The following is a 57,671-nucleotide window of genomic DNA, read 5'->3' on the forward strand; positions in this document are numbered from 1 at the left end:
AATATCGATACCCCGAACTTCCGGGCGAAACAAGCCGTGTTTGAACAGACGTTGAACAACGAGATGCGTCTTAAGTTGGCGGGTGGGCGTCCGAGTGAACGTACGTCAACGACCGTCATGGACCGGGCCGGAGGCGCGATGCGAAGTGACGGGAACAACGTCGACCTCGACTATGAAATGAGTGAATTGGCTCGGAACCAACTTCAATATGAAGCGATGATGGAACAACTGAACCGCCGACTCGGCGGACTCAAGACGGTCATTAGAGGAGGACGTTAACGATGGGGATGTTCGATAGTTTTCATATTTCGGCGACCGCACTGACATCGCAGCGCCTCCGAATGGACACGGTATCCGCGAACATCGCGAACGCCCAGACGACACGAGGCAAACTCGTCGACGGAGAGTGGCAGCCATATACGAGAAAAATGACAGTCTTACAGGAAGCACCATTTCGACAACAGTTGTCTGCCGTCAATGGCGGCGTCCACGTGTCGCAAATTGTGGAAGACGAGAGCCCGTATAAACTCGTCTACGACCCGAACCATCCGGATTCGGACGACCGCGGTTATGTGCAAATGCCGAACGTCGACTTGTTGAAAGAAATGGTCGACTTGATGGGGGCGACCCGGTCGTACGAAGCAAACATCGCGGCCATGAACGCCACGAAGGCGATGCTCGTCAAGGCGATGGAAATTGGTAAAGGATAAGGAGTGACAAACGATGCAGATTAATCCGATCCAGTTGATGGGTACACAACCGACCGTCACGCCGACGGTGAAAGAAACACCGTCGCAGTTTGGAACGTATTTGAACGAAGCGATGCGATCGTTGAACGATGTCCAACAAGCGACGAGCTCAGCCCGGGCCGACCTTGCTATCGGCAAGGCTGATTTACATCAAGTCATGATTCAAAGCGAAGAGTCATCGATTGCGATGCAACTCGCCATTGAAGTCAGAAACAAAGCGGTCGAGGCCTATCAAGAAATGATGCGAATGCAAGTTTAAAGTAGAGGATGACGAGTTGCGATGAATGAAAAGTTAAAAGAACGATTCGGTTCACTGACCGGTTCCCTTCAAGCAATGAAGACGAACCGTAAAATCTTTTGGGGCCTCGTCATCGCCGGCGTACTTCTCGTCGCGGTGGTCTTGACCGTCTGGCTGTCGCGTCCGAGCATGGCTCCGCTTTATACGAACCTGTCGGCCCAAGAAGCGGGTGAGGTGACGGAAAAGCTGACAGCTGACGGTGTGAAAGCAGAGATTAAAGCGACATCGAACGGCGTGAGTGTGTACGTACCGAGCGAACAAGTCGATCAATTGAAAGTCAGCCTCGCGGCAGCGGGCATCCCAAAGTCGGGCGCGATTGATTACAGCTTCTTCAGTGAGAACGCCGGATTCGGAACGACCGACCGAGAGATGGCCGTCATCGAACGAAGTGCGATGCAAACTGAACTCGAGCGGTTGATCACGCAAATTGAAGGAATCAACCAAGCAAAGGTCATCATCTCGCTTCCTGAGAAGTCGGTCTTCTTGGCGGAAGACCAAGGCGAGCCGACCGCATCGATTGTCTTAAATTTAGGGGCCGGCACGAATCTAGAACCCGCCACAGTGAAAGGGCTCTACCATTTGATTAGTAAGAGCGTACCAAACTTGAAACCAGAAAACATCTCGGTCATGGATCAATATTTTACATACTACGATTTGGACCAAACGTCGACAGCAGGCGGGTCATCCACCGATCCCCTCGTCTTGAAGCGACAGGTCGAAAAAGACGTTCGGCAACAGATTCAACAGATGCTTTCGGTCCTCTTAGGAGAGCGCAGTGTCCTCGTCTCGGTCACGGCCGATATCGATACGACACAAACGGCGGAAGAGCAAAACCTCGTGACCCCTGTCAACGAGGACAGTATGGAAGGGATTGTCACTTCTGCGGAACGAATCGCTGAAGCATACACAGGCGGTACGGGCGCGGCGACCGCGGCGGGCACGGCCGAGAATGACACGGTCAATTTCCCGGCCGCCAATGGTACCGGCGAAGAAGAGAGCGAAAAGAATCATGAAATCATCAATTATGAAGTCAACCGCATCACAAAACAGATTCAAAACGCACCTTACTCAATCCGCGACCTCGGTGTTCAATTGATTGTCGAACCTCCAAATGGGGCGACGGCAATCGACCCGCAACTCGAAGGGGATCTCGAGACGATGATGTACTCGATTATCCGCACGTCGCTCGCGAAGACCGGTGAGGCGCTCACTGAGGCCGAACTTGAACAGAAAGTCGTCGTCGTCTCGCGTCCATTTGCTGAGACGGAGGAAGCGGCAACGGTCGAACAACCGACCCAGTGGTGGATGTATGCGGCGGCAGCAGGTGCTGTTGTCCTGCTCGCGCTCTTGTTCTTCGCGATGCGAAAACGCAAACGTGAACCAGTTGCCGAGTCGAACGAATGGGAAGTCCCATATGAAGATGAGGTTCCGGACCTCGATCTCGAAGAACGAGGCGAAGGAGCCGTCAAGAAGAAACAGTTGGAGAAATTGGCAGAGAGCAACCCGGAAGAGTTTGCCAAACTTCTCCGTACATGGATGTCTGAGGAGTGAGTACCGTGAATTACGCAAAACAACCGAACCGAGAAAAAGCGGCCATGCTCATGATCTCGCTTGGACCTGAAGTGGCAGCGAACGTGTACAAGCATCTATCCGAGGAAGAAATGGAACAGTTGACATTACAAATCTCAGCCTTAAAGAAAGTATCATCCGAACAAAAAGAAACGATTATGAGCGAGTTCCATGAGCTCGCCATGGCGCAAAGTTATATCACGCAAGGCGGGATTGGGTTTGCGAAAACAGTGCTTGAGAAAGCGGTCGGGGAAGAGAAAGCGATGGCCCTCATCCACAGGCTCACGTCGACGCTCCAAGTCCGACCGTTCGAGTTTGCCCGTAAGGCCGACCCGAAACAGTTGCTCAACTTCATTCAAAACGAGCATCCACAGACCATTGCCTTGATTTTGGCGCATCTCGAACCGGTCAAATCGGGACAAATTCTATCAGAACTACCGCCCGAGATTCAATCGGAAGTCGCCAAGCGGATCGCGACGATGGACCGGCTCAACCCGGACGTCATTCATGAAATCGAACAGATTCTTGAGAAAAACTTGTCCCAGACCGATATGCAAGACTATGCCCAGTCCGGCGGTATCGAAGCGGTCGTCGAAGTGCTCAACGGTGTCGACCGTACGACCGAGCGCACGATTCTTGACGCACTTGAAATCGAGGACCCGGAACTGGCCGAGGAGATCAAAAAGCGGATGTTCGTTTTCGAGGACATCGTCACGCTCGATTCGCGGGCGATTCAACGGATTATCCGCGAAGTCGCGAACGACGATTTATTGCTCGCCCTCAAAGTCTCGTCCGAAGAAGTCAAACAGATCATCTTCAAAAACATGTCACAACGAATGGTCGATACGTTCAAAGAAGACATGGAATTCATGGGGCCTGTCCGGTTGCGTGACGTCGAAGAAGCGCAAAGCCGCATCGTCGGCATCATCCGTCGCTTAGAAGACGTCGGAGAAATCGTGATTAGCCGCGGTGGAGGAGATGACATCGTTGTCTAACGTAATCAAACGTCACTATGCAACACCACTGGAGCCGCAACGAATCGATTCGAAGCCGTTCCTCGAACCGGTATCGGTGGAACAGTACGACCAGGAAAGTGAACAATTAGAACAGAAGCGGGAACGACTTCGACTAGACGAAGCCGCGCTTGAAGCACGCCGCACAGCGATGGAGCAAGAACTCGCCGACTTACGTGAAGAAGTGCTCGTGTCAGCTAGGCAAGAAGGCTTTGACGCAGGTTTCGAGCAAGGAAGACGAGAAGGCAAGGCGGAGTATGACGAGTTGACGACGCGGCTGAACACCGTTACGTTCGAACTTGAACAATTGTTCGATCTGAAGTGGCGAAATGCGGAGCAACAGCTCGTCGCCCTTGCCGTCGAGGTCAGTGCTCGTGTGACGACCGAACTCGTCCGAAACGATGAGGCGCTGTTCGCCGATCGGATTCGAGAACAGTTGCTTCGTCAGCTTGACGCCGAAGCATTGACGGTGTATGTCCATCCGACTCGCCTCGCTTCGATTCAACGTTTCGAGTCGGAGTGGGCGACACCAGACGGTCCCCCATTGAAGTACCGAGCGGATGCCGGTTTGAGTGAGACAAGCGTAAGAATCGAGACCCCGCATCACGGGGATGAGCTCGATTTAAGCTATAGCTTTGACCGCGTGCGCTCTAAAATCGAGGAGGTCTTGGCCGATGGCGCTTATTGATCGCGTGCTCGAGTCGATTGTGTCCTCGCCCGATGACGAGTACGTCCGCAAAGTCGGACGCGTCTGTCGGGTCGTCGGCTTGATGATCGAGTCGAATGGGCCGAGTGCTTTTATCGGAGAACGATGTTTGATCGAGCTCCCATCCGGTCAACATGTCGAGGCGGAAGTCGTCGGCTTCAACGAGGCGCGCGTGCTCCTCATGCCTTACGGGGAGACGACCCAGATTGCCCCGGGTTGTATGGTCAAAGGCACGGGACGGATGCTTCAAGTCCCGGTCGGTGACGAGCTGGTCGGGCAAGTGCTCGACGGTCTCGGCCGTCCCTTGTCCGGGGAAGCAGCCTCACTTGGAAAACGCTACGACGTCCTTCGGAAACCGCCTAATCCGCTCGAACGGCCACGGATTTTAGATGTCTTGTCGACGGGTGTCCGCGTCATTGACGGTCTGTTGACGGTCGGTAAAGGACAGCGGGTGGGGTTGTTCGCGGGCTCGGGTGTCGGGAAATCGACACTGCTCGGGATGATCGCCAAACGCTCGTCGGCCGACATTAACGTCATCGCCTTGATTGGCGAACGTGGCCGTGAAGTGAAAGAGTTCATCGAGAAAGAGCTCGGACCAGAAGGGATGGACCGTTCGGTCGTCATCGTGGCGACGAGCGATCAGCCCCCCCTCGTCCGGTTGAAAGGGGCCTACACAGCAACGGCCATCGCCGAATACTTCCGGGACCAAGGCAAGGAAGTGGTCCTCATGATGGATTCGGTGACCCGCTTCGCCATGGCGCAACGGGAAATCGGCCTTGCGACCGGGGAACCTCCGACGTCAAAAGGATATACCCCATCCGTGTTCGCGATGTTGCCGCAGCTGCTAGAACGAAGCGGGACGGCCGTGACAGGCTCGATTACCGCTTTCTATACCGTCCTCGTTGACGGTGACGATATGAATGAACCGATCGCGGACGCGGTGCGCGGCATATTGGACGGTCACTTCGTCATGGACCGTTCGCTCGCGAACCGCGGCCAGTTCCCGGCCATCCACGTCTTAAAGTCGATTAGTCGTGTCATGAACCAAATTGCGACGCCGGTGCACCGTGAGGCCGCCCAAACGTTCAGAGGTTGGCTCGCGACATACTTAGATGCCGAGGACTTAATCAATATTGGGGCCTACAAAAAAGGGACGAACCCGGCGATTGATACCGCCATCGAGCAGTATCCGAACTTATTGACCTTTTTAAAGCAATCCATCGAAGAAGAGGCCCCGCTCGAGCAATCGCTCCAACGCCTGGCCCACATCGTGCGAGGTGAACCATGAATAGACTATTGTTAGAGCGTATTATGCCGATTGCAGAGCATGAGAAAGAAGAGTCCGCGACGGAGATGAGGCAGCAAAAAGCACGGTTCGAGACGGAGATGGAGGCGCTCTATCGCCTCGTGTTGACGTACGAGTCGCTTATGAAGAGTCAAGATCAACAAGATGGCGTCATCGATTTGCTCATGTCGCAATACCGTGAGCAGACACGTGAACGGCTGAAACGTCAAATCGAGACACAACAGCTCGTCGTCCAGCAGGCGCGCAACCGATACCATTTGTCACAGGAGCGTCTGCTTGGAAAAGTCGTCGAGGAAAAGAAATATGTAACGTTGCACGAAAAAGTCAGTCAAGATGAAGTGGCGGCGACGAAGCTCGTCGAACAACATTTCATCGATGAGCTGGCAGTGATTCATCACGGGAAAGGGAAGTAAACCGATGGAAAAAGACAACTCGAAGCGGGGAAGACAGCTATTGGTCGCGCTCGTTCTCGTCCCGGCCATCTTTCTACTCGTCGGGGGAATCGTCGTCATGAACTATGCGATGGATCGTCCGTTGTTATCGGTCCCGTTTCTAGAGATCGGTGCGAAACAAGAGCCGGAAGAGAATGTGGAGACGAACGTGAATGTGACCGGGATTGACGCCGATACCGAAAATCGTTTAAAGGTGGCGAACGCCGAGATTGAGAAGCTTCGGGCAGACAATCTCGAGTTGACGACCGAAGTGAAGGCTCGCCAAGAGGAAGTATCGAAGTTGATCAAGGAGCGAGACCGGCTGATTGCAGAACTGGCGACGGCGAATACGGCGACAGAAGAAACATCGGACGTCTCTCGCGTCTATGAAGAGATGTCAGCGAAACAAGCCGCTGCCATTATGAACGAACTTGAGAGCCCGCAAGTGGCCAACTTATTGAAAGAATTGTCACCGAAGCAACAAGCCGATATTTTAGGACGGATGGATGCCCAACAAGCAGCCGTCGTGACCCAGTTGCTACAGTGATAAGAAAGGATGACCTGATGATGAATATCGCCTTACTCGCTCAAGCGATCCCAGGGACGACGTCTAAGGGTGGAGAGACAACGTCCGCCCCGGCCGCCGGACAGTTTTTAGACTTGCTTTCATCACTGATTGGCGGTGCTACCGCACGGGCGTTGCCACAAGCAGAATTGGAAGCCGTGGCGACGACGCTGGCATCAGAATCGCCCACAGTTCCTGACAGCGCACTCCCACTTGAAAATTTATCGAATCAGCTTGAACAGTGGTTACAGCAACCGGATAGCTTAGAGTGGTTGAAATCATTGCCGCAAGACGCCTATCGGAAGTTCATGGACGCCTATATCGGCGTCCTCGCACAAGCAGGTACAGCCCAAGGATTGACGGCCGAAGAAGTCTCGACAGACGTCGCGACGACGCTCGCTGTCGCTCAAACGATAGTACCGGGCTCTGTGGTGGTGTTAGGCAAGCCGGAACGCGAAGCGACGGCCGGGAAACAATCCCAGATGACGGTCGACGATAACGTTCAAATCATCCAGCAAATCGTTTCGCAATACAAAGGGAATTTAGGCCAGACCTCAAAACCTATTCCCGTTCTCCAACAAAACGAAACGTCGACGAACCCTTTGCCACAACTTGTAAAAGACAACGTCGAATTTTTACCGAAAGGCATGACGTGGTCCCGGCCGCAAATCGATTCGGAAACGTCCATGTACGCGTCGAAGGGTTCGCTTCCTGAAAACCTTCAAGCCCGGATCGAAGCAGCGCTTCAACGCGCACCGTTCAAGAGCGGAGCTGATGGGTCGAAAGTGTTCACAGTCCGGCTTTATCCTGAACAGTTAGGTGAACTTGTGGTCAAGCTCGAACGTCAAAATGGAGAACTTGTCGTCAAACTGTTCGCAAGCAACCAGGAAGCGAAGCAGTTGCTTCAGTCCCAGGTCCAACAGTTACAACAGACGCTTCAACCGCTGACACAAAGTGTCCGGGTCGAGATTAACTTGACGCAACAGGCGCTTGAGGCGAAAGGTTCTGGTTTCAACGAGTTCGACCAATCGGAACCGGAGCAACAGGAACAACCGAAAGGAGAACCAGAAGATGACGACCATCCAGCCGAAGACGAGTGATTATACGTTGCCGGATCAATCGATGCCGAAAGCAACGAACCAATACGATCAAAGCATGTTCTTGAAACTGTTGCTCGCACAACTCGCCAACCAAGATCCAATGTCGCCGATGGAAGACCGGGAGTTCATTTCTCAGATGGCTCAGTTCTCTTCTCTCGAACAGATGCAGACGATTTCCAAACAACTTGATTCCGCGCTGATCGACCGGCAAATGGCGTCGATTTCGGAGTTCAGCAATATGATCGGTCAAACCGTTGATTACAAGTCGGAGACGGAAACCGAAACAATCGAAGGGTCGGGACGTGTCCTCTCAATTTCGAAGACCGAGTCCGGTTATATGGCCGACCTTGAAGACGGGACGTCCGTCAACGTGTATACCATCACTTCCATCAAACAATCATAGGAGGATTCATCATGTTAAGAGCAATGTACTCAGGAATCAGTGGATTAAAGAACTTCCAATCTAAGCTTGATGTCGTCGGGAACAACATCGCTAACGTCAACACGTTCGGCTATAAAAAAGGCCGTGTCACGTTCAAAGACCTCGTCAGCCAGCAAGTCGGTAGTGCGTCAGCAGGTAATGCGACAACCGGCGGGATCAACCCGAAAGAAGTCGGACTCGGTGGTACGATGGCGACGGTCGACAACGTCTATAACCAAGGCGCGATGCAAAACTCAGGTCGAGCGCTCGACGTCGGAATCTCGGGTGAAGGATTTTATGCGACGATGGTGAACGGCCAACTCCAATATACACGCGCCGGTAACTTTTACACTGATAACCAAGGGAATTTGGTGACAGGAGACGGAACATATCTAATTGGTTCGTATACAAATACCCCGCCTGCAGCTGCGGGTCTCACTACAACACCGACTGCTGCTGAAATGGGAATTGATTTACCTGCTCCATATTTACCAGGTACACCGCAAACTGCTAGTTATGGACGTATTAACATCCCGACTGACGCCCGTTCGATATCAATCGGAAAAGATGGCCAAGTCAGTTTTGTAGATAACGCTGGAGGATTGCGGATTGCTGGTTACATTGTCACGGCTAACTTTGCCAACAATGCGGGTCTCTCAAAAGTCGGTGCCAACAACTTCGTTCAATCTCAAAACTCAGGAGCACCACAGTTTGGAGTTCCGGGGTCGGGAGGTCGTGGCGAGCTCGTCTCCGGCGCACTCGAGATGTCGAACGTCGATTTATCGGAAGAATTCACGGAAATGATTGTCGCACAGCGTGGGTTCCAAGCGAACACCCGCATCATCACCACATCGGACGAGATTCTGCAAGAACTCGTCAACTTGAAACGCTGATGATTCGCGTCACGACGCTACGGGGTGAAGAACTCGTGCTGAACGCCTTGTTCATCGAGACAGTCAAGGCTGAGCCTGATACGATCATTCACTTATATAACGGAAAGACGTACATCGTCCGAGAGACGAAACAACAAATCATCGACCGGACGACAGCGTTTTACGCTTCAATCGGTTTGATTGGAACGACAGGCATACGAGGTGAAGAAGATGAGTGAAGAAAAACAAAAAGGTGGCGCCATGAAGATGGCGCTCATCTTGCTAGTCGTCCTGCTCGTCATGGGCGGGGCCGGATTCATGACTTATAAATACTTGTTCGGTGACAACGTGACAGCGAAGACAAAGCCGGTCACAGCCGAAGAATTGGCCGAGCGCAGCTTCACGACCGACGATATGACGACGAACATTCAAGATGAGCGTTTCATCAACGTCCAATTCACAATCGTGACCGATGCCGCTGAGACGAAAGAAGATCTCGAACTTCGAAAGTTCCAAGTGCATAACGTGATTCTCGGTGATTTGGCCGGCATGACGAAAGCTCAGTTGACGACGAAAGAGGACATGCAGAAGTTTGAGCAGTCGCTCCGTAAACAATTAAATGGACTGTTGGAGTCAGGTGAGGTCCAACGTGTCTATATGACGAAGAAAATCATACAGTGAGGTGGCATCATGGGAGAAGTCTTATCTCAACAAGAAATTGATGCCTTGCTATCGGCGTTAAGCAGCGGCGACGTCGAAGCCGATTCCTTTTTACATCAAGAAGAAGAACGAAAAGTTCGGCAATACGACTTTAAACGGGCAGTCCGCTTCTCGAAAGACCAAATTCGAAGTCTGACACGAATCCATGAACATTTCACGCGCATGTTGACAACATTCTTTTCTGCCCAGCTCCGGACATACGTGCAGTTCACGGTCAACTCGGTCGAGCAACTCCCGTACGATGAATTTATTCATTCCATCCCAAGTATGACGATGATCAACTTGATTGAGGCACCGCCGCTTAACGGCCGCTTCATCATCGAGGTCAACCCGAACATCTCATACGCAATGCTCGACCGTCTGCTCGGCGGTCCGGGGGTCGAGATTGAAAAAGTCGAGAGTTTCACAGAAATTGAAATGCGCATCTTGACCCAGTTATATAAACGGGCATTCGCGGGATACGGGGAGGCATGGGAATCGATTGCCGAGATCAAGTCAGAGATGACAGCGGTCGAAGTCAATCCCCAGTTCCTTCAACTCGTCTCACCAAACGAGACGGTCGTCCTCATCTCAATCGGTGTCACCATCGGCGAAGTGAGCGGTACGATTAATATTTGTTTACCGTTCGTGACGATCGAGCCGGTATTATCCAAGCTGTCGAGCCATTATTGGATGCAGGAGGCCAACCGCCGCAATGCGAGCGGCAACAGTAAAGAACCGCTTAAAGTTCAATTGATGAACTCGACGGTTGAAGTCGTTTCTTTGCTCGGAGAGACGACAATCACGTTCGGTGACTTGTTACATCTCGAGATTGGCGATTGTTTAACGCTCGATCAATTAGTGAAAGACCCGCTGTCCATCATGGTAGGGGAAAATAAAGTGTTCAAAGGGCAAGTCGGTGTGAGCGGGAAACGGATGGCGGTTCAAGTGCTCCACCGGGTGAAGGAGGAAGAGCAATGAGTGAGATGTTGTCACAAGATGAAATAGACGCATTACTGCGAGGGACGAGCGATTCGTCCAAATCTGAGGCGAAGCCCGAAGAGCATCTTGACTCGATGGAGAGCGACGCTTTAGGAGAGATCGGGAATATCTCGTTTGGAAATTCGGCGACAGCGCTATCGACGTTACTGCAACAAAAAGTTGAAATCACGACCCCGATTGTCAGCGAAGTCACAATCGATGCGCTCCGCGAGCGTTATCCAACGCCGCACGTGGCGCTTCGCGTCGGTTACACTGAAGGCCTGAAAGGTGAGAACGTCTTCGTGTTGACACGTGAGGATGCGGCCATCATCTCGGACTTGATGCTCGGTGGGAATGGGATGGATGTCGATCCGGAAGGGCTCGATGAAATCCGGCTTTCGGCTGTGCAAGAAGCGATGAACCAAATGATGGGGGCAGCGGCAACGTCATTGTCGACCGTGTTCTCGAAAAAAATTGATATTTCACCGCCGCTCGTTGAAGTGTTCGATGCGACGAAGAATCAAACGATTATCGATCGGCTCGAGCTTTGGGAAACGATGGTATTGATTGAGTTCAATTTGAAAGTTGGGACGTTAATCGACTCGAAAATCGTTCAAATCGCACCGATTCAATTCGGGAAACAGCTCGTCAACGAATTGATGGCAGCCACTTCTCCACAGCCGGTCGCACCTGTTGCGGCCGCGCCGAAGCTAGAGGCTCCGAAAGCACCTGCCGCTGCGATTCCGCAGCAGCCTGTTCGTCAAGAAATGAAGTCGGTACCGGAAGTCGCTGTCAGTCAAGCGGAGTTCATGCCATTGCATGCACCGGCGACGAGCGAATCGATTCCGGCGAACCTCGGTCTCTTGTACGACGTCCCGCTCAGCGTGACGGTCGAACTCGGGCGGACGAAACGTTCGGTCCGCGAAGTGCTCGAGTTGTCACAAGGATCGATTATCGAGCTCGATAAACTTGCCGGTGAGCCGGTCGATATTTACGTGAACCAACAGCGGATCGCCCGCGGCGAAGTCGTCGTCATCGAAGAGAATTTCGGCGTCCGAGTAACAGAAATTATCCAACCGCACGAGCGGATTGGCATCGTTTAAGGAGGAAGAACAATGAGTGCAAAAATTTTAGTAGTAGATGATGCGGCGTTCATGCGCATGATGATTAAGGATATCTTGACAAAGAATGGATTTGAAGTCGTCGGGGAAGCGGAGAACGGCGTCGATGCGGTCTCAAAATATCGTGAACTCATGCCAGACCTCGTCACGCTCGACATCACGATGCCAGAGATGGACGGCTTAGCCGCGTTGAAAGAAATTCGTGGTTTCGATTCAAATGCGAAAGTGATCATGTGTTCTGCGATGGGACAACAAGCGATGGTCATCGATGCGATTCAAGCAGGGGCGAAAGACTTCATCGTCAAGCCGTTCAACGCAGAGCGGGTCGTTGAAGCAGTTTCGAAAACGGTCGCACAATGAACAAGTGGTGGTTGATTATCCTTCTCGTGGTCGGGCTAAGCGTCCCGGCCACGGTCGAGGCCGCCACCGTCGATCAACAGTTCGAGCAACAACAGCCAGACACGAAAGAAGAACCCGTCACATCGGCCGTCTCATCGGTCGGGACAGCGATCAAACTCATCTTGAGTCTGGTCGTTGTCATCGGCGGTTTCCTCATCCTCGTACGGTGGTTGAACGCACGTACCCAAGGCGTCAAAACGGCTCAGCATTTGACCCATCTCGGCGGGGTCCCGCTCGGAAAAGACCGATCGGTGCAACTCGTCAAACTTGGAGAACAAGTTTACGTGCTCGGTGTCGGCGATTCGATTCAACTGCTAGACCGGCTCGATGCCGAAGCGATGGATGAAGCTGCACACGATGCGCCTGCCTTGAACAACTCGAACACGTCGGCTTTCCTCGACACGTTCAAACAGCAATTGGCTCAGATTGAAGAAGTGAGGAAGAAACGATGACGACGATTGAACAACTGATCAACTTAGAGACGCCAGACAGTACATCGACCTCGATCAAATTGTTGGTCGTGTTGACACTGCTTACGCTCGCGCCATCTTTCTTAATCTTGATGACATGTTTCACGCGCGTCGTCGTGGTGCTATCCTTTATCCGTCCCGCGCTCGGTACCCAGCAGACGCCGCCGAACCAATTGATTATCGGGCTCGCCCTGTTCATCACGTTGTTCGTCATGTCGCCGGTGCTAACGGAGTTGAATGACAAGGCACTCTCGCCATATATGGACGACCGAATCAGTCAAGACGAGGCGTTCGAAGAGGCAGGGAATACGATGAAGCGGTTCATGGCCCAATATACGCGTCAAGAGGATTTGCAATTATTCATTAAATATGGGAATTATGAGCAACCTGAGTCGGTCGAAGACGTCCCACTCCTCGCGATGGTCCCGGCCTATGCGATCAGTGAGCTGAAGACGGCGTTCCAAATCGGGTTCATGATCTTCTTGCCGTTCTTGATTATCGATATGGTCGTGGCGAGTGTCCTCATGTCGATGGGGATGATGATGCTTCCGCCGGTCATGATCGCCTTGCCGTTCAAACTGTTATTGTTTGTATTGGTGGATGGATGGCACTTGATTGTGGAGTCCTTGCTTAGAAGTATGTAGGAGGAACGAATATGACGCAGGAAATGGTCATTTATTTGGCGACGGAGAGTGTGTGGACGTTATTGAAAATCTCGATGCCGCTCTTATTGATTTCGCTCGTCGTCGGTCTCGTCATTTCGATTTTGCAGGCGACGACACAAATTCAAGAACAGACGCTATCGTTCGTCCCAAAGATCGTCTCGGTCTTTATCGGGCTCGTCGTCTTCGGACCTTGGATGCTGCAACAGATTGAAGGGTTCACCCGTTTGATTTTTGAACTCATGGTCGAGGTCGCCTCGAAATGAACGCGGTCGATTTCATCAGTCTGTATGGATTGACGTTCGCCCGTCTGTCAGGCTTCTTCGTGAGCGTCCCGTTATTTTCATCCCGGCAACTGCCGGTCATGCACCGCGTCGCGTTCAGTGCCTTTTTAGCGTACTATGCGATGTTCACGGTGACAGAGCCACTCGATCTCGGCCAAGCCTATATCTTGCAGGTATTGTACGAGGTGTTGATTGGCTTGGTGCTCGGTATATTGATTAACATATTATTTTTCGCGCCCCAGATTGCGGGTGGCGTCATCGATTTACAGCTCGGACTCGCGATGGCATCGGCCTATGACCCGATGTTCGGAGGCCAGTCGCCGCTGATTGGTCGATTCTATTATATTTTCACGTTGTTTATCATGCTGTCGAGCAACTTACATCTGTTGCTGATTGATGGCATCTATTATAGCTTTCAAATTTATCCGCCGGGTCAGCCGATCATCGACTTTAGCGAAGCGTCACTCATGATGGCCGTCAAGGTCGTCACGATGACGATGGTGGTCGCCCTGCAACTTGCCTTTCCGCTCATGGCGTCGCTCTTGCTCGTCGACATGGCGCTCGGGTTCTTGGCGAAATCGGCGCCGCAGTTCAATATTTTTGCAATCGGATTTTCATTCAAGCTGATTGCGGGATTTTCGGTCATGGTCGTCATGATGGGCTTGACCTTGAACGGCATCAGCCAATTCATCCCGATTTTACAAGAAGTGTTACGTGATTTTATGACTGTGCTAGGAGACGCCTCATGAAGCCTCTATATACCTTATCGGTCGATCTTCAATTTTTTGCAGGAGAAAAAACCGAAAAAGCGACCCCACGAAAGCGAGAGGACTCGCGCAAGAAAGGACAAGTCGCCAAATCGGCCGATTTGACCGGTGCTTTCGCCTTGTTCGCAATGTTTCTCATGTTATCGTTCTTAGGGCCGTATCTCGGTAAACAGTTGTTCAGTGTGACGAAAGATTTGCTCGGTCCGAGCTACTTGCTGTTCGATTTGTCGAACGGATTGTCCGGCATGCTCACCGACTTGTTGCTTCGCGTCGGACTGATCGTGGGCCCGTTCTTCGTGGTCGCCGTCGTGTTCGGGATTTTAATCAACTACCTTCAAATCGGGACGTTGTTCTCGGCGGAAGCGATTCAACCGAAACTCGAACGAATCGATCCGCTTAAAGGAGTCAAACGGATTGTCAGTATGAAAGCGGTCGTCGAATTTTTAAAGTCCTTATTCAAATTATTGATTATCCTGACGACTGCCGTCGCCGTGCTCTGGCAGAACCAAAAAGAACTGTCCCGCATGGCGGTCGAACATATCCGTGAATCGGTCATCGCGCTCGCCCATATCACGATTGAACTCGGACTTTGGGTGAGTGTGGCCTTGCTCGCGCTCGCATTGCTCGACTTTTTCTATCAACGGTTCGATTTTGAGAAATCGATTCGCATGTCGAAGCAAGATATCAAAGACGAGTATAAGAATAGTGAGGGTGACCCGCTCATCAAATCGAAAATCAAACAACAACAACGGGAGATGGCGCTGCGCCGTATGATGCAAGAAATTCCGAACGCGGATGTCGTCATCACCAACCCGACCCACTATGCCGTCGTTATCCGGTACGACGACACGAAAGACTTCGCGCCGCTCGTCGTCGCCAAAGGGGTCGATCGTGTCGCCTTCAATATCCGTGACGTGGCCAAAGAACATGACATCCCGATTGTCGAAAACAAACCGTTGGCCCGTGCGCTGTACGCCCAAATGGATATCGGGGAAGTCGTTGACGAGTCGTTTTATCAGGCGATCGCCGAAGTGCTCGCATTCGTCTATCAATTGAAACAACCGTCTTGAGGAGGAGTATGTATTGGCAGTAAAAGCTAAAGATTTTGCGGTATTGATCGGCGTTCTGTTAATCGTCGTCATGCTCGTCATCCCGTTACCGGGGTTTATGTTAGATTTCTTAATCATTGTCAACATACTTATTGCGTTGCTGATTTTACTCGTCGCGATGAATGCACGTGAAGCACTCGACTTCTCGGTCTTTCCGTCACTCTTGTTGATTGTGACGTTATTCCGGCTCGGATTGAACGTGTCGACGACGCGTTCGATTTTATCGAAAGGGTACGGTGGGGAAGTCATCGCCACATTTGGCGACTTTGTCGTCGGCGGGAACGTACTCGTCGGATTCGTCGTCTTTCTCATCCTTGTCATCATCCAGTTTGTCGTCATCACGAAAGGGGCCGAGCGCGTATCCGAAGTGTCGGCACGTTTCACCCTCGATGCGATGCCAGGGAAACAGATGGCCATCGATGCCGATTTGAACTCGGGATTGATTGATGACAAAGACGCGCAAATCCGCCGGAAAAAGATTCAAAGCGAAGCCGACTTCTATGGGTCGATGGATGGGGCCTCGAAGTTCGTCAAAGGGGACGCCATCGCTGGGATTATCATCGTCGCCATCAACTTGATTTTCGGAATCATCATCGGTACCGTCCAAATGGGTCTTCCGGTCGGTGAGGCGTTCCAGACGTTCTCGCTCATGACGATCGGGGACGGGCTCGTCGGTCAAATCCCCGCGCTCCTCATCTCGACGGCAACCGGGATTATCGTCACGCGTGCCGTCTCGGACGGGAATCTCGGCGAGGACGTCGTCGACCAGCTCGGTCAAAACCCGACGCTCCTCTATATCGCGGGCTCAATCGTCATTATGCTCGGATTTATCTCACCGAGTCTGCTTCCGGTGACGGTCATCATCGCCGGAGTCGCTTTCTACGGGGCGTACACGATGCGTCGCAACATGAAACGGGTCATCGATACTCCGCTACCGGAAGAAGAACCGATGGCACCGACCGAGACCGTCGTGTCGCTCTTACAAATCGATGCCATCGAATTCGAGTTCGGTTACGGGCTCATTCCGCTCGCCGATGAGTCGCAAGGCGGCGATTTGCTTGACCGGGTCGTCATGATCCGACGTCAGCTCGCACTCGAACTCGGGTTCATCTTGCCGACGGTCCGGATTCGTGATCATTTGCAACTGTCGCCGAACGCATACCGCATCAAAGTGAAAGGGAACGTCGTCGCCGAAGGAGAGCTCTTGCTCGATCATTACTTGGCGATGAGTCCCGGCATCGAAGATCCGGAAGTATACGGGATTGAAACGACGGAGCCGGCGTTCGGTCTCCCGGCGCTATGGATTGATGAAGAGACGCGCACCCGCGCCGAAATGAGCGGGTATACCGTCGTCGATCCGCCGTCGGTCGTCGCGACGCATTTGACGGAGACGCTTAAGAAACATTCGGCAGACCTGCTCGGCCGTGAAGAGACGAAACAACTTGTCGAACACTTGAAAGAGACGCACCCGGTGCTCGTCGAAGACGTGACACCATCGGTCCTCTCGATCGGGGACATTCAAAAAGTGCTACGTCATCTATTGAAAGAACACGTCTCGATTCGCAATTTACCGCTCTTGTTCGAGACGATGGCCGACTACGGCAAAGTGACGAAAGATGCCGACATCCTCGGCGAATATTGCCGCCAAGGCTTGGCTCGTCAATTGACGGACCAAGTCAGCCCGCCCGACGGATCGCTTTACGTCGTCACGCTCGGCGGTCAGACCGAACAACTCATTCAAGACGCTGTTCAAAAAACCGAGTTCGGCAACTATTTGGCGCTCGACCCGGAACAAGCGCGCGAGATTATCGAACGCTCGGGTGAGCAGCTGTCGATGTTCGAACGCTACGGGGCATCGGCCGTCATTTTATGCTCGCCGACGATTCGTCTGTTCGTGAGACAACTGCTCGAACGATATTATCCGGATGTGCCGGTTCTCGCCTACAACGAGTTGCTCAGCTCGATTGAAGTGAAAAGTATTGGGGTGATTTAAATGCAAATCAAAAAATATACCGGCAAGACGATGGCGGAAGCGATGGAGAAAGTCAAACAAGAATTTGGCGACGACGCCGTGATTTTGAACTCCCGCCAAGTGAAAAAAGGCTGGCTCGGCCTGTTCGCATCGCAACACGTCGAGGTCATCGCTGCACTCGAGAAAGCACCGCTCGCTGTCAAAGCGCGTACCGCGACGAAACCCGTCGCACCATCGAAGCCGGTGAAGGCGCCAACGCGTCCACCGCAACAAACAACCGAATCAAGTCAGGCGGCGACCGCACCGACATCGAGACGGTTGCCCGCAGCGCTAGCACACGTCGAATCATTGCTCGCCTCCGAGTCGTTCCACGACGAGACATGGGACGAAGCAATCAACGAGCTGTATTACACGACAAAATCGGTGGAAGTCGTCGAACGCTACGTACGTGATCAAATCCGGAGTTCCTTCTTGGCTGTCCCTGAACCGAAACGGTATATGATGCTCGTTGGCCCGACCGGGGTTGGCAAGACGACGACGCTCGCCAAACTTGCCGCTCACTACAAACTCGAGCACGGCCTTTCGGTCGGTCTCATCACGACGGACACGTACCGGATCGCGGCAATCGAACAATTGAAAACGTACGCCGAGATTTTAGACATCCCGGTCGAGGTCGCCTACGACTTCAATGACTTCAAACGGGCGAAACAACTGTTTGCACGGAAGGACATCATCTTGATTGATACGGCCGGTCGCAACTTTCGCGACGAGGCGTACGTTGAACAGTTCGAGCGGCATCATGATTTCTCGGAGACGAGCCTCTCGCTCGTCCTCAGCTTGACGTCGAAGATGCGGGATATGGACATGATTTATCGCCAATTCGAACCATTGCCGCTCCAGTCGCTCATCTTTACGAAAGCCGATGAGACGAGTGACATTCACGCGATGTACCGGATGGTCCGCGCGAGCGGGCTGCCGGTCGCTTGGCTGACGGACGGGCAAGAAGTACCGGACGACCTTGTCGCCGGAGAACCGGACCGATTGACGGATCGGTTGCTTGAGAAAGAAGGGTGGACCCAATGGACCAAGCAAGACGTCTAAGGGCGAAAACAGAGACCGCACCGACGACGATCGCTTTTGCGAGCGGGAAAGGCGGGGTCGGTAAAACGAACGTCTGCGTCAATACGGCCATCGGTCTCGTCGAGCTCGGGAAACGTGTGTTGATCGTCGACCTCGACATCGGGATGGCGAACGTGCACATTTTATTGAACGCGTCGCGGTCACGAACGATGATGGATTCGGTAAAAGCGCGAATTCCGCTCGCCGCCTCGGTTCAGAAAGACGTGCATGGTGTCGATATATTACATGGGGGAAGTGGGCTCGACGAACTAGTCCAATTCTCACATGCAGATATGCAATTTTTTATGCGTGAACTCGAAGTGCTGACCGAATACGATTATGTCTTATTCGACATGGGGGCCGGGGCAACAGACACGTCGCTTCGATTTATCGAGGGGTGTGACGAGATGTTTCTCATCCTAACGCCAGAACCGACTTCGCTTATGGACGGTTACGCTTACACGAAGCTCGTCCATCGTCAAAGTCCGGACTTGCCGCTCGGGGTGATTGTCAATCGAGCCCAATCGGGTGAAGAAGCGCTACAATGTTTTGAGCGAATGGAAGTTGCATGTGAGCAGTTTTTAAAGAAATCGATTCGATTCCTCGGGTATTTACCAGATGACGCCACGGTCAGACGAGCGGTCATCGCCCAAGTCCCGTTTTACCATCTTGACCGAAAGAGTGACATCAGTTGGCGGCTTGAACGGATTTTAACGACATTGACCGGGACGCCGCCGAAACCGCGTCATTTTATGGAACGCTTGATGGGGAACTTGAAACGTCAGTGGAACCGAGTCTAACGACAGGGAGGCATTATAGATGGACGTGAATGAATACTTAGGATTGTTTTTAGACGAGTCGCAAGAACATATCCAATCGGTGAACACCCAGCTGTTGAAACTAGAACAGACGGGCAGTCAGGAAGCGATTCAAGAGATTTTCCGCTCGGCACACACGCTCAAAGGGATGTCAGCAACAATGGGGTATGAGAGTGTCGCCAACTTGACACATGAGATGGAAAGCGCACTCGATTTGGTTCGGGCTGGAAAGAAAGAGAGCAATCAATTGTTGCTCGATACGATGTTCTCGGCAATGGAGCAAATTGAAGCGATGATTGCCGATATTGAGACCGGTGGCAATGGGGCGAACGTCGACGTTAAGGAGACGGTAGTGGCGTTCCAGTCATTCATCGGCAGCACTTCGAAAGCTGTCGAGGCGGTCGAGGAGGCAATCTTCACGGCCGATCTTTACACCGATTCGGTCATCACTCAAGCGAAAGAGACCGGCTTCGAAGCGTTCCAACTTCATGTGAAGCTATCGGATGCCGTCGTGTTAAAAGCGGCGCGCGCCTACATGGTGTTCGATCGTCTCCAAGAACTCGGCGAAGTCGTCCGGACGGTTCCTGAGACCGAGGCGATCGAGCAAGAACAGTTCGACCTCTCATTTGACGTTTTGTTCGTGACGCAAGAGTCAGCGGACGCGATTACACATGCCGTGACCCAAGTGTCGGAAGTCGAGCACGTCCAAGTGACATCTTACACGAGCGCGGCAGCCAGTGCGCCGGAAGTCGCCGTCAGTGCCGAAAGCGTCGCCGTGGCCGAAGTGAAACCGAAAGCGGTGGAGACGGACGAACCGAAAGAACAGGCCGCCCCACAAGCGAAGACGATTCGTGTCAACTTAGAACGAATCGATCGTCTGATGAACTTGTTCGAAGAATTCATTATCGATCGCGGTCGTCTTGAGCGGCTCGCCGACGAAGTCGGACAGCCTGAACTGAACGAGACGGTTGAAAAAATCAAACGTGGCACGAATGAACTTCAGTCACTCGTCTTGACACTCCGCATGATGCCAATCGAGCAAGTGTTCAACCGTTTTCCGCGCATGGTGCGTTCGGTCGCGAAAGATATCCATAAAAAAGTCCAACTCGACATTTCTGGTGCCGAGACCGAACTCGATCGGACAGTCATCGATGAGATTGGCGACCCGCTCGTCCACTTGATTCGAAATGCCATCGACCACGGCATCGAGTTGCCGGAAGTTCGTGTCGCCGCCGGGAAACCTGAACAAGGTCGACTCGCGTTACGCGCTTACCACGGCGGCAACCGTGTCTTCATCGAAATCGAGGATGACGGGGCAGGAATCAATGTCGACAAGGTCCGTTCAAAAGCGCTCGAACGAGGTGTCATCACGTCTGAAGAAGCGACGGGGATGACGGACAATGAAATAGCGATGCTCATCTTCGCACCAGGGTTCTCGACGGCAGACGTCGTCACCGACCTTTCGGGCCGTGGCGTCGGTCTAGATGTCGTCAAAAATAAAATCGAATCACTCGGCGGGGTCGTCACGCTCGAGACGGTCGTCGGACAAGGGACGAAATTCCAAGTTAGTCTGCCGCTCACGCTCTCGATCATCTCCGCCATGCTCGTTCAAGTTGGTGAAGAGACGTACGCTGTCCCGTTGTCATCGATTCTCGAGACAACGCTCCTCGACGAGGCCGATATTTTAACGGCTCACCGTGAACGTGTCTTTGATTTCCGAGGTCAGCTTGTCCCGCTCGTCTATTTAAAAGAAATGTTCGCGATCGAAACGGAAGCGAAGACGCAATTCCCGGTCGTCGTCGTCCGTAAAGGAAATAAACTCGTCGGTGTGGTCGTCAATGAATTGATTGGCCAACAAGAAATTGTCATGAAGCCGCTCGGAACTTATCTCGAGGGCATCCCGGCCATCTCTGGTGCGACGATACTCGGAGACGGGCGCGTCGCCTTGATTGTCGACAGCAACGATCTGTTCTAAGGAGGAAGAAGGATGGAACAAAAATGGGTAGTCTTTTCATTGGGATCGAACACATACGGGATCGACGTCCAGTCGGTCCGCTCGATTGAACGAGTACAACCGGTCACACGCGTCCCGAACGCGCCGGCTCATGTCAAAGGTGTCATCAATCTGCGCGGGGTCGTCACGCCGGTCATCGACCTTCGGCTCCGTCTCGGTTACGAGGCAGTCGAACCGACCGATGAAACACGGATTTTGATCGCTTCGCTTCATCAAGGCGATGCCGGCTTTATCGTCGACCGGGCCAACGAAGTCGTGGAAAGCGAAGACGTACGCATCGAACCGATTCCGGAGTCGAGCCGGGACATGTTGTCGGCTCACTTGACGGCGATCGCGAAAGGCGAGGACAAATTGTTCTCGCTCCTTGATGCCAACGCGTTGTTCGAGGAGCAACATGCTGAGTGAGTTCGAGCAGGATTTATTGAAAGAACTCGGCAATATCGGTTCTGGCCATGCCGCGACGGCATTGTCGACGCTCTTGGGCAAGCCGGTCACGATCACCGTCTCCTCGGCCGAGATGGAACCGATCACGTATTTGCCGGAACGCGTCGGTGGACCGGAACGTCACGTGGCCTCCGTCCTGTTAGAACTCGGCGGTGACATCAGCGGCATGATTCTCATCTTGTTTCCGGTCGATGATGCCGAAAAAATGGTCGCTTCCCTCATCGGAAGCACGTTCTCGTTCCAAACGACGGACGAGCTCGGCCAGTCGGCTTGGGAAGAAATCGGAAACATCATGAGTGGCGCCTACGCCCGAGCGCTCGGTGATTGGCTAAATACCCCGATCTCCATTCAAGTCCCGGCGACAGCGGTCGATATGGCGGGTTCGATCGTCGAATTCGTCGTCACGTCGGTCCAACCTGAGGAAGATGCGGCACTCTACATCGATACGACGTTCCGTATCGATGAGAAAGTAAGTGCCGGGCATGTGTTGTTCCTACCGACGCATGGCTCGCTCGAACGGATACAACAGCGGTTGATTGGCCATGGCTGAAGTCATCAAAATCGGCATCGCGGAATGGAAGCAGACGACCGCACCGAACAAATTGCGAACGGCAGGACTCGGTTCGTGCGTCGGTGTCATCTTGTATGACGTCCGGCTCCAAGTTGCGGCGATGGCCCATGTCATGTTGCCGGATTCGGCGATTGCCCGGAAACACCAAACGATTGAAGTAGGAAAATATGCGGATACGGCCATCGATGCGCTCGTCGCTTCGTTGAAACGGGCCGGGGCGGGTCGATTGCAAGCGAAGATGGCCGGCGGCGCCCAAATGTTTCAATTCAAGTATGAGAACGAGGCGATGCGAATCGGTGAACGGAATGCCGAAGCCGTACGTAACGCATTAAAAGCGCACCGAATCCCGCTCATCGCAGAAGATTGTGGCGGGCATAACGGACGGACGATTGAATTTGATGTAGCGACTTGCGTCCTCTCGATTCGAACGGTCAGCGTAGGAACTAAGGAAATTTAGGGGGGATCGACATGACGACTCAACTTACCGAGTTGTGGGATCGTTGGAACACTGACCGTGATATGGATACAGCGAATGAACTATTGGCGCACTATGAGTTCCTGATCCATTATCACGTGCAACGAATGATCGTGACGCTCCCGAAGAGCGTCGAACGCGACGAATTGAAAAGTTTGGGTTACATGGGATTGTACGATGCCCTCATGAAATATGATCCAGAACATAACAACAAGTTTGACACGTACGCGGCGTTTCGCATTCGTGGCGCCATCATCGATGGGCTCCGGAAAATCGATTGGTTGCCGCGATCGGTGCGCGAACGCGTGAAGAAAATTGACCACATCGCCGAACAGCTCGAACAGAAGTTGCACCGGGCCCCAACGAAAGAAGAACTCGCGAGCGCCTGCGAACTACCGGTGTCGGAAATCGAGAAGGCGATGGCGGAAGGGTACTTCGCGAACATGTTGTCAATCGATGAGGCAGTGACGCTTCAAGAAGAAGGTAAGGTCATGTCCGTCACTTATTTTGACCCTGACTCCGAGAAACCGGAAGATACGCTCTTGCAGCGTGAGTTGCTCGATGTGCTGACGACCGAAATCGAGCACTTGTCCGAAAAGGAACGTCTCGTCGTCTCGTTGTTCTACTTTGACGAGTTGACGTTGACCGAGATTGGCGAAGTATTGGAACTATCGACGTCACGTATCTCCCAAATCCATTCTAAGGCGTTGAAAACGTTGAAACTTGCTCTTGGACGTTCGTATTTAGAAGAAAAGACATCGTGAAGGAGGGATGGAGATGACCGTTGTATATATCGCAATCGCGTGTATCGTGGCTTACGGATTGCTGATTTTATTTCGTCAAGTCCAGGCGTTGACCGCTCGCGTCACGCAACTCGAGCATGAGAAACGTGAGACCGAGGTCCTCCTGTTGTCGTTCATGGAATCGATGAACGATGTCGTGAAACAACCATCGTCCTTAGAGGAGGTGGCTGATGCGCAGGCGGTCCATGCAGAGCTTGATCGAGAGCGCCCGGCCGATGAAACGCAATCAGCCCCGCACGTCGAGGATGTGTTATTACACCACTCGGTCCGGGAGACAGCCCGACTCCTTGGAAAAGGTGAAGGGGAAGTCGCCTTATATGCCAAACTTCGCAAAAAGTGAGAGTTGCCGGATTGACGGACATATGCTATAGTATTTTTTGGTGTTAAACACATCACACACGTCTCGGGATGGTATTCCTCGGTGCCGAAAGGTCGGAATACAACGATGAACGAGGCGGAGGACTTTTTTAAACCACAAGGAGGAAATTTATCATGGCAGTAATTTCAATGAAACAATTGCTCGAAGCTGGTGTACACTTCGGTCACCAGACACGCCGTTGGAACCCAAAAATGGCGAAATACATCTTCACGGAGCGTAACGGCATCTACATCATCGACCTTCAAAAAACGGTCAAAAAAGTAGACGAAGCTTACAACTTCGTTCGTGAACTCGCGGCAGAAGGCGGAAACGTCCTCTTCGTAGGTACGAAAAAACAAGCTCAAGACACAATCAAAGAAGAAGCACTCCGTTCAGGTATGTACTTCATCAATGAGCGTTGGTTGGGTGGAACTCTCACTAACTTCTCAACAATCAAAAAGCGGATCAACCGCTTGAAGCAGCTTGAGAAAATGGAAGCTGACGGTACGTTCGAAGTACTTCCTAAGAAAGAAGTCATCATCTTGAAAAAAGAAATGACACGTCTTGAGAAGTTCCTCGGCGGAATCAAGGACATGCCAGGTGTTCCTGATGCCCTCTTCATCGTTGACCCACGTAAAGAGCGTATTGCGATTGCAGAAGCTCACAAATTGAACATCCCAATCGTTGCGATTGTCGACACAAACTGTGACCCAGACGAAATCGACTACGTCATTCCAGCGAACGACGATGCGATTCGTGCGGTTAAATTGCTCACTTCTAAGATGGCAGACGCGATCATCGAAGCGAAGCAAGGCGAAGAAGAAGTAGCTGAAGAAGCAGTAGCTCCAGAAGCTGAAGCGACAGAAGCTGAGTAATCAGTCAGACAACAGGTGATAAAGGGAAAGCCTTTTATCACCTTTTTTTAGGACACGTATATAAAGCCTTAGTGCTTTTTCTTAAAAAATCGTAAGTTTTACAAGGAGGAATTTCCGATGGCAGTTACAGCAGCAATGGTAAAAGAACTTCGTGAAAAAACAGGCGCAGGTATGCTCGATTGCAAAAAAGCACTCACTGAAACAAATGGTGATATGCAAGCAGCAATCGACTTCCTTCGTGAAAAAGGGATCGCGAAAGCAGCAGCTAAAGGCGATCGCATCGCAGCAGAAGGTTTGACGGCAGTAGCGGTTGACGGCAACAAAGCTACACTCGTAGAAGTTAACTCAGAAACAGACTTCGTTGCGAAAAACGAGAAGTTCCAAACACTCGTTTCAGACGTTGCGAATGCAGTTCTTACTTCAGGCGCAACTTCAGTCGAAGCGGCACTCGCTTCTGAGTTCGTAGCAGGTAAAACACTCGAGACGCACATTCAAGAAGAAGCTTCGACAATCGGAGAGAAAATCTCACTCCGTCGTATCGCTGTCCTCGAAAAAGCTGACGATGCAGTCTTCGGCACGTACCTTCACATGGGTGGACGCATCGGTTCGATCGTCATTATCGACGGTACAACTGACGAGACGGTTGCGAAAGATGTAGCGATGCACGTCGCAGCAGCACGCCCACTTTACGCGACACGCGACGAAGTATCGGCTGAAGAAGCAGATCGTGAGAAGAAAGTCTTGACTGAGCAAGCCCTCAACGAAGGCAAGCCTGCCAACATCGTCGAGAAGATGATTGCGGGACGTATGAACAAGTACTTCGAGGAAATCTGCCTCGTCGACCAAACATTCGTTAAAGATGCTGACTTCAAAGTTGGGAAATATGTAGAGTCTAAAGGTGGCCGTGTCAACTCATTCGTACGTTTCGAAGTTGGAGAAGGTATGGAAAAACGCGAAGAAAACTTTGCTGAAGAAGTAATGAACCAACTTAAAAAATAATCTGCATCACCCGTGATGCAATCAAAATTGGGAACACGTCTGTATAACCTTGAGTTAGTTCGTTAAGGGAGCGTGTTCCCTTTTTTCAAGCAAGAGGAGGCAAAGTATGGAACCGAAATATAAGCGAATTGTGTTAAAATTGAGTGGGGAAGCGCTCGCTGGAGATCAAGGGTACGGGATTGACCCGGCCATCGTCAATTCAATTTCCGGGCAAATTAAAGAGTTGGTCGCCATGGGCGTCGAAGTTGCTGTCGTCGTAGGTGCCGGGAATATCTGGCGCGGGAAGACCGGCAGCGAGCTCGGCATGGACCGGGCGAATGCGGATTACATGGGCATGCTCGCCACAGTATTGAATTCGCTCGCGCTACAAGATAGCCTCGAAACGAACGGTGTCCAAACTCGCGTCCAAACCTCAATTGAAATGCGCCAAGTGGCTGAACCGTACATTCGTCGCCGGGCGATGCGTCACCTTGAAAAAGGACGTGTCGTTATCTTCGCGGCAGGGACGGGGAACCCGTACTTCTCGACAGACACGACAGCGGCACTTCGCGCAGCGGAGATCGAAGCTGATGTGATCTTGATGGGAAAAAACAATGTCGACGGCGTCTATTCGGCCGATCCGAAACTTGTTCCGGATGCAGTCAAATACGACACGCTCACGTACTTGGACGTTTTAAAAGACGGTCTCCAAGTGATGGACTCGACAGCCACGTCACTATGTATGGACAACCATATCCCACTGATTGTATTCTCATTGCTTGAAGAAGGAAACATCAAACGTGTCGTACTCGGGGAACATATCGGGACGGTAGTAGGAGGAATCAATTCATGAGTGTAAATGACGTATTGAAAACTGCTGAAGAGAAAATGGAGAAAGCTGTTGCCGCGCTGAAGCGTGACTTCGGGACACTTCGGACGGGACGTGCGAGCGCGTCGATCTTGGACCCGGTTCAAGTTGATTACTACGGCGTACCGACACCGCTCAATCAAGTAGCGAACATCAATACACCGGAAGCACGCCTTCTCTTGATTCAACCATGGGACAAGTCGATGGTGTCTGATGTTGAAAAAGCGATTCAAAAAGCCGATCTCGGTCTTTCGCCATCGTCGGATGGGACCGTCATTCGTCTCGCGATCCCTGCTTTGACAGAAGAGCGTCGCAAAGAGCTCGTGAAAGTGACGAAGAAATATGCGGAAGAAGCGAAAGTCGCTGTCCGAAACGTTCGTCGTGACGCCAACGAGAACTTGAAGAAGCTTGAAAAAGATGGGGACTTGACTGAAGACGACCTTCGTGGTTATGCGGATGACGTTCAATCGTTAACAGATTCGTACATCAAAAAGATTGATGAGTCTGCAGCGACGAAAGAAAAAGAAATCATGGAAGTGTAATCACGGAAGTGGTATACCAAAAAGCTGTGTGGGGACCCTTTTACTGAGAGGGTCCCTCTTTCATACAATCAGGAGGATAGAGTATGTTTAAATGGGTGAATCCTAAAACGAAGACCGAGGCGGAGCTGAGCATCCCTGAACACGTCGCCATCATCATGGACGGCAACGGCCGTTGGGCGAAAAAGCGTGGACTCCCTCGCATCATGGGTCACCGGGAAGGGATGAAATCGGTTCGAGAAGCAGTACGTACCGCTCAAGAGCTTGGCATCCGTTCGCTGACGCTCTATGCGTTCTCGACGGAGAACTGGACACGTCCAGAAGAAGAAGTCAATTTCTTGATGAAATTGCCAAAACAATTTCTAGAGACCGATTTGAAAGAATTGGACGAACAAAACGTTCGCGTTCTCGTCGCAGGCGATGTGTCAAAACTGCCACGCGGCACGCGCGAAGCGGTCGATGAGGCCCGAACGCGTACGGCGACGAACACGGGGTTAAATCTCATTTTCGCGCTGAACTATGGCGGGCGAGATGAACTCGTGCAAGCGATGCGACAAATTGCTGGCGATGTGGCCGCAGGGAAGATTCGACCGGATGATATTGACGATGCTACGATCGGGCAGCGTCTGATGACAAGCATGCAAGACGTCGATTTGATTATCCGGACAAGCGGTGAACAGCGCCTCTCGAACTTTTTGCTTTGGCAAGGGGCATATGCCGAACTTCATTTCACGGATGTGCTATGGCCTGAGTTCAAACGACACCATTTCGTTGAAGCAATCGAAGCGTATAATGCACGGACGCGCCGGTTTGGTGGGGTGTGATATGAAGACTCGAATTATAACCGGGCTTTGGGCCGGAGCCATTTTCGTGACATTCATCGCTCTTGGCGGCAGTCCGTTCGTCATCTTGATGGGGGTGCTCGCCTTGATCGGACTGAGTGAGTTCACACTAATGCGTAACCATAAGCTGACGGCGTTCCCGTTCCTCGTGACGTCGCTCCTTGTGGCGTTCCCATTCGTGTTGATGTTGCTCGAGCGTCAGCTTGTCATAAGTGAATTGCCGATGTCGACGAATCAATGGATGGTGCTCGGTTTGATGCTCCTCCTGTTTTGGACGGTCGTCACGAAAAACCGCTTTACGTATGAGGACGCGAGCTTTTATTTCGTATCCGCCGTCTATCTCGTCATCGGTTTCTCGAGTTTTGCACTCGTCCGTTTGTCAGAAGACGGGCTCGTCAAAGTGCTGCTCGTTCTCTTCATGATTTGGGCGACCGATTCGGGTGCCTACTTCACAGGAAAAGCGATCGGCAAGACAAAACTTTGGCCTTCCATCAGCCCGAACAAGACGATTGAAGGGGCGGTCGGTGGGATTATCTCTTCTATCGTCGTCGGTCTTATCTACGTGCTCGTCGAACCGGTACTGCCGCTTTTCGAAGTATTAGTACTCGCGGTCGTCGTTTCTGTCGTCGGGCAACTCGGTGATTTGGTACAATCAGCGTACAAACGTCAGTATGACGTGAAAGATTCTGGCCACCTGTTACCAGGGCATGGCGGTATATTAGACCGTTTTGACAGCATGATCGCGGTATTCACGGTCATCTGGGTATTTAATTTGTTATAAAGGAGTGTCAAGATGAAGCGAATCAGCTTAATCGGGGCGACTGGATCGATCGGCGTACAGACATGTGACGTCATCGAACAGCACCCCGACTTGTTTGAACTTGAGGCTTACGCCTTCGGAACGAATGTAGATGTAGCCGAGGAATGGATCAATCGCCTGCGGCCGAAATACGTGTCCGCTAAAGACATTGAAGTACTCGAACAGCTCAAGCCGCGCCTTACATACGAACCACTCTTTTTTATCGGACTTGAAGGGTTGATCGAATGTGCGACCGCAGAACGAGCTGACGTCGTCGTCACGGCCGTCGTCGGGGCCGTCGGTCTTGAACCGACACTCGCTGCCATCGAGGCGGGGAAAGATATCGCCTTGGCAAACAAAGAGACACTCGTCACAGCGGGACATCTCGTAACGGCAGCCGTCAAGAAGTACGGCGTCAGCCTGCTTCCGGTCGATAGTGAACATTCGGCCATCTATCAATGCTTGAACGGCGAGCGCCGCGAGGACGTCTCAAAAGTCATCTTGACAGCATCAGGCGGAAGTTTCCGTGACAAGTCGCGCGAGGAATTAGAAAGCGTGACCGTCGAGGAAGCACTCGCGCATCCGAACTGGTCGATGGGTGCGAAAATCACGATCGATTCGGCGACGATGTTCAATAAAGGACTCGAAGTCATCGAAGCGCACTGGTTGTTCGATATCGATTATAATGATATTGAAGTGGTGCTCCATCGTGAGTCGATCATCCACTCGATGGTCGAATTCAAAGATGCCGCTGTCATGGCGCAACTCGGCAACCCCGATATGCGAGGTCCGATCCTCTATGCGTTATCGGCCCCGAAACGTCTTGAAATCGAAGGGAACAAGCGGTTAAACTTGAGAGAAATCGGAACGCTGCACTTCGCGGAAGCCGATTTGACACGTTATCCGGCGTTACGCCTCGCTTATGAGGCCGGGCGCGCCGGCGGTTCGATGCCGACCGTGCTCAATGCGGCCAACGAGGCAGCCGTCGAGCTGTTCTTGAACGGGGAGATCACGTTCCTCGATATCGAACGCATCGTCGAGCAAGCGATGGAGACACATACAGTAATTGCAGAACCGACGCTTGAGGAGATTCTTCAAATCGACCGAGCGGTTCGAGAACAAATTCAGCAAGGAAAGTGAAGGTGGGGAATAGACAATGACGACTTTTATCGCCATCGTTTTGATGTTTGGGGTACTCATTTCGGTTCATGAATGGGGACACCTCGTCATGGCGAAACGGGCAGGGATTCTCTGTCATGAATTTGCAATCGGGTTTGGACCGAAAATCCTCTCGTTCCGAAAAAATGAGACGCTGTATACGATTCGACTATTGCCAATCGGCGGTTATGTCAAAATGGCCGGGGAAGATTTTGAGCCGATCGAAGTGAAGGCCGGGCAACACGTCGGATTGCGTCTGACGAGTGCCGGGACGGTCGATCGCGTCTACTTCCAGCCGGACCAGGCCAAAGACGTGCACGTCGTCGGGACGGTCGACAAGTTTGACTCGGTCCGCGAATTGAAAGTACAACTGCTCGTCGATGATGAGATTCGTGTCTATTCGCTAGAGCGGGACACGCTTCTCGTCGACCAAGGCATGGAGATTCAAATCGCGCCCTACGACCGCACGTTCGGAGCCCAGTCTGTCTGGAAACGGGTGCTTGCGATTGCAGCCGGCCCGGCGATGAACTTCGTCCTTGCCTTCATCTTGCTCGTCATCGTCGGTCTCGTCCAAGGGACACCGACGGACGATGGTCAAATCGGTACGGTCCAACCGGATTCGGCCGCTGATCAAGCAGGTCTCATGGCGGGTGACGAAGTCGTCTCGATCGAGGGACAACCAATCGATAATTGGCTCGACCTTCGAACCGTATTGGCCGATCGTGCCGACACGCCAACCGAAGTGACGTACATTCGGGACGATGCAGAACAGACGGTGACGCTCACGCCGCAAGCGGTCGAACAAAACGGCGAGACCGTCGGGATTTTAGGCGTGACGAATGCGCTTGAGCGCTCACCGACGAAAGCCTTCACGACCGGGGCCGAGACGACGTGGACGATGTCGACGCTCATCTTCTCCGCGGTCGGTGACTTGGTGACGGGGCAGGTCGGCGTCGATCAGTTAGCCGGTCCGGTCGGGATTGTTCGCATGACCGACGAAGTGGCAGCGAGCGGATTCATCATGCTCCTCAACTGGACGGCACTTTTATCAGTCAACTTGGCCATCTTTAACTTGTTGCCGCTCCCGGCACTCGATGGAGGACGACTCATCTTCCTCTTGTTCGAGGCGGTGCGCGGCCGGCCGATCGATCCGAAAAAGGAAGGATTCGTCCACTTTATCGGGTTCGCCTTGCTCATGCTCCTCATGTTGATCGTCACGTGGAATGATATTCAATCATTCTTTAAATAATAAAAGTAAGATCTAATCGGGTTTATAGAAGGGAAACGTTGATACCTATGAAACAATCGAGACTGTTCATGCCTACGCTTCGAGAAGTGCCGGCCGATGCGGAAGCCGTCAGCCATCAGCTTCTCGTCCGTGGGGGCTTCATGCGCCAAAACGCCGCTGGGATTTATTCGTATCTTCCACTCGGCCACCGCGTGTTACAAAAGATTCAAACGATTATCCGCGAAGAGATGAATCAGGCCGGAGCACAAGAGTTGCTCATGCCAGCGATTCAACCGGCGGAACTGTGGGAAGAAACGGGTCGCTGGGGTATTTATGGTCCAGAGTTGATGCGATTGACCGATCGTCACGATCGTCGCTTCGCCCTCGGTGCGACGCACGAGGAACTCATCACGTCAATCGTGCGCGATGAACTCAACTCCTACAAAAAGTTACCGGTCAACTTGTATCAGATTCAAACGAAATATCGCGACGAGCGTCGTCCACGTTTCGGACTGCTCCGGGGTCGTGAGTTCTTGATGAAAGATTCGTATTCGTTCCACGCCACACAAGATGACTTGGACGACGAATACAAGAACATGTATAACGCCTATTCCAACATCTTTGACCGCATCGGTTTAAAATATCGCCCGGTCGTAGCTGACTCGGGTGCCATCGGCGGTAAAGACACGCACGAATTCCAAGCGCTTGCCGATATCGGGGAAGACACGATCGTCTACACGGATACGTCGAACTACGCCGCCAATATCGAGATGGCAGAAACGCTCGACCGCTATGACATGCAAGCGGCCGAAGTGCTCGCTCTCGATAAGGTCGACACGAAAGACAATAAGACGATTGAAGATGTGGCGCGCTTCTTGAACGTCGACACGAAGACGACGATCAAGTCGGTCCTCTTCAACGTCGATGGCGAGACGGTCATGGCCATCGTGCGCGGCGATCACGAGGCAAACGACGTCAAAGTGAAGAACGCCCTCGGTGGACTTGACATCCAAATGGAAGACGAGGCGACGATCATCGACTTGTTCGGCTGTGAGCCGGGCACACTCGGACCGATTCAAGCCCCGGTCAAAGTCGTGGCCGATTACGCCGTCAAATATTTGGTCGACGCGGTATGTGGCGCCAACGAGGCGAACACCCATTATACGCACGTCAACGCCGAACGCGACTTGTCGCATTTGACGTATCACGACCTCCGTTTCGTCGTCGAAGGCGACATGGCACCTGACGAGTCGGGTCCGGTCCGCTTCGCTCGCGGGATTGAAGTCGGACAAGTGTTCAAGCTCGGCACGCGCTATTCAGAAGCGATGGGCGCAACGTTCTTGAACGAAGAAGGTCGGGCCGAGCCGCTCATCATGGGTTGCTACGGCATCGGCGTCTCACGCACATTGTCGGCTGTCATCGAGCAGCACCATGACGACCGTGGCATCGTCTGGCCGAAGAGTGTCGCACCGTTCGATGTTCATCTAATTGCCATCAACACGAAAGACGAGGCACAGCTCGAACTCGCGAACCGCTTGTACGCTGAACTGTCTTCTACGTATGATGTGTTGTATGATGACCGTAAAGAACGGGCCGGCGTCAAGTTCGCCGATGCTGACTTGATCGGTCTCCCGATTCGTATCAATGTCGGGAAAAAAGCGAACGAAGGGATCGTCGAAGTGAAAGTACGTGCCACTGGCGAAGTCCTTGAGACGACGGTAGATGAGTTGCCACGTGTGATCACGGCGCAACTGGACGAGGCAAAATGATCGATGAAGGTGACGGTTTCTTGCCGTCACCTTCATTTTTCGACATCGAATGATAAAAGGGGGGACTTCTCACCCGTGGAAGCTAATCAAAAAATGCAATTGCTCTTGACCGACCTCGGCATCACGACCGAAACGGATCAATTCGATGGCGCGGAGTTGACACGACTTGTCGTCAACAAACAGCGCCGGACGTGGACGTTTTATTTCCAGCTAGAACGCGTGTTGCCGTACGAGGTGTATCAACTGTTTATGAGCCGGATCGAGAGCCGGTACGCGACGTTCGCTGACGAGGTGTACGCGCGTTTCACGACGACGTCGGGCGGCGGTGAACAGGACTATATTGACTATTGGCCGCGTATCGTCAGTGAACTCAGCCAAGTGTCGGGTGCGATGCGCAGTTATTTCGCATCGGTCTCACCGCGCTTTGAGCAGAACAAATTGCTCATCCCGGTGCGCTCGGCCCCTGAGGCGAACTATGTCGATAAAGAGCTGTGCCAAGAAGTCCAGGCGCTCTATAGCGCTTATGGCTTCATGAAGAAACCTTGCCAAGCACTGTTCTCGGAGAATGAAGAAGCGAACCAAGCGCTCCGTGAACAAGTCGTGCAAGAAGATTTGGAACAAGCGAAACTCGCACTCGCAGCGCAGTTCGCCAAGGCGACCGAGACGAATGACGAACCGGTCACGGAAGTCCGGATGGGCGCCTTGATCAAGGACGAGATCGTCCCAATCAAGACGATTATCGAAGAAGAACGACGTGTCGCCATCCGTGGCCTCGTCTTCTCGGCCGAACGGAAAGAACTGAAGAGCGGGAAGAAACTGTTCACGTTCAAGATGACCGATTATACTGATTCACTCATCGTCAAAGTGTTCGCACGCGATGACGACGATGATCGGATGCTCAGCGCCGTCAAAAAAGGCATGTGGATTCAAGCGGCCGGCCGGGTCGAGGATGACAGCTTCATGCGCGAACTGTGCATGATGGCATCGCAACTGCAAGAAGTGAAAGTCGAGCCGGCCCGTGATGAATGGGCCGGTGAGAAACGCGTCGAACTGCACGCCCATACGCAGATGAGTCAAATGGACGCGGTCACGAACGTGTCGGCGCTCGTCGCCCGAGCGGCGAAATGGGGCCATCGCGCCATCGCCATCACGGATCACGCCGGCGTCCAGTCGTTCCCGGAAGCCTATTACGCCGGGAAGAAAAATGATATCAAAGTGTTGTATGGCGTCGAAGCGAACGTCGTCAATGATGGCGTGCCTGTCGCGTATCACCCGACCGATGTTCCGCTCGACGATGCGACATATGTCGTCTTCGACGTCGAGACGACCGGTCTTTCGGCGGTCTACAATAAAATCATCGAGCTCGCCGGGGTCAAAATCAAAGACGGGGAGATTATCGACCGGTTCGAGGCGTTCGCGGACCCGAAACATCCGCTCTCGGCCACGACGATTGAGCTGACGGGCATCACGGACGACATGGTCCATGGCCAGCCCGATCCGGAAGTCATCGCCAAACAGTTCGTCGACTGGTGTGGAGACAGCATCCTCGTCGCGCATAACGCATCATTCGACATGGGGTTTTTAGAAGCGACGCTTCGGAGCGGGGGCCACGAGCCGGATGACTATCCCGTCATCGACACGCTCGAGCTCGCCCGGACGATTTTGCCGACGCTCAAGAACCACCGTCTCAACACGCTCGCCAAACGATTCGATATCGAGTTGACCCAGCATCACCGGGCCATCTATGATGCCGAGGCGACGGCGTACTTGCTCATGAAACTGCTCGAACTCGCCAAACAGATGTTTGAGATGCAGACGCATCGCTCACTGAACGCGAAAGTCGGGAGCGACGTCTCGAAAATCCGTCCGTTCCATGCGACGATTTATGCGAAAACGAAAAAACCGGGACTTCGACACTTGTACGAGTTGATCTCGTTGTCCCACATCGATTATTTGTTCCGGATGGCCCGAATGCCGCGCTCGGAAATCGTGAAGCGTCGTGAAGGACTCCTCATCGGTTCGGCGTGTGACAACGGTGAAATTTTTGACGCTGCCCTAAACAAGTCCGACGACGAGCTTGAGAAGATGATGGCGTTCTATGACTTCATCGAGATTCACCCGCCGGCGCTCTATATGCATCTCATCGATAAAGAAATCGTCGCCAACGAGCTCGAGTTGCGCGAAATCATCAAGCGGATCATTCGGGTCGCCGGTCAAGCAGGTCTTCCAGTATGTGCGACCGGAAACGTCCACTACCTTGACCGGACAGACCGCTCGTACCGAGAGATCTTGATTCGGACGCAAGGTGGCGCCAACTTCATCAATACGCGGAAAGAACTCCCGCACGCCCATTTCCGGACGACGAAAGAGATGATGGAAGAGTTCAAGTTCCTCGGTGACGACCTCGCTCGCGAAATCGTCATCACGAACCCGAATGCAATCGCCGATCAAATCGAGTCGATCCAAATCATTCCGGACGACTTGTACACGCCGAAGATTGAAGGCGCCGACGATGAAGTCCGGAATATGAGTTACGACATGGCCCGCTCGATTTACGGGGAACAACTGCCGGAAATCGTCGAGGCCCGGCTCGAGAAAGAATTGAAGTCGATTATCGGTCACGGCTTTGCCGTCATCTATTTGATTTCGCATAAACTCGTCAAAAAATCGCTTGACGACGGCTATCTCGTCGGGTCACGTGGTTCGGTCGGCTCGAGTTTCGTCGCGACGATGACAGAGATCACCGAGGTCAATCCGCTCCCGCCGCATTACGTCTGTCCGAAGTGCCAACACTCGCATTTCTTCAATGACGGTTCGGTCGGGTCCGGGTATGACCTGCCTGATAAACAGTGCCCAGAGTGCGGGACGTGGTATACGAAAGACGGTCACGATATCCCGTTCGAGACGTTCCTCGGTTTCAAAGGGGACAAAGTGCCGGATATCGACTTGAACTTCTCAGGTGAATATCAACCGCACGCCCACGCCTATACGAAAGTATTGTTCGGAGAAGATTATGTGTACCGTGCGGGGACGATTGGGACAATTGCTGACAAGACGGCATATGGATATGTAAAAGGATATGCGACCGAAAACGATAAGATTTATCGGAACGCCGAAGTCGATCGGCTCGTCTCGGGTGTCACCGGCGTCAAACGGACGTCCGGGCAACACCCGGGGGGAATCATCGTCGTCCCGGATTATATGGACATCGCCGAAATTTCGCCAATCCAATATCCGGCCGATGATAAGTCGTCCGAATGGAAAACGACCCACTTTGACTTCCACTCGATTCACGATAACTTGCTCAAACTCGATATTCTCGGTCACGATGACCCGACCGCGATTCGTATGCTGCAAGATTTATCAGGCATTGATCCGAAGACGATTCCGACGGATGATCCGACCGTTATGAAAATTTTCTCGTCTCCGGACGTGCTCGGGGTCACACCGGAGCAAATCGAATCGAAGACGGGAACGCTCGGCATTCCAGAGTTCGGGACGAAGTTCGTCCGCCAAATGCTCGAGGAGACGAAACCGTCGACATTCTCTGAGCTCGTCCAAATCTCGGGACTGTCTCACGGGACCGACGTTTGGATCGGGAACGCCAACGAGCTCATCTATAATGGGACGTGCGAACTGAAAGACGTGATCGGTTGTCGTGACGACATCATGGTCTACTTGATTTATGCAGGCCTCGAACCGTCATTCGCCTTTAAAATCATGGAGTCGGTCCGAAAAGGGAAAGGTCTATCCGAAGACATGGAGACGGAGATGCGGGCCAACGACGTCCCGGAATGGTACATCTCGTCATGTAAGAAAATCAAGTACATGTTCCCGAAAGCGCACGCCACGGCGTACGTGCTCATGGCCGTCCGGATTGCCTACTTCAAAGTGCATCATCCGATTCTGTATTATGCGACGTACTTCACGGTCCGGGCCGGCGACTTCGACTTGTCGGCGATGATCAAAGGATCACAGGCCGTGCGCAAGGCGATGTCGGATATCCGTGAAAAAGGGTTCGAAGCCACGGCGAAAGACAAAGGGCTTCACACCGTGCTCGAACTCGCACTCGAGATGTTAGAGCGCGGCATGAAGTTCCAAAACATCGATTTGTATCGTTCGAGCGCGACCGAGTTCTTAATTGAAGGCAACACGCTCATCCCACCATTCAATGCGGTCGATGGCCTCGGGACGAACGCAGCGAAAGCGATCGTCGAGGCACGTGCCGAAGGACAGTTTTTATCGAAAGAGGACTTGCGCAAACGTGCCAAGCTGTCGAAGACGATCGTCGAGACGCTCGATACGATGAAATGTCTTGAAGGCCTCCCTGATGAGAACCAACTCTCGTTCTTTGATTTTGGGGTGTAAGTTGCGAAAAACCGGGAAAATATGATATATTGGTATCGAACAATGTTGGATACTACGACGGAAAGGAGTAGGGAACCCTACTCCTTTCTTGTATGTAAAAGCCAGAAGGAGGGATGAGAGTGTCCAAAATAACAGAAGTCGTCGAAGCGATCGCGTTGCCGATCGTGGAGCGTGAGAACATGGAATTGGTCGATGTCGAATTCGTGAAAGAAGGGCCAGATTGGTTCTTGCGCGTCTATATTGACAAGCCGGGGGGCGTCGATTTAGATGATTGCGTCAACATCAACGAACAACTCTCGGAAAAACTAAACGATAGCGATCCGATCGAACAAGCCTATTATCTTGACGTCTCGAGTCCCGGTGCCGAGCGACCGCTGAAAAAGCCGACCGACTTTGAACGTGCGATTGGGAAAAACGTCTATATCAAGACGTTTGCCCCGATCGAAGGTGCCAAAGAGTTCGAAGGCATTTTGACGGAATATGACGGCGAGACGGCCGTCGTCGAGACGCGCATCAAGACAAGAAAAAAAGCGATATCGCTACCGGTAGACAAAATTGCACAAGCCCGCCTAGCGGTCACGTTTAGTTAAGGAGAGGTAAAGATGGGGCCACAATTACTCACAACAATCGAACAGATTGCTAACGAAAAAGGAATCGAGAAAGAGATTATCATCGATGCGCTCGAGCAGGCGCTCATTTCGGCATATCGTCGAAACGTCGCCAACCCGAATGAAAACGTAAAAGTTGAATTCGACCAAGTGACCGGTGATATTCGTGTCTTCGCACTTCTCGAAGTCGTCGAACGTCTTTCGCATCCCGAGCAACAATTGTCGCTCGAGGAAGCGCATGAGATTGACCCGAACTACGAGTTAGGGGACTTCCATAAAGAAGAAGTCACACCGAGCGACTTCGGTCGCGTCGCGGCGATGACAGCCAAACAAGTCGTCACGCAAAAGATGCGGGAAGCCGAGCGCGAGCGCATCTATAACCACTTCGTCGATAAAGAAGACGAGATCATGACGGGGATTGTGGAGCGGTTCGACCCACGCAACTTGTATATCGGTCTTGAAAACAATATCGAAGCGGTGCTCACACCGAACGAGCAGATGCCGAATGAATCATACCAGATTCATGACCGTATCAAAGTGTACGTGACGAAAGTCGATTCGACGACGAAAGGTTCTGGCGCAGCCATTCAAGTCTCGCGGACGCATCCAGGTTTATTACGTCGCTTGTTCGAGCTCGAAGTGCCAGAAATCGCGAGCGGAACGGTCGACGTCATGTCGGTCTCACGCGAAGCGGGTGATCGCTCGAAGATTGCCGTTCATTCAGACATCGTCGATCCAGTCGGCGCTTGTGTCGGTCCGAAAGGGCAACGTGTCCAAACGATTGTCGATGAGCTCAACGGTGAGAAAATCGATATCGTTCGTTGGTCGAACGACCCGAAAGAGTTCGTGAAAAACGCACTCAGTCCGGCCCAAGTCGTTGACGTGTACGTCAATGAACCGAATAAATCGACGACGGTCGTCGTGCCAGACTATCAATTGTCACTCGCCATCGGGAAACGCGGTCAAAACGCCCGTCTTGCCGCTAAGTTGACGGGATGGAAAATTGATATCAAGAGCGAGACGGATGCAGAAGGCATGGACTTGTATGATACGTACGCCGAAAAAGTTGAACCGGAGCCAGAAATTGTTCACAATGAAGTGGAACAGACTGACTCGGTTGACGTCGCCCTCGAGCCGACAACGGTGAAAGAAGAGGAATGACCATGAAGCAAAAGAAACTTCCTTTGCGCAAATGTGTGGTCACGCAAGAAATGTTACCGAAACAAGCGTTGATTCGTGTCGTTCGGACGCCGGAAGGTGACGTCGTCATCGATATGTCCGGTAAATTGAACGGACGTGGAGCGTATTTGTCGAAAGATGCGGATGTGATTCGTTTAGCAGAGAAAAAACGGACACTCGATCATCATTTAAAAGTAAAGACGAGTGACACGCTTTATGAGCAGCTGCTTCAAGCTGTCACAGGAGCCGAATCATGAGTCAGTGGGAATCATTGTTAGGCCTTGCCGCACGGGCGAGGAAAGTAACGATGGGAGAAGAGTTTGTGTTGAAGGATGTGCGAGCTGGCCGAGCCAAACTTGTCATCCTTGCCGGAGACGCGGGAGCGTCTACGAGAAAACGGGTTACCGACAAATGTACATCGTATGGTGTTCCATTGATTGAAGTGAGCGACCGATATACGATTGGGGCTGCTTTAGGGAAAGACATGCGAGTCGTCGTGTCTGTGACAGAATCCGGATTTGCGAACAAGCTTAAGCAACTTCTCTCTTAACTATTAACGGAGGTGGATGCTTTGGGAAAACGCGTCTATGAATTTGCAAAAGAACAGAATGTAACAAGTAAACAAGTCATTACTCAGCTCGAGAAAATGAACAAGCCAGTGAAAAACCACATGGCTGTCTTAGATGAAGAATCGGTCAAGCAACTCGACCGTGTCTTCAACCCTGAGAAATACCGCTCGGCTGACAAACAAGAAAAACCAGCTGCCACGAAACCAGCTGAAACGAAGGCTACCGAGTCGAAACCTGCTGCCAAGCAAGACGCACCGAAAGCTCGCCCACAAGCGTCTAGCGGTCAAAGCAACCAAGCGGGCAACCGTGGTGGCAATCGCTTCGGCAACAACCGCAACGACAACCGCAACAAAAAGCGCGGTGGTAAATTCAAAGGCAAACCTGCGAAAGCAGCCGTGCCATTAGAAGCGGATCCAAATTCAAAAACGAGTCAACGTAAAGCGGCTCGTTTGGCACAAGAGTCTGAAATGGGCAACGTCATCAAGTACGATGATGTCCTCAGCGTATCGGACCTCGCTGCGAAGATGGATAAAAAGCCAAACGAGATCATCATGAAGTTGATGGGTCTTGGTGTCATGGCGACAATCAACCAAACGCTTGATGACGAGACGATTGAGTTGCTTGCAACTGAATTCGGTTATGAAGTCGAGAAAGAAGTACTCATCGATGAGACGGACTTTGAAGAAGTAGAAATCGACTTCTCTGAGTACGAACTTGTTGAGCGTCCTGCTGTCGTCACGATCATGGGTCACGTCGACCACGGTAAGACAACCCTTCTTGACTCGATTCGCAACACGAAAGTCGTCGCTGGTGAAGCCGGTGGGATCACGCAGCACATCGGTGCTTATCAAGTTGAAGTCAACGATAAAAAGATCACGTTCCTCGATACACCAGGTCACGCCGCCTTTACGACGATGCGTGCCCGTGGAGCCGAAGTGACGGATATCGCGATTATCGTTGTCGCAGCGGATGACGGCGTCATGCCACAGACAGAAGAAGCCATCTCACACGCGAAAGCGGCAAACGTGCCGATCATCGTCGCGGTGAACAAAATGGATAAAGAAGGCGCAAACCCTGACCGCGTCAAACAAGAATTGACAGAGTTCGGACTTGTACCGGAAGAGTGGGGCGGCGAAACGATTTTCGTACCGATCTCAGCTTTGAAAGACGAGGGAATCGATGAGTTGCTCGAGATGATTTTACTCGTTTCAGAAGTCGAAGAGTACAAGTCGACGCCTGAAATGCCAGCTCGCGGTTCGGTCATCGAAGCGAAGCTCGATAAAGGTCGCGGTCCTGTCGCCACGCTTCTCGTTCAACACGGGACACTCCGGATTGGTGACTCGATCGTCGTCGGTAGCACGTTCGGTCGCGTCCGGGCCATGGTCAACGATATCGGTCGTCGTGTGAAAGAAGTCGGTCCATCGACACCAATCGAGATCACAGGATTGAACGATGTTCCACAAGCCGGTGACCAGTTCATCGTTTTCGAAGACGAGAAGAAAGCACGTGCGATCGGGGAAAAACGTTACCAACGTTACCTCGAATCACAACGTCGCGAATCGGCTAAAGTCAGTCTCGACGACTTGTTCAGCCGTATTCAAGAAGGCGAAGTCAAAGACTTGAACGTCATCATCAAAGCAGACGTTCAAGGTTCGGCTGAAGCACTCGCTGGTTCACTCCGCAAAATCGACGTCGCAGGCGTCAAAATCAACATCGTCCACCAAGGTGTCGGTGCCATCACAGAAGGTGACGTCATTCTCGCTTCGGCGGCGAATGCGATCATCATCGGATTCAACGTCCGCCCAGATGGTAACGCCCGGTCGATGGCCGAGCAAGAGCATGTTGAAATGCGTCTGCACCGCATCATTTATAACGCAATCGATGAAATCGAGAGCGCGATGAAAGGGATGCTCGACCCTGAGTTCGTTGAAGAAATCATTGGACAGGTTGAAGTCCGTGACGTCTTCAAAGTCTCGAAAGTCGGTACGATTGCCGGCTGTTATGTCACAGAAGGTAAAATCTCACGCGACGCCGGCGTCCGCATCATCCGTAACGGGATTGTTGTGTACGAAGGAAAACTCGATACGCTCCGCCGCTTCAAAGACGACGTCAAAGAAGTCGCGACAGGCTACGAGTGTGGGATTAAAGTAGAGAAGTTCGACGACATCAAAGTGGAGGACGTTATTGAAGCGTTCATCATGAAAGAAGTCGAACGTAAATAAAGCGAGGAGGGAACACGTATGAACATTCGTGCCCAACGCGTCGCAGAGCAGATGCGTAAAGAAATCACAGATATCTTGCTCCGTGAAGTCAACGACCCACGTACGAAGAACGCTACAATTACAAGCGTCGACGTGACAGGAGACTTGCAGCAAGCGACAGCCTACTACACGGTGCTCGGAGACGACGCCACGGTGAAGGCTGAAACGCAAGCTGGTCTTGATAAGGCGAGCGCATTTATTCGCCGCGAGATCGGTAGCCGCATCCGTCTTCGGAAAACACCAGAATTGTCGTTCGAATACGATTCATCGGTCGCATATGGTAGTCATATCGATTCATTGATTCGTGACTTAAATCGGAACGACCAATAAATTGAAGGGGGGACTCGTGTCTCCCCTTTTTTGATGGGAGGAATTCAAGTGGAACCAACAGGTGTTTTGGTTTTAGATAAAGACAGCGGCATGACGAGCCACGACTGTGTATTCAAGCTCCGTAAATTGTTCCAAACGAAAAAAGTCGGACATACCGGCACGCTCGACCCGGAAGTGACCGGGGTGTTGCCAATCTGCCTCGGTCGGGCGACGAAACTGTCGCGCTTTTTGACGGACGAAGGGAAACGCTACGCCGCGGAGATCACGATCGGGACGGCGACGATGACCGAGGATGCCCATGGCGAAGTCGTCGAGAGGCGCGAAGTCGGTCCGGAAGCGTTCACTGCTGCAGACATCGATCATGTCCTCGAGACGTTGACAGGAAAGATCGAGCAAATCCCACCGTACTTCTCTGCCGTCAAAGTGAACGGAAAGAAATTATACGAATACGCCCGGAAAGGTCAGACGGTGGAACGGCCGCGCCGCATCGTCGAGATTCGTCGCCTCGTCCGGACGAATGAGCCGGTCATCGAAGACGGTGTCTGCCGTTTCCGTGTCGATGTCGAGTGCGGCAAAGGGACATTCATCCGGACGCTCGCCGTCCAAATCGGAGAGAGGCTCGGCTATCCGGCCCATATGAGCGACCTACGGCGGACGCGGTCTGGCTCTTTCGAGGAGACGGCCGCTGTCACGTTGCAGCAACTCAACGAGATGGAGACGGTCGAGGAGCGCATGAACCACCTCATCCCGCTTGAAGACGTCATCAAGCGTTGGCCTGCCGTGACGATTCCGGCCAATCGAGAACGGTATATTCGAAACGGGGGGCGTTTGAACGACGTCTCGCTCGAATTTGAACTGTTTACTGTCTATAATGAAGAAGGAATTCCACTTGCCCTCTATCGACGGCTTGACGGAACAACAGACGCAACTGTCGAGGTCATGTTGACCATCGACTAAAGGGGAGATTGAAGTATGGAAACGATCCATCTGACTTATCCTGAGACACCGACCCTCGTCCCATCGGTCATGGTCCTCGGATTTTTCGACGGCGTCCACACCGGACATCAGGCCGTGATTCGGCATGCGCAGACGCAAGCGACACAGCTCGACGTTCCTGTGACCGTGATCACGTTCGACCCGCACCCGAAACAAGTGCTATCGAACAAACCGGATGCGGTCCGGTATATCACACCGCTCCAGCGGAAATTGGACCGGATTGCCGGACTCGGTGTCGAACGGTGTATCGTCATCACGTTCACGAAAGAGTTGGCGAGCTTGTCACCACAACAATTCGTGGATGACTATTTAATCGGTGCCGGTGCGGTCCACGTGACGGCAGGGTTTGACTACTCGTACGGCAAATTCGGGGAAGGGACGATGGAGACGTTGCCGTATCATGCACGCGGTCGCTTCACGACATCGGTCGTCGCCGAACAGATGAGCGGCGGCGAAAAAGTGTCGTCGACGCGGATTCGTCAGTTGCTCGGTGCCGGAGACGTCGATGTGGCGAGCGAGTTGCTCGGCACGCCGTACGTCATCTGTGGGGAAGTCATCCACGGTGACGCCCGTGGCCGGACGATCGGTTACCCGACGGCGAACGTCGTCATGGACGCGTCGTACGTCATGCCGCGGCTCGGCGTCTACGCGACGCGTGTACGGCTTCAAGACGGCCGGACGTTCGACGCCATGACGAACGTCGGGCGGCGCCCGACGTTTTATACGACCGGGGACGTCTCGATCGAGAGCCACTTGTTCGATTTTTCAGAGGACCTATACGGGCAACTGATCGAGATTGAATGGATGCATTACTTGCGTGACGAGCGAGCGTTCGACGGACTCGACGCGCTTATCGCTCAACTCAAACAAGATGAGACAGCTGCCCGGGCAATCCTGTCTTGACTTTGAATGGGCGGTACGGTATCCTAATTTGGTACGCAAAGTACACCGCTTCGCTTGGCTGGACGATTCACCAACGACGGCTCGGCAACGCGGCAATTTTCTATTAAATGGAGGTGGAGAGGCAATGGCACTCTCAAAAGAACGTAAAAACGAAATCATCGCGGAATACGCGACAAAACAAGGTGACACTGGTTCACCGGAAGTTCAAGTTGCAGTATTGACTGAACAAATCAACACTTTGAACGAACATCTTCGTACACACAAGAAAGACCACCACTCACGTCGCGGTCTTTTGAAAATGGTTGGACGTCGCCGTAACTTGCTTACGTACCTTCGTAACAAGGACGTTACACGTTACCGTGAATTGATTCAACGCCTTGGTCTCCGTCGTTAATCCGAACGGACCATGTGACGGACTGGGACACTTGTTCCTAGTCCGTTTCTTCTTTTTTGGGAGGAAAATCATTAGACATTCATATGAATGAGTTACATAATAAACTAGATAAGGTTTGAGAGGAGAATGTTCATGTTAGGTACGAAACAAGTCTTTTCTACTGAATGGGGCGGTCGTCCGCTATCTGTAGAAGTGGGGCAACTTGCAAAACAAGCAAACGGCTCGGCACTCGTCCGTTATGGGGACACGGTCGTGCTCGCCACGGTCACAGCATCGAAAGCGCCGAAGGATTTAGATTTCTTCCCGCTCACGGTCAACTATGAAGAAAAATTATATTCGGTCGGTAAAATTCCAGGAGGTTTCCTCCGTCGGGAAGGACGTCCGGGTGAGAACGCGATTTTGACATCACGTCTCATCGACCGTCCGATTCGTCCGCTTTTCCCGGACGGCTTCCGTCACGATATTCAAGTGATGATTTACGTCATGTCGAACGATCCAGACTGCTCGGCTGAGATGGCCGGTATGCTTGGAACGTCGATCGCACTCTCGATCTCAGATATCCCGTTCGACGGTCCGATCGCCGGAGCGACAGTCGGACGCGTCGACGGTGAGTTCGTCGTCAACCCGACGACGGCTCAGCTCGAACAGACGGACCTCGAACTCCAAGTCGCCGGAACGGCAACTGCAATCAACATGGTTGAAGCAGGCGCGAACGAAGTACCGGAAGACGTCATGCTCGAGTCGATTTTGTTCGGTCACGAAGAAATCAAGAAATTGGTCGCGTTCCAAACAGAAATCGTGGAAGCTGTCGGGAAACCGAAGTTCGAATACACGGTATCGAAGTTTGATGACGCTTTGACGGCTGAGCTCGAAGCAGCTCGTCCAGAAATCAACGCCGCGGTCCAAGTCGAAGAGAAGCATGCACGTGACGAAGCCATCAACGAAGTGATTGCCAAATACGTAACTGCCTATGAAGCAACGCTCGCTGACGAACCAGCCAAGTTGAAAGAAGTGTCTGGCATCTTAAACAAGTTCGTCAAAGACGAAGTCCGCCGTTTAATCACGGTCGACAAGGTTCGTCCGGACGGTCGTCGCCCGGAAGTCATCCGCCCGCTCGCGTCAGAAACCGGCTTATTGCCACGCGCCCACGGTGTCGGCTTGTTCACACGTGGACAAACACAAGTCATGTCGGTCGCGACACTCGGCGTCATCGGAGATGCTCAAATCATCGACGGCATCGGGTTAGAAGAGAACAAGCGCTTCATGCACCACTATAACTTCCCGCCGTTCTCGGTCGGAGAAGCTCGTCCGGTGCGTGCGCCAGGTCGTCGTGAAATCGGTCACGGTGCCCTCGGAGAACGTGCACTTCTTCCAATCATCCCGAAAGAAGCCGACTTCCCGTACACGATTCGTCTCGTCTCGGAAGTACTCGAGTCGAACGGTTCGAGTTCACAGGCGTCAATCTGTGGTTCGACACTCGCCCTCATGGACGCAGGTGTGCCGATCAAGGCACCGGTTGCCGGGATTGCAATGGGTCTCATCATGGAAGGCGAACACTATACGGTCCTCACTGACATCCAAGGTCTCGAAGATCATCTTGGCGACATGGACTTCAAAGTAGCAGGAACGAAAGACGGGATCACGGCGCTCCAAATGGATATCAAAATTGCCGGGATTACGCGTGAGATTTTGGAAGAGGCACTCGAACAAGCACGTTCAGGCCGTCTCCATATCTTGAACCATATGCTTGAGACGCTCGACGCACCGCGTCCGCAGTTGTCGAAGTATGCCCCGAAAATCGTGACGATGACGATCAATCCGGACAAGATCCGCGACGTGATCGGACCGGGCGGGAAGATGATCAACAGCATCATCGACCAAACGGGTGTCAAAATCGATATCGAGCAAGACGGTACCGTCTTCATCGCGTCGACCGATCAAGAAGGCATCGACATGGCAATGGCCCTCATCGGCGACATCGTCCGCGAAGTCGTCGTCGGCGAAGAGTTCGATGCGACCGTTCGTCGTATTGAGAAGTTCGGCGCGTTCGTCGAGTTGTTCAAAGGCAAGGACGCGCTTGTCCACGTCTCTGAGTTCAGCTTAGAGCGTGTCGCGAACGTTGAAGACGTCGTTAAACTCGGCGATACAATTAAAGTCCGCGTGACGGAAATCGATGACAAAGGCCGAGTCAACGCTTCGCACAAAGTGCTGATCCTGGAAGGATTGTCACCGGAAGAACGCGAAGCATATGAAGCCAAACGCAAAGCGCAGCGCGAAAGCCGTCCACCACGTGACAGCCGTCCGCCGCGTCGTGACGGAGACCGTCGTCCGCCACGCTCGACAAACTAAACATGATGGCCATCGTCTGGTGCGATGGCCTTTTTCATAGGAGTGATAACATGGAATGGATCACATTAGACAACGGCGTCCGCATCGTGATTGAACCGATGGCGGATGTGCGCAGCACGTCGACCGGCGTCTTCATCAAAGCCGGCACCCGGACCGAAGACATGACCGAGATCGGCATCAGTCACTTGATTGAACATATGTTGTTTAAAGGAACAAAGACACGAACCGCAAAAGAGATTGCGTCGTTCTTTGATGAACTTGGCGGAAGCGTGAACGCGTTCACGTCGAAAGATCATACGTGCTATTACGTGAAGACGCTCGACGAACACGCGGTCATCGCCTTCGATGCCCTCGCCGATATGCTGTTTGACTCGCTATTTGATGAGACCGAGCTCGAGAAAGAGAAGCGGGTCGTCTTAGAAGAGATTAAAATGTATGAGGACACCCCGGAAGACCTCGTCCACGAGCTGCTCGCGAAAGCCGTCTATAAGGACGATATCCTCGCCGAGCCGATTCTCGGGACGGAAACGAGTGTCCTCGGCCTATCACGTGAGCAATTGCTCCGCTACGTCGCCTCGACGTATACGGGCAACCGTGTCGTCGTCTCGATCGCCGGCCACGTGCCGGACGAGTTGGTCGAGGCGGTCAAGAGAAGGTTTGCCGACCTTCCAACAGGGGAATCACCGAAAGAATCGACGGCGCCGATCTTGTATAGCGACGTGGTGAAAAAACAGAAAGAGACGGAGCAGGCACATCTGTGCTGGAACTTCGAGGCGATCGCCGCCAAAGACGACCGGCTTCCGCATCTGGCATTGTTGAACAATGCGATCGGGGCGACGATGTCGTCACGGCTGTTCCAGTCGATTCGCGAAGAGGAAGGCCTCGCCTACTCGATTTACTCGTACTATACGACGTTCGACGATCACGGCACGTTCACGATCTATATCGGGACCTCACCAGAAACGCTCACGCAAGTCGAGACGATCATGACACGTGAGCTCGAGACGCTGAAAGCGGACGGGCTGTCCGACGAAGAGGTCGAGAAAGGCAAACGGCAATTGAAAGGGTCGCTCGTCCTCGGGAACGAGAGCACGAGCGCGCGCATGAACCGTAATGGGCGCAACCTCGTCCTGCTCGACTTTGTCGAAGACTTGAACGATGTGCTCGACAACGTCGATCGCATCGAAACGCATGACGTCAACGCCCTCATCAGCGAGGTGCTCGGCCACGCCCCTGCCAAATCATATGTCCTTCCGTCCGAAGACTGACTTGAAACCGAATTGTAAGTTCTCTACACTGATTAAGAGGTATTCTTTACTTTGGACAGGAACAGGTGAAAGAAGGGAAAGACTTGAACTTAACGGATTTAGCTAACCACATCCAATTGATTAATCAACCAAACTTACAAGGCATCACGGTGACCCATGTGACGACCGACTCGCGTGAAGTCGTCCCTGGGACACTTTTCGTCGCCATTAAAGGCTATACGGTCGACGGTCACGACTACGCTGATTTAGCAGTCACTAAAGGCGCAGTCGCTGTCGTCAGTGAACGACCACTCTCTCTTAGTGTGCCGAATTTGATCGTGCGTGACAGTATGCGTACAGTCGGTCTATTGGCGTCTGTGTTCTATCAATATCCGTCTGAGCAGATGCGTCTGTTCGGGATCACGGGAACGAATGGCAAGACGACGACGACGACCATTTTACGCGACGTCCTCACCGAGCTCGGACATAGCACCGGCTTAATTGGCACGGTCGAAGTCCGCATCAACGATACGATCGTCCCGAGCAAAAACACGACGCCGCAAAGTTCTGAGTTGCAACAGTTGCTCGCCCGAATGCGCGAAGAAGGCGTCACCGATGTGATGATGGAAGTGTCATCGCATGGACTCGAACTCGGCCGGGTCATCGGAACGGACTTCGATATCGTCGGCTTCACGAACTTGACGCACGACCATCTTGATTTCCACGGTACGTTCGAGAACTACGCACGCGCGAAAGGCTTATTGTTTGCGCAACTCGGACAGATGGCGTCGCGTCACAAAGTCGCCGTGTTGAACGCAGACGATCCGTACAGCAAGTTGTATGAGACGATGACGGGCGCACGAGTGATTACGTATGCGATTGACGAAATGGCTGACGTGACGGCATCAGATATCGTTCAGACGCTGTCAGATACGAGCTTTTGCCTCAACTATCAAGGCGAGCGCCATCCGTTGACGGTTCAATTTATCGGCCGGTTCAACGTGTATAACATCTTGCTCGCGACCGGTTGCCTGATTGCCGCCGGTTATCGCTTGCCCGAGATCGTTCAGGCGCTCGAGTCGATTCATCCCGCCAAAGGGCGGATGCAACGCCTTGACGTGCCGGGTTATAACGTGTATGCGGACTATGCGCATACACCGGACGGCATCGAGCAATGCTTGAAGTCACTCGTCGGCGTCCCGAAAGAGAAAATCGTGTTCTTGATTGGCACCGGTGGAAATCGTGACGTCACGAAACGTCCGACGATGGGAGCGATGGCCTCGAAATATGCGGGCACGGTCGTCATCACGACGGATGACCCGCGCTTTGAAGCGTATGACTCGATCACGAGCGGAATCGCCGCCGGAATGACCCACGACAACTTTGTTGAAATCGGGGATCGGGAAGAGGCTGTCCGTTATGCGGCTCAGTTGGCCGAACCAGACAATATCGTTGTGTTGGCCGGAAAAGGGCATGAGAAATATCAAATCATCGGTAATGAGAAAATTCCGCTAGATGAAGAAGCGATCGTCCGAGCGACAATTTTGAAGACGGAGGAAATATGATTTATGGCAGTACAACCGATCACCTTGACAGAGAAAGAGCATGACCAGTTCGTCAAAACGCACGACCGCGGGGACTTGCTTCAGCTTTCGAGTTGGGCCGACGTCAAACGACAAAACGGCTGGTTCGCCGAGCGGATCGCCGTCGCGACCAATGGTGTGACGAGCGGGGTCGCGTTACTCTTGTTCAAACGCGTACCTAAACTTCCGTTCACGCTTTGCTACGCGCCGCGCGGTTTCGTCGTCGACTATGACGATGTGGCTTCGTTGACCGCGTTGACCGAAGAAGCGAAACGGGTCGCCAAAGCGAATAAAGCGATTACCGTGAAAATCGACCCGAATATCGACCGGGATGAAGTTCCTGGTCTCTTGACAGAGATGTCGAGTCTTGGCTTCGCCCATAAAGGATACGGTGGCGGGTTCGATTACGCCCAGCCTCGGTTCACGATGGAGACGGACTTGCGTCCGAGCGCGAAAGAGATTTTTGGCAAGTTCCATCATAAGTTCCGCTATAACGTGCGTTTGGCAGAACGAAAAGGAATCGTCTGCACGGAAGTCGGTCGCGATGGTCTCCAGACGTTCGCGGAGTTGATGAAAGTGACGGGCGAGCGGGACGGCTTTGCCATCCGCGGCCTTGATTACTTCGAGAACTTATACGATTGCCTGCAGCCAGGGGACGCGCGTCTGTTCTTGACGAAACTCGAACCGAAGCTCGCGCTCGACCAACAGATGGCCACGCTCGAAAAAGCCGAACGTGACCTCGGCAAGATTGAACGTTCCCTCGAGACGGAGACGGTCGAGAAGAAACGGACAAGTCTGTTGAACCGTCAAAAGCAGACGGGCGAACAGATTGAAAAGATTAAAGCTGCGTTGCCGGAACTGAACGAGTTGCACGACGAGTACCCGAACGGGCTCGTCTTATCGGGCGGTCTGTTGACGTTAGCCGGCCGACGCTCGTATTACTTGTACGGTGCGTCTTCGAACGAGTTCCGTGACTTCATGCCGAACCACCTCATGCAATGGACGATGATGCAAGCGGCCAAGGCGAGCGGGGCCGAACGCTACGATTTTGGTGGCGTATCGGGTAGCACGGAGCCTGATGACGAGTATGCAGGGCTTTATGCGTTCAAGTCGGGCTGGGGAAGCGATTTGATTGAGAAAGTCGGCGAGTTCGACCTCGTCTTGAATCGTCCGCTCTATTTCGCCCTCGAGACAGGATTACCGCTTGTCAAAGGACTTCGTAAACGGTTGCGCAGATGAAATGGACCGGCGTTTTGACGTTCGCGATGACGGCGTTTCTAGTCGGAATCTTTTTAGCGTACACGTTGTCACGTCCGGGCCCGATGCCGTGGGTCGATGAACCGACATTTGAGGCGGGGATGTGTGAACGCAACCCGCGCTCAGAAAACGTCATCGTCGAGCGCAGTGAAAAGGCGTTCGCAAAGCTGCATCCGCATGTCCGTGAGCGAAGCGAGTCGTTCGTACGCTTGGCCTACTCATGCCTTGGCCTCGAGGTACGTCTGACGTCAGGTTATCGTTCGGCTGATGAGCAGAATGCGCTCTACGCTCAAGGTCGCACCAAACCGGGACAGGTCGTGACGAACGCCAAAGCGGGCGAGAGCTACCATAACTATGGGCTCGCCGTCGACTTCGTCATCATCCATGACAATCGGGCCGACTACGATTTGGAGTCAGACCACAACCGGTCAGGCGAACCCGATTGGCAAGAGTTAGGAAACCTTGGCAAGGCGCTCGGCTTTGAATGGGGCGGGGATTGGAGAAGTTTTCCGGACTATCCACACTTACAAATGGACTTCGGCTTGTCGATTCGTCAGCTTGCTTCCGGGAAACGCCCGGACAACAAAGCGACGATGCCGCTCGCTGATGTGATGAAACCTCTCGTCGATTGAACGGAAATGTTGGCATATGGGCAGTTTTCCGATACAATATTCAGTAGCGATAAGTGGACGAAACAGAATATGCAACATCTAGGAGGTTTTTGTTAGTGTCAAAGAAGAAGACAGAGAACGTTAGCGTCTTTGCGCTTGGAGGCGTAGGCGAAATCGGGAAGAACATGTACGTCGTGGAACTAGACGACGACATCTTCGTCATCGATGCCGGCCTTATGTTCCCAGGCGATGAGATGCTCGGGATTGATATCGTCATCCCGGACATTACGTATTTGAAAGAAAATAAAGATCGGGTACGTGCGATTTTCATCACCCATGGTCACGAAGACCATATCGGTGGGCTCAGCTACGTCCTCCGTGATTTGAAGCACGTTCCCGTGTATGGGACGAAATTGACGCTCGGTTTGATCGAGCTCAAATTGAAAGAGGCGGGCTTGTTGAAAGAAGTCGACCTCCGTTTGATTGACGCCAAAACGAAATTGACTATCGCTGATCATTTCATCACTTTCTTCCGCGTCAACCACTCGATCCCGGACTGTGTCGGGGTCTGTATCCAAACGTCACAAGGCGCCATCGTACATACGGGCGACTTTAAGTTTGATTACACGCCGGTCGACGGGAAACAGTCAGACTTTAACAAGTTGGCAGCGATCGGCCAACGCGGCGTCCTTTGCCTATTGTCGGATTCGACGAACGCGGAACGTCCGGGTCAAACCGGTTCGGAGTCGCTCGTCGGTGCCGAGTTGAATGATGTCATCTATCAAGCTGAAGGTCGCGTCATCGTCGCGTCATTCGCTTCGAACGTGCACCGTCTACAACAAGTGTTCGCGGCAGCCGAGGCGAACGACCGCAAAGTCGCCGTCGTCGGACGCAGCATGGTCAATATCGTTGAAGTGGCGCAAAAGCTCAACTATCTTCGCTTTAAACCGAAGACACTCGTCGAGCTCTCGCAAGTGAATCGCTTGCCGGACAACAAAGTCGTCATCTTGACGACCGGTTCGCAAGGTGAGCCAATGGCGGCCTTGACGCGCATGGCGCGCAACGCCCATAAACAAGTGAATATCCGCTTGAACGACACGGTCGTCATCGCGGCGACACCGATTCCGGGGAACGAGAAGTCCGTCTCGAAGACGATCGACCTGTTGTTCCGCTCAGGAGCGAACGTCATCTATAACCAACGGAAAGTACACGTCTCGGGACACGGTTCGGCCGAAGAACTCAAGCTCATGCTGAACCTCGTTAAACCGAAGTACTTCCTTCCGATTCACGGGGAGTACCGGATGCAGATGGCCCACTCGAAACTCGCCGAGCAAGTCGGTGTGAAATCGAACAACATCTTCATCATCGAAAAAGGGGATGTCGTCGAGTTTACGGGACGTAAAGCCCGGATGACCCGGAAAGTACCAGCCGGTAACGTCTTGATTGACGGGATTGGGGTCGGGGACGTCGGCAACATCGTCCTCCGCGATCGTCGTCTCTTGTCACAAGACGGTGTCGTCCTCTGTGTCGTCACGTTGAACCGGAAACAGAAGAAATTGATTTCAGGACCTGAACTCATCTCGCGTGGATTCGTCTATATGCGTGAATCCGAAGAGATGATCTCAGAAGCGAACCGCATCGTCACGAAACAGATCGAGAAGAGTCTCCAGGCTGGAAGTGATTGGACTGAGTTGAAATCAAATATCCGCGAGCGGCTCAGCGTCTACTTGTTCGAACAGACAAAACGTCGTCCGATGATCTTGCCGATCATCATGGAGATTTAAGGAATTGAGATTGAGGCAAAAGTCATCAGACTTTTGCCTCGTTTTTTTAGGAGGAATCTAAGGTGGCACAAAAAACGAGAAAAACTCCGGTAAAGCGGAAGCGACCGACGACGAGACGTGCAAAAAAACAGCCCATCCCACTGCATACATATGGCTGGATCGCATTTGTCGTATCGATCACGGCGTTCATCTTCTCCCTATTCGATTTCGGATGGGTCGGCAATCAGACGTCGCTCTTCGCGACGACGCTGTTCGGGGGCTGGGGGGCACTGACGTATTTGGTAATCGCGTTCACGTTGCTCGTCTTTTTAAACAAGTTCCAGCCGATGCAGCGGACGGGCATCTTGTTCCTGTTCGTCTCGTTTCTTATGTTCGGTGATCTCGTATGGGGGGCCAAACGGGGCGCGGTCAACGGGGCGCTCTATCGACTCAACCAATATTTACTTTCCGATTTCGGCATTATTTTTTTAGGGGTCCTCTGCATGATCGTCGGCATTTCGCTGCTATCTCCGACGATTTGGCGGACACTCGGGGCTAGACTGCTTGAGACGGGTATGGCCATCAAACAAGAGTGGCACGACCGGGAACGGGTCAAGCCGGTCCAAGTGTCCAATCGGAAGAAGGCGGTTGCGGGACGAGCGAAAGTCGACCTGACACCAGCCTTGGTTGAACCCGAACCTGAAGCAGATGCGGTGACGATGCACGACATTCCGATCGTCGGGTTCAGTGAGAAAGTCGTCGCCGAGAAACGTCCGAAAGCGGATGAGGTGGCACAGACGGAAGAAGTGGCCGACCTACCGACCGAGGACATGATGATGACGGCGTCACAAGAAGTATCGGACACGTATGAGTTGCCGACGTTCACGATTCTCAGTGAGCCGGTCGTGACCGATTTGTCCGGCGAGAATGCCCGACTGAAAGCGAACGCGACGAAACTCGTCCAAACACTCAAATCGTTCGGTGTCGGCGTGAAGGTATTAAAGATTCACCTTGGTCCGACCGTGACGAAATATGAACTGCAGCCGGATATCGGAGTCAAAGTGAGCCGCATTACCTCGCTCAGTGATGACCTCGCCCTCGCGCTCGCCGCGAAGGATATCCGCATCGAGGCGCCGATCCCTGGGAAGGCGGCGATTGGGATTGAAGTCCCGAACCAAGAAGTGGCACCCGTCTGTCTCCGTGAAGTGCTCGAGGCCGACCCGGTCAAGCGGGAACAGTCACCGCTTCTCGTCGCGCTCGGACGTAGCATCAGTGGCGAGACGGTGACGATCGCCTTGAACAAGATGCCGCACTTACTCGTCGCCGGGTCGACCGGTTCCGGGAAATCGGTCTGTATCAACGGGATGATTGTGTCGCTCTTGATGCGAACCCGTCCCGATGAGGTCCGTCTCATGATGATCGACCCGAAAATGGTCGAGTTGAACGTCTATAACGGTGTCCCGCATTTGTTGACACCGGTCGTGACGGATCCAAAGAAAGCGGCCCAAGCGCTCAAACAAGTCGTTGCTGAGATGGAACGACGCTACGAGCTGTTCAGCCGCTACGGCGTCCGGAATATCGAAGGGTATAACGAACTCGTCGATAAGTCTGACGATGAGGACGCGAAACGTCTGCCGTTCATCGTCGTCATCGTCGATGAGCTCGCCGACTTGATGATGGTTGCCTCGAACGACGTCGAGGACGCCATCATGCGTCTCGCTCAGATGGCTCGGGCAGCGGGAATCCATATGGTGCTTGCCACCCAACGTCCGTCCGTCGACGTGATCACAGGCGTCATCAAAGCGAACATCCCGTCGCGAATCGCGTTCGCCGTCTCGTCACAGACGGATTCACGGACCATCCTCGACGGAGGCGGGGCTGAGAAACTGCTCGGACGTGGTGACATGCTCATGCTCGCCAACGGAATGAACAAACCAATTCGTGTGCAAGGCGCGTTCGTATCGGACCAAGAAGTCGAAACGGTCGTCAACCATGTCATTGCTCAGCAACGGGCCCAATACGTCGAGGCCATGATGCCGAAAGAAGAAGAAGTCACGACCATCGATTCGGACGATTCACTGTTCGAGGAAGTCGTTCAATTCATTTTGACACAGGAGACGGCTTCGACCTCGATGATTCAACGAAGATTCCGCATCGGGTATAACCGGGCCGCCCGCTTGATCGATTCACTCGAACAAGCTGGATATGTCGGCCCGTCTGAAGGCTCGAAGCCTAGGAAAGTGCTAATCAACCAACCAGAATCATAAGAATAAAAAACGAACAATTAGAAATTTTATTTCTCAATTGTTCGTTTTTTATTTAATCTGATTAAAGATGGTTCAATCAGGATGACCAAAATCAAAGTCATCTTTAGATGAACTAATATAGCACATCTGACCTAATCGATTCATTAAGACATACTAATGAATTCATTGAACCGCTTTCATTTTTTAATACCGTTTACATATTACGGCTTCTTTTCAATCGGCTAGATAACAGGTAATATAGACTAAGAGGTATGTCTTATCCCTTCACTTTAAAATATTTCCCTGATTCCGAACAAAAAGTATTGCGTTCTATTTCTCATATCCCTATACTTAATATTGGCAAGGACATTCATACGTCAGATGTCTGAGCACTGGTAAGAAATAGGTAAAGGTGGTGAGGCCCATGTCGATCAAACTCGATCATCGCTTGCTCTATCTTCGCGTGATTGAGAAAATCAAGCAAGATATCGACGATGGTGTCTATCGTGAAGGAGAGAAACTTCCTTCAGAATTCGAGTTGTCGAAGCAACTAGGAGTCAGTCGAGCGACGCTCCGAGAAGCGCTTCGTATTCTCGAAGACGAGAAATTTGTCGTGCGAAAACATGGCGTCGGGACATTCATCAGTTCGAAACCCCCGTTCACTTCGGGGATTGAAGAACTGTTCAGCGTCACGGACATGATTATGCGTGCCAAAATGACACCAGGAACGAAAGTGTTGGTGGCCGAAAAGGTTCTAGCGACCGAGAGGGAAGCCGAGCGTTTGAAAATCGAACCGAACTCACCGATTTATCGGATCGTCCGGATTCGATATGCGGATGAGACACCAGTCGTCTACTGTGTTGATAAAATCCCAGCTCATCTCGTCTCGAATCCGACGGCGTTGACGGAAGGTAAATCGTTGTTTGATGCGCTCGAAATAGAGGTAGGACGTCGGGTCGCATATGCGATCACGCACATCGAGCCGAGTGTGAACGCTGAAATTTCGACACAACTTCAAACGGACCAACCGTTACTGGCATTAAAGCAATTGCATTACGATGAGAGCGACTTACCGCTGCTCGATTCGGCGAACTTTTTCCGAGCGGACCGCTTCGACTTCCACGTCGTAAGAAAACGCGTCTAAGCACGTTCGTTTAATCGAAAAGGTTATTTTTGGGGAATAGCGTGAAAGCGCTTTCTTATACCGGTGTCAAGACTACTGATGACATGACAACCTTAATTGTTATGATCCGAAAGGGGAAACACGACGATGAACAAGAAAAAAACGATTCTTTCAGCTTTAGCAGCAGGTCTCACTCTCTCGACTGTACTCGCAGCATGTGGCGGGGATGACAATGAAGGGGCTTCAAACGGCGAAGGCGGCGGCGAAGGCAGCAACTTCAAAGTAGCAATGGTAACTGATACAGGCGGCGTTGACGATAAGTCGTTCAACCAATCAGCTTGGGAAGGTCTCACGAAGTTCGGGGAAGACAACAACTTGACAGAAAACGAAGGCTTCAAATATCTTCAATCTTCAAAACAAGCGGATTATCAGCCAAACTTGCAACAATTGGCGCGCGATAACTTCAACTTGATTTACGGAATCGGCTTCTTGATGGGCGAAGACATCCAAAAAGTGGCTGAGCAGTTCCCAGACAACAACTTCGCGATTGTCGACATGGTCGTGGATGCACCGAACGTCGCATCGATCACGTTCAAAGAGCAAGAAGGTTCGTTCCTCGTCGGTGTTGTTGCTGGTCTTACTACGAAAACTGACAAAGTTGGATTTGTCGGCGGCGTTGAGTCTGACTTGATCAAGAAGTTCGAGAACGGTTATAAAGCTGGCGTCATGGCC

59 protein-coding genes (2 of these 59 cut by a window edge) are annotated in these 57,671 nt (G+C 52.5%); all 59 read left to right on the forward strand.

The window, feature by feature from the left end:
• Positions 1-279, forward strand: the 3' portion of a protein-coding gene (flgB, locus tag DPV68_RS04105) for a flagellar basal body rod protein FlgB (protein ID WP_114165624.1). It extends 90 nt beyond the left edge of the window; only the last 279 of its 369 coding nucleotides appear in the window; the start codon falls outside the window, past its left edge; its stop codon occupies positions 277-279.
• 2 nt (positions 280-281) lie between these two features.
• Positions 282-710: a flagellar basal body rod protein FlgC gene (gene flgC / locus DPV68_RS04110; protein WP_114165540.1), complete on the forward strand. Its 429-nt coding sequence runs from the start codon at positions 282-284 to the stop codon at positions 708-710.
• Between the two features lie 13 nt (positions 711-723).
• Positions 724-1,008, forward strand: a complete 285-nt coding sequence (gene fliE, locus DPV68_RS04115) for a flagellar hook-basal body complex protein FliE (RefSeq protein ID WP_114165541.1) — start codon at positions 724-726, stop codon at positions 1,006-1,008.
• Between the two features lie 21 nt (positions 1,009-1,029).
• Positions 1,030-2,598: a flagellar basal-body MS-ring/collar protein FliF gene (gene fliF / locus DPV68_RS04120; RefSeq protein ID WP_114165542.1), complete on the forward strand. Its 1,569-nt coding sequence runs from the start codon at positions 1,030-1,032 to the stop codon at positions 2,596-2,598.
• 5 nt (positions 2,599-2,603) lie between these two features.
• The gene (fliG, locus tag DPV68_RS04125) at positions 2,604-3,611 is read left to right on the forward strand and encodes a flagellar motor switch protein FliG (RefSeq protein WP_114165543.1); all 1,008 of its coding nucleotides are present in this window, start codon (positions 2,604-2,606) and stop codon (positions 3,609-3,611) included.
• Entirely contained in the window at positions 3,595-4,317 is a 723-nt protein-coding gene (locus DPV68_RS04130; RefSeq protein ID WP_114165544.1) for a FliH/SctL family protein, read from the forward strand. Before fliG ends, DPV68_RS04130 begins: the two co-directional genes overlap by 17 nt.
• A complete protein-coding gene (gene fliI / locus DPV68_RS04135) occupies positions 4,304-5,623 on the forward strand; it encodes a flagellar protein export ATPase FliI (RefSeq protein ID WP_114165545.1) in 1,320 nt (439 codons plus the stop codon). Before DPV68_RS04130 ends, fliI begins: the two co-directional genes overlap by 14 nt.
• A complete protein-coding gene (locus tag DPV68_RS04140; protein WP_114165546.1) occupies positions 5,620-6,054 on the forward strand; it encodes a flagellar FliJ family protein in 435 nt (144 codons plus the stop codon). The genes fliI and DPV68_RS04140 overlap by 4 nt, the downstream gene beginning before the upstream one ends.
• A 4-nt stretch (positions 6,055-6,058) precedes the next feature.
• On the forward strand, positions 6,059-6,619 hold the full coding sequence (locus DPV68_RS04145) for a MotE family protein (protein WP_114165547.1): 561 nt from the start codon (positions 6,059-6,061) through the stop codon (positions 6,617-6,619).
• A 20-nt stretch (positions 6,620-6,639) separates the two neighbouring features.
• Positions 6,640-7,737 carry a flagellar hook-length control protein FliK gene (locus DPV68_RS04150; RefSeq protein ID WP_232819489.1) on the forward strand — a complete coding sequence of 366 codons (1,098 nt, stop codon included), beginning with the start codon at positions 6,640-6,642 and terminating at the stop codon, positions 7,735-7,737.
• Positions 7,709-8,140: a flagellar hook capping FlgD N-terminal domain-containing protein gene (locus DPV68_RS04155; protein ID WP_114165549.1), complete on the forward strand. Its 432-nt coding sequence runs from the start codon at positions 7,709-7,711 to the stop codon at positions 8,138-8,140. The genes DPV68_RS04150 and DPV68_RS04155 overlap by 29 nt, the downstream gene beginning before the upstream one ends.
• Positions 8,141-8,151: 11 nt before the next feature.
• On the forward strand, positions 8,152-9,051 hold the full coding sequence (gene flgG, locus DPV68_RS04160) for a flagellar basal body rod protein FlgG (protein WP_114165550.1): 900 nt from the start codon (positions 8,152-8,154) through the stop codon (positions 9,049-9,051).
• A complete protein-coding gene (locus DPV68_RS04165; RefSeq protein ID WP_114165551.1) occupies positions 9,051-9,269 on the forward strand; it encodes a flagellar FlbD family protein in 219 nt (72 codons plus the stop codon). The genes flgG and DPV68_RS04165 overlap by 1 nt, the downstream gene beginning before the upstream one ends.
• Positions 9,262-9,711 carry a flagellar basal body-associated FliL family protein gene (locus DPV68_RS04170; protein WP_114165552.1) on the forward strand — a complete coding sequence of 150 codons (450 nt, stop codon included), beginning with the start codon at positions 9,262-9,264 and terminating at the stop codon, positions 9,709-9,711. Before DPV68_RS04165 ends, DPV68_RS04170 begins: the two co-directional genes overlap by 8 nt.
• Positions 9,712-9,720: 9 nt before the next feature.
• Positions 9,721-10,710 (forward strand): flagellar motor switch protein FliM, encoded by a 990-nt coding sequence (fliM, locus tag DPV68_RS04175; protein WP_114165553.1) that lies wholly within the window; start codon positions 9,721-9,723, stop codon positions 10,708-10,710.
• On the forward strand, positions 10,707-11,813 hold the full coding sequence (fliY, locus tag DPV68_RS04180) for a flagellar motor switch phosphatase FliY (protein ID WP_114165554.1): 1,107 nt from the start codon (positions 10,707-10,709) through the stop codon (positions 11,811-11,813). The genes fliM and fliY overlap by 4 nt, the downstream gene beginning before the upstream one ends.
• Before the next feature lie 12 nt (positions 11,814-11,825).
• Positions 11,826-12,191: a response regulator gene (locus DPV68_RS04185; protein ID WP_114165555.1), complete on the forward strand. Its 366-nt coding sequence runs from the start codon at positions 11,826-11,828 to the stop codon at positions 12,189-12,191.
• The gene (locus DPV68_RS04190; protein WP_114165556.1) at positions 12,188-12,682 is read left to right on the forward strand and encodes a flagellar biosynthetic protein FliO; all 495 of its coding nucleotides are present in this window, start codon (positions 12,188-12,190) and stop codon (positions 12,680-12,682) included. Before DPV68_RS04185 ends, DPV68_RS04190 begins: the two co-directional genes overlap by 4 nt.
• Positions 12,679-13,344, forward strand: coding sequence for a flagellar type III secretion system pore protein FliP (fliP, locus tag DPV68_RS04195; RefSeq protein ID WP_114165557.1), 666 nt, complete (start codon positions 12,679-12,681; stop codon positions 13,342-13,344). The genes DPV68_RS04190 and fliP overlap by 4 nt, the downstream gene beginning before the upstream one ends.
• A gap of 11 nt (positions 13,345-13,355) precedes the next feature.
• Positions 13,356-13,628: a flagellar biosynthesis protein FliQ gene (fliQ, locus tag DPV68_RS04200; protein ID WP_021067134.1), complete on the forward strand. Its 273-nt coding sequence runs from the start codon at positions 13,356-13,358 to the stop codon at positions 13,626-13,628.
• Positions 13,625-14,395 (forward strand): flagellar biosynthetic protein FliR, encoded by a 771-nt coding sequence (fliR, locus tag DPV68_RS04205; protein ID WP_114165558.1) that lies wholly within the window; start codon positions 13,625-13,627, stop codon positions 14,393-14,395. Before fliQ ends, fliR begins: the two co-directional genes overlap by 4 nt.
• A complete protein-coding gene (gene flhB, locus DPV68_RS04210; protein ID WP_114165559.1) occupies positions 14,392-15,483 on the forward strand; it encodes a flagellar biosynthesis protein FlhB in 1,092 nt (363 codons plus the stop codon). Before fliR ends, flhB begins: the two co-directional genes overlap by 4 nt.
• A gap of 70 nt (positions 15,484-15,553) precedes the next feature.
• On the forward strand, positions 15,554-17,515 hold the full coding sequence (flhA, locus tag DPV68_RS04215; protein ID WP_232819501.1) for a flagellar biosynthesis protein FlhA: 1,962 nt from the start codon (positions 15,554-15,556) through the stop codon (positions 17,513-17,515).
• Positions 17,516-18,595 (forward strand): flagellar biosynthesis protein FlhF, encoded by a 1,080-nt coding sequence (locus DPV68_RS04220; RefSeq protein WP_114165561.1) that lies wholly within the window; start codon positions 17,516-17,518, stop codon positions 18,593-18,595. It abuts the gene before it with no gap.
• Complete coding sequence (locus tag DPV68_RS04225) at positions 18,574-19,413, forward strand: MinD/ParA family protein (protein ID WP_114165562.1); 840 nt, start codon at positions 18,574-18,576, stop codon at positions 19,411-19,413. The genes DPV68_RS04220 and DPV68_RS04225 overlap by 22 nt, the downstream gene beginning before the upstream one ends.
• 19 nt (positions 19,414-19,432) lie before the next feature.
• Positions 19,433-21,406, forward strand: coding sequence for a chemotaxis protein CheA (locus tag DPV68_RS04230; RefSeq protein ID WP_114165563.1), 1,974 nt, complete (start codon positions 19,433-19,435; stop codon positions 21,404-21,406).
• A gap of 12 nt (positions 21,407-21,418) precedes the next feature.
• Complete coding sequence (locus DPV68_RS04235; protein WP_114165564.1) at positions 21,419-21,850, forward strand: chemotaxis protein CheW; 432 nt, start codon at positions 21,419-21,421, stop codon at positions 21,848-21,850.
• Positions 21,840-22,439: a chemotaxis protein CheC gene (locus DPV68_RS04240; protein ID WP_114165565.1), complete on the forward strand. Its 600-nt coding sequence runs from the start codon at positions 21,840-21,842 to the stop codon at positions 22,437-22,439. The genes DPV68_RS04235 and DPV68_RS04240 overlap by 11 nt, the downstream gene beginning before the upstream one ends.
• Positions 22,432-22,917, forward strand: a complete 486-nt coding sequence (locus DPV68_RS04245; protein ID WP_114165566.1) for a chemotaxis protein CheD — start codon at positions 22,432-22,434, stop codon at positions 22,915-22,917. The genes DPV68_RS04240 and DPV68_RS04245 overlap by 8 nt, the downstream gene beginning before the upstream one ends.
• 11 nt (positions 22,918-22,928) lie before the next feature.
• Positions 22,929-23,699 carry a FliA/WhiG family RNA polymerase sigma factor gene (locus DPV68_RS04250; protein WP_034777239.1) on the forward strand — a complete coding sequence of 257 codons (771 nt, stop codon included), beginning with the start codon at positions 22,929-22,931 and terminating at the stop codon, positions 23,697-23,699.
• A 13-nt stretch (positions 23,700-23,712) separates the two neighbouring features.
• A complete protein-coding gene (locus DPV68_RS04255) occupies positions 23,713-24,078 on the forward strand; it encodes a hypothetical protein (RefSeq protein WP_114165567.1) in 366 nt (121 codons plus the stop codon).
• A gap of 152 nt (positions 24,079-24,230) precedes the next feature.
• A complete protein-coding gene (gene rpsB / locus DPV68_RS04260; RefSeq protein ID WP_021067146.1) occupies positions 24,231-24,971 on the forward strand; it encodes a 30S ribosomal protein S2 in 741 nt (246 codons plus the stop codon).
• Between the two features lie 117 nt (positions 24,972-25,088).
• Entirely contained in the window at positions 25,089-25,970 is an 882-nt protein-coding gene (tsf, locus tag DPV68_RS04265; protein ID WP_114165568.1) for a translation elongation factor Ts, read from the forward strand.
• A gap of 106 nt (positions 25,971-26,076) precedes the next feature.
• Positions 26,077-26,802 carry a UMP kinase gene (gene pyrH / locus DPV68_RS04270; protein ID WP_034777246.1) on the forward strand — a complete coding sequence of 242 codons (726 nt, stop codon included), beginning with the start codon at positions 26,077-26,079 and terminating at the stop codon, positions 26,800-26,802.
• Complete coding sequence (gene frr, locus DPV68_RS04275; protein ID WP_114165569.1) at positions 26,799-27,359, forward strand: ribosome recycling factor; 561 nt, start codon at positions 26,799-26,801, stop codon at positions 27,357-27,359. Before pyrH ends, frr begins: the two co-directional genes overlap by 4 nt.
• Before the next feature lie 83 nt (positions 27,360-27,442).
• Complete coding sequence (locus DPV68_RS04280; protein ID WP_114165570.1) at positions 27,443-28,180, forward strand: undecaprenyl pyrophosphate synthase; 738 nt, start codon at positions 27,443-27,445, stop codon at positions 28,178-28,180.
• Position 28,181: 1 nt separating this feature from the next.
• A complete protein-coding gene (locus DPV68_RS04285; protein WP_114165571.1) occupies positions 28,182-28,979 on the forward strand; it encodes a phosphatidate cytidylyltransferase in 798 nt (265 codons plus the stop codon).
• 12 nt (positions 28,980-28,991) lie between these two features.
• Positions 28,992-30,137: a 1-deoxy-D-xylulose-5-phosphate reductoisomerase gene (gene dxr, locus DPV68_RS04290; RefSeq protein ID WP_114165572.1), complete on the forward strand. Its 1,146-nt coding sequence runs from the start codon at positions 28,992-28,994 to the stop codon at positions 30,135-30,137.
• A gap of 16 nt (positions 30,138-30,153) precedes the next feature.
• Entirely contained in the window at positions 30,154-31,404 is a 1,251-nt protein-coding gene (rseP, locus tag DPV68_RS04295; protein WP_114165573.1) for an RIP metalloprotease RseP, read from the forward strand.
• A 47-nt stretch (positions 31,405-31,451) separates the two neighbouring features.
• Entirely contained in the window at positions 31,452-33,152 is a 1,701-nt protein-coding gene (locus tag DPV68_RS04300) for a proline--tRNA ligase (RefSeq protein ID WP_114165574.1), read from the forward strand.
• A gap of 75 nt (positions 33,153-33,227) precedes the next feature.
• On the forward strand, positions 33,228-37,520 hold the full coding sequence (locus DPV68_RS04305; protein ID WP_114165575.1) for a PolC-type DNA polymerase III: 4,293 nt from the start codon (positions 33,228-33,230) through the stop codon (positions 37,518-37,520).
• Between the two features lie 119 nt (positions 37,521-37,639).
• Positions 37,640-38,110, forward strand: a complete 471-nt coding sequence (gene rimP / locus DPV68_RS04310; protein WP_034777274.1) for a ribosome maturation factor RimP — start codon at positions 37,640-37,642, stop codon at positions 38,108-38,110.
• A 12-nt stretch (positions 38,111-38,122) separates the two neighbouring features.
• On the forward strand, positions 38,123-39,289 hold the full coding sequence (nusA, locus tag DPV68_RS04315; protein ID WP_114165576.1) for a transcription termination factor NusA: 1,167 nt from the start codon (positions 38,123-38,125) through the stop codon (positions 39,287-39,289).
• A 2-nt stretch (positions 39,290-39,291) separates the two neighbouring features.
• On the forward strand, positions 39,292-39,564 hold the full coding sequence (rnpM, locus tag DPV68_RS04320; protein WP_114165577.1) for an RNase P modulator RnpM: 273 nt from the start codon (positions 39,292-39,294) through the stop codon (positions 39,562-39,564).
• Positions 39,561-39,857 carry a YlxQ family RNA-binding protein gene (locus DPV68_RS04325; protein WP_021067159.1) on the forward strand — a complete coding sequence of 99 codons (297 nt, stop codon included), beginning with the start codon at positions 39,561-39,563 and terminating at the stop codon, positions 39,855-39,857. Before rnpM ends, DPV68_RS04325 begins: the two co-directional genes overlap by 4 nt.
• A gap of 21 nt (positions 39,858-39,878) precedes the next feature.
• Complete coding sequence (gene infB, locus DPV68_RS04330; protein WP_114165578.1) at positions 39,879-42,098, forward strand: translation initiation factor IF-2; 2,220 nt, start codon at positions 39,879-39,881, stop codon at positions 42,096-42,098.
• An 18-nt stretch (positions 42,099-42,116) separates the two neighbouring features.
• Positions 42,117-42,467, forward strand: coding sequence for a 30S ribosome-binding factor RbfA (gene rbfA, locus DPV68_RS04335; RefSeq protein ID WP_021067161.1), 351 nt, complete (start codon positions 42,117-42,119; stop codon positions 42,465-42,467).
• 48 nt (positions 42,468-42,515) lie between these two features.
• Positions 42,516-43,424, forward strand: a complete 909-nt coding sequence (gene truB / locus DPV68_RS04340) for a tRNA pseudouridine(55) synthase TruB (RefSeq protein WP_114165625.1) — start codon at positions 42,516-42,518, stop codon at positions 43,422-43,424.
• A gap of 15 nt (positions 43,425-43,439) precedes the next feature.
• Complete coding sequence (locus tag DPV68_RS04345; RefSeq protein WP_114165579.1) at positions 43,440-44,366, forward strand: bifunctional riboflavin kinase/FAD synthetase; 927 nt, start codon at positions 43,440-43,442, stop codon at positions 44,364-44,366.
• 124 nt (positions 44,367-44,490) lie between these two features.
• Entirely contained in the window at positions 44,491-44,760 is a 270-nt protein-coding gene (rpsO, locus tag DPV68_RS04350) for a 30S ribosomal protein S15 (protein ID WP_016508254.1), read from the forward strand.
• Between the two features lie 132 nt (positions 44,761-44,892).
• Positions 44,893-47,109 carry a polyribonucleotide nucleotidyltransferase gene (pnp, locus tag DPV68_RS04355; RefSeq protein WP_114165580.1) on the forward strand — a complete coding sequence of 739 codons (2,217 nt, stop codon included), beginning with the start codon at positions 44,893-44,895 and terminating at the stop codon, positions 47,107-47,109.
• A gap of 50 nt (positions 47,110-47,159) precedes the next feature.
• The gene (locus DPV68_RS04360; protein ID WP_114165581.1) at positions 47,160-48,377 is read left to right on the forward strand and encodes a M16 family metallopeptidase; all 1,218 of its coding nucleotides are present in this window, start codon (positions 47,160-47,162) and stop codon (positions 48,375-48,377) included.
• Between the two features lie 83 nt (positions 48,378-48,460).
• Positions 48,461-49,921, forward strand: coding sequence for a UDP-N-acetylmuramoyl-L-alanyl-D-glutamate--2,6-diaminopimelate ligase (locus DPV68_RS04365; RefSeq protein WP_232819492.1), 1,461 nt, complete (start codon positions 48,461-48,463; stop codon positions 49,919-49,921).
• Positions 49,922-49,924: 3 nt separating this feature from the next.
• Positions 49,925-51,178, forward strand: coding sequence for a lipid II:glycine glycyltransferase FemX (locus tag DPV68_RS04370; RefSeq protein WP_114165583.1), 1,254 nt, complete (start codon positions 49,925-49,927; stop codon positions 51,176-51,178).
• On the forward strand, positions 51,175-51,828 hold the full coding sequence (locus DPV68_RS04375; RefSeq protein WP_114165584.1) for a M15 family metallopeptidase: 654 nt from the start codon (positions 51,175-51,177) through the stop codon (positions 51,826-51,828). The genes DPV68_RS04370 and DPV68_RS04375 overlap by 4 nt, the downstream gene beginning before the upstream one ends.
• Before the next feature lie 95 nt (positions 51,829-51,923).
• Positions 51,924-53,591, forward strand: a complete 1,668-nt coding sequence (locus tag DPV68_RS04380; protein ID WP_114165585.1) for a ribonuclease J — start codon at positions 51,924-51,926, stop codon at positions 53,589-53,591.
• A 62-nt stretch (positions 53,592-53,653) separates the two neighbouring features.
• Positions 53,654-55,837, forward strand: a complete 2,184-nt coding sequence (locus DPV68_RS04385) for a DNA translocase FtsK (RefSeq protein WP_114165586.1) — start codon at positions 53,654-53,656, stop codon at positions 55,835-55,837.
• Positions 55,838-56,240: 403 nt separating this feature from the next.
• A complete protein-coding gene (locus tag DPV68_RS04390; protein WP_114165587.1) occupies positions 56,241-56,960 on the forward strand; it encodes a GntR family transcriptional regulator in 720 nt (239 codons plus the stop codon).
• Between the two features lie 126 nt (positions 56,961-57,086).
• Positions 57,087-57,671, forward strand: the 5' portion of a protein-coding gene (locus DPV68_RS04395) for a BMP family lipoprotein (protein ID WP_114165588.1). Its footprint extends 501 nt past the window's final position; only the first 585 of its 1,086 coding nucleotides appear in the window; the start codon lies at positions 57,087-57,089; its stop codon lies beyond the right edge, outside the window.

This window comes from Exiguobacterium sp. TNDT2 (genome assembly GCF_003331145.1).
GTDB lineage: Bacteria > Bacillota > Bacilli > Exiguobacteriales > Exiguobacteriaceae > Exiguobacterium.

Bases quoted from the DNA above. Each gene is read 5' to 3' on its own strand.
- flgC (WP_114165540.1), top strand. From the start codon at position 282: ATGGGGATGTTCGATAGTTTTCATATTTCGGCGACCGCACTGACATCG.
- fliE (WP_114165541.1), top strand. From the start codon at position 724: ATGCAGATTAATCCGATCCAGTTGATGGGTACACAACCGACCGTCACG.
- fliF (WP_114165542.1), top strand. From the start codon at position 1,030: ATGAATGAAAAGTTAAAAGAACGATTCGGTTCACTGACCGGTTCCCTT.
- DPV68_RS04130 (WP_114165544.1), top strand. From the start codon at position 3,595: ATGACATCGTTGTCTAACGTAATCAAACGTCACTATGCAACACCACTG.
- fliI (WP_114165545.1), top strand. From the start codon at position 4,304: ATGGCGCTTATTGATCGCGTGCTCGAGTCGATTGTGTCCTCGCCCGAT.
- DPV68_RS04140 (WP_114165546.1), top strand. From the start codon at position 5,620: ATGAATAGACTATTGTTAGAGCGTATTATGCCGATTGCAGAGCATGAG.
- DPV68_RS04145 (WP_114165547.1), top strand. From the start codon at position 6,059: ATGGAAAAAGACAACTCGAAGCGGGGAAGACAGCTATTGGTCGCGCTC.
- DPV68_RS04150 (WP_232819489.1), top strand. From the start codon at position 6,640: ATGAATATCGCCTTACTCGCTCAAGCGATCCCAGGGACGACGTCTAAG.
- DPV68_RS04155 (WP_114165549.1), top strand. From the start codon at position 7,709: ATGACGACCATCCAGCCGAAGACGAGTGATTATACGTTGCCGGATCAA.
- flgG (WP_114165550.1), top strand. From the start codon at position 8,152: ATGTTAAGAGCAATGTACTCAGGAATCAGTGGATTAAAGAACTTCCAA.
- DPV68_RS04165 (WP_114165551.1), top strand. From the start codon at position 9,051: ATGATTCGCGTCACGACGCTACGGGGTGAAGAACTCGTGCTGAACGCC.
- DPV68_RS04170 (WP_114165552.1), top strand. From the start codon at position 9,262: ATGAGTGAAGAAAAACAAAAAGGTGGCGCCATGAAGATGGCGCTCATC.
- fliM (WP_114165553.1), top strand. From the start codon at position 9,721: ATGGGAGAAGTCTTATCTCAACAAGAAATTGATGCCTTGCTATCGGCG.
- fliY (WP_114165554.1), top strand. From the start codon at position 10,707: ATGAGTGAGATGTTGTCACAAGATGAAATAGACGCATTACTGCGAGGG.
- DPV68_RS04185 (WP_114165555.1), top strand. From the start codon at position 11,826: ATGAGTGCAAAAATTTTAGTAGTAGATGATGCGGCGTTCATGCGCATG.
- DPV68_RS04190 (WP_114165556.1), top strand. From the start codon at position 12,188: ATGAACAAGTGGTGGTTGATTATCCTTCTCGTGGTCGGGCTAAGCGTC.
- fliP (WP_114165557.1), top strand. From the start codon at position 12,679: ATGACGACGATTGAACAACTGATCAACTTAGAGACGCCAGACAGTACA.
- fliQ (WP_021067134.1), top strand. From the start codon at position 13,356: ATGACGCAGGAAATGGTCATTTATTTGGCGACGGAGAGTGTGTGGACG.
- fliR (WP_114165558.1), top strand. From the start codon at position 13,625: ATGAACGCGGTCGATTTCATCAGTCTGTATGGATTGACGTTCGCCCGT.
- flhB (WP_114165559.1), top strand. From the start codon at position 14,392: ATGAAGCCTCTATATACCTTATCGGTCGATCTTCAATTTTTTGCAGGA.
- flhA (WP_232819501.1), top strand. From the start codon at position 15,554: ATGCTCGTCATCCCGTTACCGGGGTTTATGTTAGATTTCTTAATCATT.
- DPV68_RS04220 (WP_114165561.1), top strand. From the start codon at position 17,516: ATGCAAATCAAAAAATATACCGGCAAGACGATGGCGGAAGCGATGGAG.
- DPV68_RS04225 (WP_114165562.1), top strand. From the start codon at position 18,574: ATGGACCAAGCAAGACGTCTAAGGGCGAAAACAGAGACCGCACCGACG.
- DPV68_RS04230 (WP_114165563.1), top strand. From the start codon at position 19,433: ATGGACGTGAATGAATACTTAGGATTGTTTTTAGACGAGTCGCAAGAA.
- DPV68_RS04235 (WP_114165564.1), top strand. From the start codon at position 21,419: ATGGAACAAAAATGGGTAGTCTTTTCATTGGGATCGAACACATACGGG.
- DPV68_RS04240 (WP_114165565.1), top strand. From the start codon at position 21,840: ATGCTGAGTGAGTTCGAGCAGGATTTATTGAAAGAACTCGGCAATATC.
- DPV68_RS04245 (WP_114165566.1), top strand. From the start codon at position 22,432: ATGGCTGAAGTCATCAAAATCGGCATCGCGGAATGGAAGCAGACGACC.
- DPV68_RS04250 (WP_034777239.1), top strand. From the start codon at position 22,929: ATGACGACTCAACTTACCGAGTTGTGGGATCGTTGGAACACTGACCGT.
- DPV68_RS04255 (WP_114165567.1), top strand. From the start codon at position 23,713: ATGACCGTTGTATATATCGCAATCGCGTGTATCGTGGCTTACGGATTG.
- rpsB (WP_021067146.1), top strand. From the start codon at position 24,231: ATGGCAGTAATTTCAATGAAACAATTGCTCGAAGCTGGTGTACACTTC.
- tsf (WP_114165568.1), top strand. From the start codon at position 25,089: ATGGCAGTTACAGCAGCAATGGTAAAAGAACTTCGTGAAAAAACAGGC.
- pyrH (WP_034777246.1), top strand. From the start codon at position 26,077: ATGGAACCGAAATATAAGCGAATTGTGTTAAAATTGAGTGGGGAAGCG.
- frr (WP_114165569.1), top strand. From the start codon at position 26,799: ATGAGTGTAAATGACGTATTGAAAACTGCTGAAGAGAAAATGGAGAAA.
- DPV68_RS04280 (WP_114165570.1), top strand. From the start codon at position 27,443: ATGTTTAAATGGGTGAATCCTAAAACGAAGACCGAGGCGGAGCTGAGC.
- DPV68_RS04285 (WP_114165571.1), top strand. From the start codon at position 28,182: ATGAAGACTCGAATTATAACCGGGCTTTGGGCCGGAGCCATTTTCGTG.
- dxr (WP_114165572.1), top strand. From the start codon at position 28,992: ATGAAGCGAATCAGCTTAATCGGGGCGACTGGATCGATCGGCGTACAG.
- rseP (WP_114165573.1), top strand. From the start codon at position 30,154: ATGACGACTTTTATCGCCATCGTTTTGATGTTTGGGGTACTCATTTCG.
- DPV68_RS04300 (WP_114165574.1), top strand. From the start codon at position 31,452: ATGAAACAATCGAGACTGTTCATGCCTACGCTTCGAGAAGTGCCGGCC.
- nusA (WP_114165576.1), top strand. From the start codon at position 38,123: ATGGGGCCACAATTACTCACAACAATCGAACAGATTGCTAACGAAAAA.
- rnpM (WP_114165577.1), top strand. From the start codon at position 39,292: ATGAAGCAAAAGAAACTTCCTTTGCGCAAATGTGTGGTCACGCAAGAA.
- DPV68_RS04325 (WP_021067159.1), top strand. From the start codon at position 39,561: ATGAGTCAGTGGGAATCATTGTTAGGCCTTGCCGCACGGGCGAGGAAA.
- rbfA (WP_021067161.1), top strand. From the start codon at position 42,117: ATGAACATTCGTGCCCAACGCGTCGCAGAGCAGATGCGTAAAGAAATC.
- DPV68_RS04345 (WP_114165579.1), top strand. From the start codon at position 43,440: ATGGAAACGATCCATCTGACTTATCCTGAGACACCGACCCTCGTCCCA.
- rpsO (WP_016508254.1), top strand. From the start codon at position 44,491: ATGGCACTCTCAAAAGAACGTAAAAACGAAATCATCGCGGAATACGCG.
- pnp (WP_114165580.1), top strand. From the start codon at position 44,893: ATGTTAGGTACGAAACAAGTCTTTTCTACTGAATGGGGCGGTCGTCCG.
- DPV68_RS04360 (WP_114165581.1), top strand. From the start codon at position 47,160: ATGGAATGGATCACATTAGACAACGGCGTCCGCATCGTGATTGAACCG.
- DPV68_RS04370 (WP_114165583.1), top strand. From the start codon at position 49,925: ATGGCAGTACAACCGATCACCTTGACAGAGAAAGAGCATGACCAGTTC.
- DPV68_RS04375 (WP_114165584.1), top strand. From the start codon at position 51,175: ATGAAATGGACCGGCGTTTTGACGTTCGCGATGACGGCGTTTCTAGTC.
- DPV68_RS04390 (WP_114165587.1), top strand. From the start codon at position 56,241: ATGTCGATCAAACTCGATCATCGCTTGCTCTATCTTCGCGTGATTGAG.